This window comes from Pradoshia sp. Z5_111 (assembly GCF_058267535.1).
Genome location: NZ_JBZCPQ010000004.1, coordinates 288,357 through 346,027 on the forward strand (window position 1 = coordinate 288,357; position 57,671 = coordinate 346,027).

The window sequence follows — 57,671 nt, forward strand, 5'->3', positions numbered from 1 at the left end:
GCCATCCGCGTCTATCATTGTGTCGTACATATCATCAAGTAACTTCGCTAATTTACGATCAAAAACTTCAACCTTTTTACAGGGAGTTTCAAGAATTTTATCCGGATGCTTTACTATAGGTAATACTGCCACTTATTCTTTTCCGCCTTTCTATTTACATCATAATGAACGGATTGACATCAATCGATAATTGTAACCCTGTTTGGGTGGCATTACGTCCATATGTTTCATTCAATTTTTTTAAAATTGTACTTAGATTTGGTTCCCGCTTGTATTTTATCAAACATTGGTACCTATATCTATTGTTGATTCTAGACATTGGAGAAGCAGATGGTCCAAATACAACCGTTTCCGGCCCTACCTGTCGCTTAATAAATGCCGTTATTTTCTCGGCTGCTTCCACCGTTTTCATCACATCTTCATGAGAGATTGTTAAAAGAGCGATATAATAATAGGGAGGATAGTCATTTTGTTTCCGTAAAAACATCTCTCTCATAAAGAAACCGTCATAATCCTGCTCTGATGCCAGTTGAATGCTGTAATGTTCAGGAGTATAGGTCTGGATTACCACTTCGCCTGGCAATTCGTGTCTTCCGGCACGCCCACTGACCTGCGTTAATAGCTGAAAGGTACGTTCTGATGAGCGGAAGTCAGGTAAGTGCAGCATCGTGTCTGCAGTAAGGACCCCTACCAAGGTCACTCTTGGAAAGTCGAGACCTTTGGCAATCATCTGCGTACCAAGAAGAATATCTGCTTGTCCATCTTCGAATTTTTTCAGCAATGCTTCATGTGCGCCTTTACGTCTGGTTGTATCCACATCCATTCGAATGACTCTGGCATGCGGCAGCAATTTCCCCAGCTCTTCCTCAACCTTTTGAGTTCCTGTACCAAAAAAACGAATATGGTCACTGCCACAGTCAGGACAAACCTCCGGAACCCGTTCTTCAAGTCCGCAATAATGGCACTTCATAAGCGCTTGGACACGATGATACGTCATTGATATATCACAATTTGGACATGTAACTACCATTCCACAGTTGCGGCACATCACAAAGGATGAATGTCCTCTTTTATTTAACAAGAGAACAGTCTGTTCCCCTTTATCTACACGATCCTTCAGTTTTTCAAATAATAGACCGGAGAACATCGAGCGGTTTCCCCCTCTCATTTCATCCCTCATATCAACGACTGAAACAGCTGGTAAAGCCTGATCGTTCACTCTGCTATTTAACGTTAACAACGTATATACACCTTTTTTTGCTCTTGCAAAACTCTCGAGAGACGGTGTAGCACTGCCAAGTACAACCGGACAATTATGATAGGCCGCCCGTTTAAGCGCTACATCACGCGCATGATAACGCGGTGTTTCTTCCTGTTTATAACTACCCTCATGCTCCTCATCAATAATAATCAGACCCAAGTTAGTGAACGGGGCAAAAACTGCGGAACGGGCACCAACTACAACTTTAACCTCTCCGCGTTGAATTTTGCGCCATTCATCATATTTTTCACCATGAGACAGGCCGCTATGTAATACGGCTACCAAATCTCCAAACCGTCGCTTAAATCTAGTTACCATCATGGGTGTTAAAGAAATTTCAGGCACCAAAACAATGGCTTCCTTCCCTTTATCTACGATTTGCTTGATGGATTGTAAATAGATCTCCGTTTTTCCGCTTCCTGTCACACCATATAATAGGAAATTTTCATTTCGATTTTCCTTTATAGCTAACTTAATCGGATTGATAGCTGCCTGTTGGTTCTCTGTTAACTTCAGGCATTGATCCTTTGTAAATTGGCCTTCGGCGTATGGATTACGATATTCCTCTTTCTCAGTTATCTGAACGATACCCTTTGACACAAGAGGTTTGATAGCAGAGGAACTGTTAATATTCGTTTCTTCCAGCACTTTTGCCAGCAATTGCTCCCCTGGATGTTCTACCAGATAGGATACTAGTTTTTTCTGATTGCTGGCATTGGCATTTAAGTGTTCTAATTGTTCAAGCAACTCGTTCCTGGTTAGCATTGATTCTATATATTTTAGCTTTTTTATTTTTGTTTTATCAGATACCTGAACGGTAATTTCAAGAATTCCATTGTCAATTTCAGTCTTTATACAGGACAAAAGCTCGTCATTTTGAATCTTAATCCAGCTGACGGCTTCCGCTTTACTGAACAAATACTGAATCTGTTTTGGGAGATCATTTGTCTGCTTACCTGGAGCAATCCGAATTTGTTTTTCATACTTTGCTTTCAATGCTGCCGGAAGCATTGCCTGGAATGCTGATATTTTAAAACACATCGTCTCATCCGCGAGCCAATGTCCAACATCCAATAATTCGTTATTTAACGCTGGTTCAATATCCAATAGACTGCTGATTGATTTTAAACCCTTTACTTCTGTATGCTCCTTTAGCCTTACGACGAAGCCAAGTAATTTCCTCGGGCCAAACGGAACCGTCACACGCATTCCTTCTCGAATAATACCGGCCCATTTTTCCGGAATTTTATAATCAAATGGACGGTCCGTTTGCTGGGCCGGTACATCTACAATTACTTCCGCTATCATAAAGAGTGATCCTCATTTACTTGAAATGATTCTATTTCTTTCAATATTTCTTTGGCAACATCACCTTTACTTAATAAAGGAAGTTCTCTGAAACTGCCATCTTTTTTATATAGGGTAACAATGTTGGTATCCGTTCCAAACCCGGCACCTTCATGGGTAACATTATTAGCGACAATCATATCAGCATTTTTCTTAACCAGCTTTTTCTTTGCATACTCATCCAAATTATTCGTTTCAGCTGCAAAACCAATCAAGATTTGGTTCGTTTTTCTCTTACCAACCTCTCGGAGAATATCCTTTGTACGAGTCAGTTCAAGCGTACTGTCGCCTGCTTGTTTCTTCACCTTTTGATTCTCATAAACAGCTGGTTTATAATCAGCTACAGCTGCTGTACCAATAATAATATGCTGGTCATCCATTACTTCCATTACCGCTTCATACATTTCGGAAGCACTTTCTACTTTAATTACTTTGACACCTGCAGGAGCATTCAATGCAACCGGACCTGACACCAATGTAACCTCAGCTCCCATGTTTCTTGCCGCCTCCGCTAAAGCATATCCCATTTTACCGCTTGAAAAATTAGATATATAACGAACCGGGTCGATCCGTTCACGGGTTGGACCTGCTGTGATCAGGACTTTTCTGCCACTTAATGATTTCTTTTCTTCAGCAAAAAAATCTTCTAAATTAGCAACAATTGTTTCGGGTTCCTCCAGCCTTCCCTTACCAACATACCCACAGGCTAAATAGCCTTCTGAAGGCTCCATAAATAAATAGCCATCTTCTCGAAGCTGCGCCATATTTCGCTGCACAGCTTTATGGTTATACATATGGACATTCATGGCCGGAGCAATCATAACAGGTGCCGTTGCTGCCAGCAAGGTAGTTGAAATCATATCATCAGCAATTCCATTTGCCAATTTCCCTATAATATTGGCTGTAGCAGGTGCAACCAGAATAACATCTGCCCAGTCAGCAAGCTCAATATGAGCGATTTTACCAGGGATTTTCTCGTCGAATGTATCTATATAAACATCGTTTCTGGATAAAGCCTGAAAAGTTAACGGCATCACAAATTTAGTTGCTGATTCACTCATTAAAACCTTTACTTGCGCACCAGCCTGAACAAGTTTACTTGTTAATGCGGCCGATTTGTATACAGCAATACCTCCTGTTACACAAACAAGTATCTTCTTATTATCAAGCATCTAATCACTCCATAACTGGTATTCTTGAGAATTCCTATATATACATCTTTTATATCATATATTATCTATTAAATTTGCACTAATATGTTTTACTATAATTCGAAAACATATCATTAGCCAGCAAAAAAAAACAACCTTATTACCAATCGTAAGGTTGTTTTTTCGAAAGCATTGCCTATTAAAAGTCTTGACGACCTTCAGTTACCACTCGATACGTTAAGTCACCAGAATGGATTTCCTCAAGCGCTTTTCCAACATATTTATGAGATACCGGCTTAGCAATTTTTGTGCTTTCTCCAGATTCCTGCATATAACGTGCACGTTTAGCTGCAACGGATACCAAAGAATATTTAGAATCAATTTTTGTTAATAGTGAGTCAATAGATGGGTACAACATATTATTTATCATCCTCCAATAATTTTTTGTATCTTTTTTCTACTCGTTCACGACGTAGATGTTCAGCCACCACGATTGCATTGATGCGCTCGCATGCATGTTCTACACGATCATTTTCTACTACATAATCGTAAAGATTCATCATTTCGATTTCTTCACGAGCGGCTTTCATTCTGTTACGGATTAACTCATCTGTTTCAGTACCTCTTGTTACAATCCGATTTTCAAGTTCTTTAAGGCTTGGCGGAGCAAGGAAAATAAATAAACCGTCAGGAAACTTCTCACGAACCTGACGCGCTCCTTGTACTTCTATTTCTAGAAATACATCCTTGCCTTCATTTAAGGTTTTGCGAACGTAATCAATTGGTGTGCCATAATAATTTCCCACATATTCGGCATGCTCCAAAAGTTCATCCTTGGCGATCATATCTTCAAATTGTTCCTTCGATTTAAAGAAATAATCCACCCCATCAACTTCTCCCTCACGAGGTTTTCTGGAAGTTGCTGAAATTGAATATTGAAAATCAACATCAGGCTGAGAAAAAATTGCTTTTCTGACTGTACCTTTCCCCACTCCAGATGGACCTGATAAAACTATTAATAACCCTTTTTCCTCCAAAACAATCACCTATCCTTCCAACACGCTCTCATCACGGTCATGTAACCTCGCAGCCACGGTCTCCGGCTGTACCGCAGAAAGAACCACATGGTCACTATCGGTTATAATCACTGCGCGTGTTCTTCTTCCATATGTAGCATCTATAAGCGAACCCTTGTCCCTGGCATCCTGAATAATCCTTTTAATAGGTGCAGATTCAGGACTTACAATGGTAACAATGCGATTAGCAGAAACTATATTCCCAAATCCAATATTAATCAACTTTATGGACATTGAAGCAGCCTCCATCCCTCTTACCTAGTGTATGCTTGTATGTACTGTCATAAACTGTATTATTCTACATTTTGAACCTGTTCCTTCATTTTCTCAAGAATTGTTTTCATCTCGACAACTTTTCTTGCGATTATGGCATCGTTTGCTTTAGAGCCGATTGTATTTGTTTCCCGATTCATCTCCTGGATGAGAAAATCAAGCTTTCTGCCAATCGGACCGCTTGCCTCTAATGATTCTAGAAATTGCGCGATATGGCTTTTTAACCTTGAAACTTCTTCATGTATATCTGCTTTATCTGTAAATAAAGCTACTTCTGTTAATAGCCTGTTTTGATCAAAAATATCTCCAACTGCTTCTTCAAGCTTTTGTTTGAGCCGGCTGCTATATTGCTTAACAACTTCCGGTGCACGTTCCCTGACATCCTCAACCTCTGCATCAAATTTTTTGATATGCTCGGTTAAATCGCTCTTTAGGAACTCACCTTCTGTTTCCCGCATATTTGACAAGCGAGAAGCAGCTTTTTCTACCGTACCAAGCAGCATTTTCTCGAGATCGGCATTAACTTCTTCCTTTTCATCAATAGAGATAATATGTTCGAGATGAAGCAAATCAGTCATCTCCGGTTCTGCAAACGCACTGTACTTATTATTGAATTCAGTAGATATATTCATGAATTGGTCAATTAAATCCCAATTAGGTGTCATCGTTCTTTTAACGGTTCCATCACCCTGAAGGCTGATAAATACTTCTATTCTACCTCTATGCAGCTTTTGCTGAATAATCTTTTTAATCCTGTCTTCATACATGAGCAGTTGACGAGGTGATCGGATACTGCATTCAAAAAAACGATGATTCACACTTTTCATCTCAATGGTTATGGATAATGCATCATTTTCTGTCTTCGCTCTTCCATACCCTGTCATGCTTAAAATCATCCGGCCCCAGCTCCAATCAGTAACATTATACATGCTAATATAAAATAAAAAGGTAATAGAGCTCACTCTACTACCTTAAAAATTATATCACAATTTATTTAGATTTACTTACAAAAAATGTACCTGCCAATAAAAAAGTTGGGATAGACGCCATTCCGACAATTAATAGCCAATCCCGAGGCGCTATCGGCACCGTATGGAAAACGGCTTGTAAAGGTGGATAGTACAAGGCAATCATCATAAGAATTAAAGAAGAAACGACTGCCCATACAAGATACATATTGCCAAATGGGTTTCTTGAAAAGATTGATTTTTCACTTCTGCAATCAAATACATGAATTAATTGTGCAAGGACCAGAGTTACAAAGGCTACCGTCTGAGCATATTGTAAATTATCAGGATTCGATTTATATACGGTTATAAACGCGAGCAATGTGGCAATACCAATCAAGAATCCTCTTGATATGATTTTCCAACCTAATCCTCTAGCGAATACCCCCTCTTTTGGATGACGAGGACCTCGCTTCATCACATTTTCTTCAGGTTGATCGAGTCCCAGTGCCATAGCCGGCAATCCATCCGTAACTAGGTTTACCCATAAAATCTGGATCGGCAATAAAGGTAAGGGCAGTCCAATGATCATTGCAAATAACATAACTAAAATTTCTCCTACATTTGATGCTAATAAATAGCGTACGAATTTACGAATATTTTCGTAAATATTTCTACCTTCTCTTATGGCCGATTTTATGGTTGCAAAATTATCGTCCAATAAAATTAACGAAGATGTTTCTTTAGCCACATCCGTACCGGATATACCCATCGCTATTCCAATATCTGCAGCCTTTATAGCTGGTGCATCATTCACTCCGTCTCCTGTCATAGCCACTATATGTCCTACTCGTTGAAAGGCACTGACTATTTTCAATTTATGCTCTGGTGAAACACGGGCAAAAACAGTCGTCTCGTCAACGATATTTTCCAAATCATCCACAGACATCGCATCTAAATCTTTACCGGTCAGCACACGGTCCCCTTCGCGGAATATTTCCAATTGTTTACCGATAGCCTTTGCTGTTATTAAGTGATCGCCGGTTATCATCACCGTTTTAATACCTGCATCGCGACATTCTAGCACCGCTTTCCTTACTTCTGGACGCGGTGGATCCATCATTCCTTCAAGGCCAAGGAATATCAATTCATTTTCAGCATCCGTTTGGTCAAGAATTGCTTGATTGGCCGGTACACTTTTGTAGGCAACCGCAATTGTCCTTAATGCTTGTTCAGCCATATGTTCAGTTGTATTCCCAATGGACTCACGAAGTTGCTCGTCCATATGCTGCACTCTGCCATTGGTCATAACCGTTGTACATTTCCCAAGTAAGACATCAGGTGCCCCTTTTGTAATGACAAATTGCCTTCCGTTATGATCCTTTACCAGCACACTCATTAATTTACGTTCTGATTCAAAAGGAAACTCCTTTAAAATCTTATACTTTTCAAATAAAAGCTGGCGGTCGATTCCCTTCTTCATAGCGGCAACAAGCATAGCTCCTTCAGTCGGATCCCCATCTATATAGTACTTTTTCTTTTTAAGCTTTAGCTCAGCGTTGTTACAAAGGATACCATAGGTGAGCAGTTGCTTTAACTCCGTATCATCCTGATGACCGCTGACACATTCAAACTTACCTGTTGGGTCAAACCCCTTCCCGGACACTGACCACTGCTGCCCTGAAACCCAAACCTTAATCACCATCATCTTATTTTCTGTCATCGTCCCTGTTTTATCAGAACAAATAACCGATGCACAGCCCAATGTTTCTACAGCAGGCAGTTTCCTTACGATCGCTTTCTGGCGAATCATTCGCTGGACTCCGAGGGATAAGGCTACCGTAACGATTGCCGGCAAACCTTCAGGAATAGCAGCTACGGCTAAAGATACTCCCGCAAGAACCATGGTGTATAAGTTATTTCCTTGTAAAACACCAATACCTACAACTAATAAAGTCAGCAGTAAAGCAACAACAATAAGTATTTTTCCCAGTTGTTCAAGTCGAAGCTGCAAAGGCGTCTGCTGCGTATTGGCACTTTGCAACAGATCTGCGATTTGGCCCATTGCCGTTTTCATTCCTGTCGCAACAACTATACCCTCACCTGACCCACGTGTTACCATCGTTCCCATAAATGCCATATTAACCTGATCGCCGATTCCCTCTTGACCATCACTTCTTGATTCTTCCGTTTTAGCGACCGGGAGAGATTCACCTGTCAATGCAGATTCTTCTATTTCAAGATTGTACTGTTTGAAAATCCTCATATCAGCACCTATACGGTCGCCGCTTGAAAACTTCACTATATCTCCTGGTACACATTCTTTAGCAGGTATTTTCGACCATAACCCATCTCGTAATACAATCATTTGCGGTGCAGCCATTTCCTTTAAAGCAGACAGCGATTTTTCTGCTTTCCTTTCCTGAAAAAACCCCAATAAACCATTAATCAATACAATCATGATAATGGCAATGGCATCAATATACTCTCCCAGCAAACCCGAAACGAGAGTAGCCGCAAGCAGGATAAGTACCATAAAATCTTTAAACTGCTGAAAAAACAGAATTAAAGCGGATTGCTTTTCTCCTTCTGCCAATTCATTTTCTCCGTATTGGTTTAACCTTTTTTTTGCTTCCTGATGACTTAACCCTTTTTTTGTATGTACTCCAAAAGCGGATTGTAGCTTTTCTTTGTCCATTTCTACAAGTTTCATGTGACGGATACTACCTCCTTAACAATCCGAATAACTTTCTTTGGTACATGTTTATTCAGAGTTGTCCTAAAAAATGCTATACTTGTTAGAATGGAGATTTATAATTTGAATACTTACTAAAGAAGGTGTCACACATATGTCCTTTGACGGTTTTTTTACAAGAGCAATGACCGAAGAATTATCAGCGACGTTAACTGGTGGACGAATAACAAAAATTCATCAGCCCTATAAAAATGAATTACTGCTAGTCATTCGCGCAGGCAGAACCAATCATAAGCTTCTGCTGTCTGCACATCCAAGCTATGCCCGTGTACAACTAACAGAAGAAAACACGGATAATCCTTCAGAAGCACCCATGTTTTGCATGCTGCTTCGTAAACATTTGGAAGGCTATTTTATAGAGAAAATCGAACAGCCTGAATTGGAAAGAATTATTAAATTTGAAATTAGAGGGCGCAATGAAATCGGCGATATAACTCAAAAGTTATTAATCATCGAGATAATGGGCAAACACAGCAATATTATTCTTGTTGATAAAGAAAGAAATATGATCATAGACTGCATCAAGCATGTACCGCCTGCTTTAAATAGCTACAGGACATTATTGCCAGGTCATTCCTATGTTTTGCCGCCAGCTCAGAATAAAGTCAATCCGCTCTCAGATATTGATAAAGGCTTGACATACATTGATTATTTTGCAGGCAGAATTGATAAACAATTGGTCACACAATTTGCCGGTATCTCTCCTCTGCTTGCGAAAGAAATAACCTACAGGGCTGGTCTCGTAAACAGGGAGACCGTTCCAGAGAGCTTTAATACGATCATGGAGCAGTTAAAATCACATAATTATCAGCCAACATTGGTTACAGGAGATAAGGAAGCTTTCTACCTCATCCCCCTTCAGCATTTGAAAGGTGATCAGAAGGAATTTCCTTCTCTAAGCTTATTGTTAGATCGCTTTTATTATCAAAAAGCGGATCGGGATCGCGTCAAGCAGCAAGCGCATGACCTGGAAAGAATTCTCTCAAATGAAAAAGAAAAAAATGAAAAGAAACTAATAAAATTAGAAGAGACTCTGCAGGATTCAGAGAAGGCAGAAATATTCAAGAAATACGGGGAACTGATAACCGGTCATATTTACGCTTTAAACAAAGGAATGAAGAGTGCTGAAGTAATTGATTATTATGATGAAAATCAACCTACTCTTTTGATTGAGCTCGATGTCCGAAAAACCCCTTCTGAAAATGCTCAATGGTATTTTTCTAAATATCAAAAGGCAAAGAACGCCAAATCCTTTGTAATCGATCAAATCGAAAAAACAAATGAAGAAATTCAATATCTCGATAATTTAATCCATCAAATGAACACCGCCTCACCAAGAGATTTGCAGGAAATCCGTGAAGAGCTTGAAGAAGGCGGATATGTAAAAAAAAGATATACCAAAAAGCAAGGGAAGAAAAAAGATTTGAAGCCTGTCCTTGATTCCTATTTGTCCAGTGATGGCATTGAAATTTTGGTAGGTAAAAATAATAAGCAGAATGAATATTTAACCAATCGCTTAGCGGCTAAAAACCAGCTTTGGTTCCATACAAAGGATATTCCGGGATCCCATGTTGTCATCCGCGATACAAATCCTACCGAACAAACGATAAAAGAAGCCGCCATTCTGGCTGCCTATTTCAGTAAGGCAAGGCAATCAAGCCAAGTCCCGGTAGACTCCACTCTAATCAGACATGTAAAAAAACCAGCCGGCTCAAAACCAGGCTTTGTAACCTATGATAATCAAACAACCTACTATGTTACACCGGATGAAGAATTGGTTTTATCCTTAAAAGCATAGAAAAAACGCAGCGGACTAAATCTTCCGCTGCGTTTTCATTATATTATTCTTTTGTTATTGCTCTAAATAGAAAATATGAATAGCCTGTTGGCACAATCACTATAATGGCAGTTACACCCATGATCATATAATACTCCCAATCTGCAGGCATGAAAATCGTAAGGAAAATGAGTAGGCCCCCACCCATAAATAACTTGCCGCCTAAACGATGCGTCTTTCTCCAAACTTCATCATTGCTGAGTGTCCAGGGCGTTCGTATACCAACAAAAAAATTAGTTCTTGCTTGCTGAATATAATTTCCAAGAATCATAAATAGCAGACCTACAATAGGCCCAGCCAAACGTTCCATTGGGATATCAATTCCCAGACATATGAGTAATGTAATCATATTGATAACAAAAAACAATGTAATAAGTGCATAATTAATGATCAGATAACCTTTTGAAAAATAATTAAAATTTTTCTTTTTCGGATCAATTTTAGGAATTACCATCATGAGAACATAAGTAAAAATCATAATGGAATGCAAGGTAAAAAAAGCAGCTCCCTTCGATTGAAATCCATCTGCTCCATCTTTACCCCAATGAATCGGCACCTCTGCAGGTAAGGATGGGAAAAAGGCCAGCCAGCTAATGATTGATATGGCAATTAAAGTAATTGGAAAATATTCCTTTTCATAATTTTCCCCTCTTTCTTCATCTGTTTTAATCTTTTTGGGGCTGAGTAATCCCATATGCCCAACTGATCAGATCCTGCAGAACAGTTGTATTTAAAGAATAATACACATATTGCCCCTTTTTGATATGATGGACTAAGCCTGCGCTTTTCAAGATTTTTAAATGCTGAGATATGCTTGGCTTGGACATATCAAAATGTTCATGTATCTCCCCGGCTGTTAAATCACCATCTTTTAATAAATCAAGAATTTTTCTGCGTGTGGGGTCCGATAAAGCTTTAAAAGTCTCATTCATTTTCAATAACCCCCATAAATATTTGATGATGTATAAGTAATTAAGTAATTACTTAAATAATAAACGGTAAAGATAGCCTTGTAAATAGGTAGCAACCTAAGAATTAAAAAATTTAATTATGAACAGGATCAAAGTGTATCCACAGTTATATTAATCTGTTTTTGTTTTCTTCTTGAAATTTCCCTCTTATACACAACTCGCTAAAGTATGGAAGCAAAAAAAGACTGCAATAAAAAAATATCAGGGATCATCCCTGATATTTTTTAGCCTCCGTGATGGCCAGTCAGTTGATTTTCACCTATCGCCCGATTGAGCTATCTAGCTAATAGTCCCCCATCCACGACATACTCCGCTCCCGTTATATAGGAGGCGTCGTCCGAGGCTAAAAACAAGACTGGTTTAGAGATTTCTTGTGGGTCTGATAATCGTCCTATCGGAGCTGTAGCATACATATCCAGTTGTTCTTGTGTATAGGTTTCTTTTAGCAGCGGGGTTAATACACCTCCTGGACATATCACATTGATTCGAATATTCTTGTCGGCGTATTCTACGGCTGCTGCTTTCGTCAACCCGTTCACTGCATGTTTGGCTGCCGTATACGCCACATTGGGGGTTCCATTGACATGTCTTAATCCTGCGGTAGATGATATATTTACAATGGAGCCTCCACCCGCCTCGATCATATGCGGAATTAACGCTTTCATCCCATAGAAGGTTCCATGTTGGTCTATACTTATGATTTTGAGGTAGTCTTCATCTGCCAAATCGGTCAGCGAAGACACAGGACCAGCATATCCAGCATTATTCACCAAAACCGTCACAGGTCCAAAGGCTTCAACCGCTTGGTTTATGACATGTTTCCAATCGTCTGGATTGGTTACATCGTGTTTCACAAATAGTGTGTTCTCCCCGAGCTCTTTCGATAACGTCCTTCCCTCCGCTTCGAGTACATCCGTAATCACCACTTTAGCTCCTTCTTTGACAAACTCTCTTACGTGTTCAGAACCCATTCCTCGTGATGCACCCGTGATAATTGCCACTTTTCCATCCAGTCTCCCCATGCTCTTTTCCTCCTTTTATTCACATTCACACTCATAATTTTACCCAATTTTTGGTATTTACAAGCGTCTTTTAGTGGGATTGTCTAACTAAAACTGATGTTTCCTGGATGAACAAAATCAAAAAAAGACAGAATATTTCATTCCGTCTTTGACAACCTCTGACACGCAGGACAAATGTACGAGGTGGTGCTTCCTGTTTTGATCGATTGAATGGTCTCCCCGCATCTAGGGCAAGGTTCCCCTTTTTTATACGCTATCTGAAAATCACTCGTCGAGTACCCACCGTTGTGTCCATAAAAATCCTTTTCAAGAGAAAAACTCCCCTTGGATAAAGAATGGTGCAATTGTTCCTGCATGCTGTCATAGAGGTTTTTGACCTCTTCTTCCGATAGGTCGGATACTTTCTTCTGAGGATGAATTCCGCTTTCAAACAAGATATCGTGAATATACATATTGCCGATTCCGCCAACGTTTTTTTGATTCAACAAGAAGGATTTAATTCCCGCTTTTTTTCCGTTAACCAACCGTCTGATATAGTCATAGGTAAATTCCTCATCGAATGGAGTGAAGGCAATATCTTTGATTGATTTTTCTTCTTTGATTTCTTGTTCATTGGCGATATACACTTTTCCAAACCACCAAAATCGGATGGAAAACCCTGTCCCATCTTGAAATTGGATAAGGAATTGATATTTTTCCTGAACGGGATTGGATGAAATGTGTTCAAAGTAAAGCAAATCTCCTCCCATCCCGAGCAAAATTAACATATTTTCTCCATTCGATAAGGAAACGATGATCCATTTTCCTTTATTTTGAACTGCTTTAACCGTTGATCCTATTACTCGTGATGAAAATACAAACGCCGAAACATTGCAGCACTTTTCCTGCTTTATTTCCACCCGTTCAATTTATTTACCCGTGAGAGAGTCATTCATCTGGGTGCTTAATTGATAGATTTCGGGTAACTCTGCCATTCTCCATTCCTCCTTTTATGCCAGTTTTCCTTATCCGGAGACTATTACGAGAGCCGAATGAACAAAAAGACTGAATGAAACCACTCAGTCTTTTTCCTTATGATATTTCTTGTTGGCGGCTCACGGTATACTCTCCCTCTAATTCTAGCAATCGCTCAATCAGATCACCTATAATCAACATAACGTTTAACAGACATAAACAAAAAAGGGAAACTCAAACAAATTCAAATCATTTCTCGCTGACTCTTTATGTATTTAGTTGACCCAACTCTCATCATAAGGATTTTGCTTCCATTTACGGAGCTTATTCAACTCCTCCTTTGTCACGTATTGGTGTTCTTCCGCAACTTCAATAAGAGTTGAATAATCGCTTAAGGAATAGTATGGAATCTCAATATCAGCAAATGCACTAGTTGCTTTATCCATTTCATATGTAAAGATTGATACAACCCCTAGTACATCACAGCCGGCTTCACGCAATGCCTTGGCACATGTGATTGAGCTTCCTCCCGTTGAGATCAAATCCTCCACGATGACCACTTTATCGCTTTTTTCCGCTTTCCCCTCAATTTGATTTCCTTTTCCATGCCCTTTTGCACTGGAACGTACATAAATCATCGGGAAATCCAGTTGTTCACTTACCCAGGCAGCATGCGGTATACCTGCTGTAGCTGTTCCTGCAATAATCTCTGCTTCAGGAAATTTTTCTTTTATTAATTGAGCCAGACCTTTCGCTATATCCTTCCGTACTTCCGGATAAGACATCGTTAATCGATTATCACAATAAATGGGAGATTTGATCCCAGATGACCAGGTAAAAGGATGGCTTGGCTGTAAGGCAACGGCTTGAATAGATAATAAACGCTCTGCTATTTTTCTTTTCATATCGTTCTCTCCCATTCTTCAACAATCTTATAATAGGCCTCTATTGGATTCTCTGCCTTTGTAATACTTCTACCCACAACGATATAATCACTTCCCTGCACACTAGCCATAAATGGTGTAGCCACTCTTTGTTGGTCTTCTGCTGTATCACTAGCCAGACGAATTCCAGGAGTAACGGTTATAAAATTTCGGCCAACCTGATTTTTAATTTGCTGGACTTCATGTACGGAACAAACCACTCCATCAAGGTCTGATTCTTTTGCTAATTGACTATAATGAATGACACTTTCAGCCAGGGTTGACTGAATGAATTGCTCTCTTTGCATCTGCTCTTCACTTGTACTCGTCAATTGAGTAACTGCTATACATAGTGGTCTTTTTTCTCCAGGAGGAGTACCCTTTTCAAGACCTTCAAGTGCATATTCCATCATCTTTCTTCCGCCTGCTGCATGAACATTAACCATATCGACTCCCAGTCTTGCCACTGTTTCCATTGCTTTCCCAACCGTATTGGGAATATCGTGCAATTTTAAGTCCAGAAAAATGTCATGTCCCAATTCTTTAATTGCCGTAATGATAGAAGGACCTTCCCCGTAATAAAGCTCCATACCTACTTTAACAGCCAGTTTTTCCTCATTAAATTTATGTAAAAAACGCAAGGTAAGCTCTCTATTAGGAAAATCAAGCGCGATAACCGGTGTACTGCGCATTCTTATTCCAACTCCTTCCTATACATTCAGATATATGATCAAACCCGAGTGATAAAATAAGATCTGGCAGAGCGTCAATAATCTCTGGCATTACAAACGGATTAATGAAGTTTGCTGTTCCAACCGCAACCGCACTCGCACCTGCATATAGGAATTCAATTACATCCTCTGCTGTTTCAATGCCGCCCATGCCAATGATAGGAATCGAAACCTGTGAGCTAACATCATGAATCATTCGAATCGCAACCGGCTTAATAGCCGGCCCTGATAAACCGCCTGTCCGATTCGCTAAAATCGGCTGGGCTGTTTTGAGATCGATACGCATTCCTATTAGTGTATTAATCATTGTCAGTCCATCAGCACCGCCTTCTTCGACTGCCTTCGCAATGGAAACTATATCGCTGACATTCGGAGACAATTTAACGTAGACTGGCACTGAAGATACTTCTTTTACCGCTTTAGTTAATTCTTTAGCCACAGACGGATCGGTACCAAATTGAATACCGCCGCATTTTACATTCGGACAGGAAATATTTAGTTCAAGAGCATGCACATTCGGAGCTGTACTTATCCGTTTCGCCGTCTCCACGTAATCCTCCATCAAGGTTCCTGCAACATTAGCAATAATCGGTACATCGTACGTATCAAGCCATGGAAGTTCCTCATTCATCACATGCTCCAAGCCAGGGTTTTGAAGTCCAATAGCATTTAGCATCCCTGCATTTGTTTCCGCTACTCTTGGGGTCGGATTTCCAAAACGCGGTTCAAGAGTCGTTGATTTAATGATGACGGCACCCAACTTGCCGAGATCATAGAACTGGCTGTATTCCCTGCCAAACCCGAAACAACCAGATGCCGGCATAATCGGATTTTTTAAGGCTAATCCAGGCAGCTGCATACGTAATTGATTATTCATATGACCACCTCCTCTGAACGAAATACCGGGCCATCCGTACATATCTTCCGGTAACCATTTTCCGGGGTACGGCACACACAGGCAAAGCAGGCTCCTATTCCGCAGCCCATTCTCTCTTCAAGCGAAATAAACACCTTTTTCCCTTCATATTTATCCTTAACGGCCTTTAGCATCGGTGTTGGTCCACATGCATAAACCACATCAATGTCCAACGGAGCTGAAGCATTTGTTACATATCCTTTTATTCCGTACGTCCCGTCTTCAGTTGTGACAATGGTCTCCCCGAGCTCAGCAAATTCGTTCTCATAAAAAATATCAGCTTTGGTACGGAGACCAAAAATATGAATGACAGATACACCTTTTGCCGTAAAATCTCTTGATAGCTGTAATAAAGGTGGTATTCCAATTCCTCCGCCAATCAAAAGTGCTTTTCCTCCCGGGTTCACTTCCTCAATCGTAAACCCATTGCCAAGCGGACCAAGCACATCGACTTTTTCCCCCGGCTTTTTTTCAGAAAGAATGCTGGTTCCCTTTCCTTCCGCTCTGTAAACGATTGTAAAACGAGATTGCTCAGGGTCAATCTGACATATGCTGATTGGCCTGCGCAGCAAAGGACCTATCCCATCCGATACTTTGATATGTACAAATTGTCCGGGCATTGTCATGGAGGAGACAAGCGTCCCCTCCATAGTCATTTCAAATATTTTCGGTGCAATCATTCGATGGCTGACGACTGTCATCATCTCTTTTTGAATCATAAGCTGATTGCCTCCTTGGCTGTTTGCATATGGTTCATTTTAGTTGTCGAAAACGTTAGCGATTCCAGTACTGTTAAAATGGCATTGGCCGTATCCAAGGAAGTCATGCAAGGAATCCCATTTTCAACCGACTCACGACGAATTCTAAAGCCATCACGTTCAGGCTGTTTTCCCTTGGTTAACGTATTAATCACCAGCTGTGCTTTGCCGTTATGAATCATATCCAATAAGTTCGGCTCTTCACTGCCAATTTTTCCAACAATTCGACATGGAATATTCCCTTGATCTAACGCTTGAGCCGTTCCCTCTGTAGCAATGATTTGATAGCCGATTTCATTGAAACGTTCCGCAAGTAAAACGGCCTCTTCTTTGTCTTTATCCGCAACAGTCAAGAGGACAGTTCCATATTGCTTTATCTGAATTCCTGATGCAATTAACCCTTTATACAAAGCCTTTTGTAATGTATCATCTTTTCCCAGCACTTCACCTGTTGACTTCATTTCTGGTCCGAGCGTAATTTCAACCTGGCGTAGCTTCGCGAATGAAAATACCGGTACTTTTACGTAAACACCCGTCTTTTCAGATACAAGACCATTTTCGAAACCATAATCTTTAAGCTTTTGTCCCAAAATGACCTTAGTAGCCAAGTTTGCCATTGGAACATTAGTGATCTTGCTTAAGAACGGCACAGTCCTGCTTGAACGGGGATTAACTTCAATTACATACACTTCATTATTGGAGACTACATATTGGATATTAAACAAGCCAATGATATTTAAACCCTTTGCCAGTTTAATCGTATAATCTATGATTTTTTCTTTCATACTCTCTGATAGATTCTGTGGAGGGTAGACTGCTATAGAATCGCCGGAATGGACGCCAGCCCGTTCAATATGCTCCATGATTCCCGGAATAACAACTGTTTCACCATCAGAAATCGCATCCACTTCAATTTCTTTCCCTGTTAAATAACGATCGATTAATACAGGATGCTTCGGATTTATCTTTACGGCATTTTCCATATAATGCAGTAAATCCTCCTGATCATCCACGATCTCCATTGCCCTTCCACCGAGAACATAGGACGGCCTTACCAAAATAGGGTATCCAATCTCATCAGCCACTTCGACTGCTTCCTCCACTGACAAGGCTGTTTTCCCTTTAGGCTGCGGGATATTCAGTTCCGTTAAGGCTTGCTCAAACATATCGCGATTTTCAGATCGATCCACATCCTCTAAAGACGTTCCCAGTATCTTAACTCCTCTTTCTACAAGGGCTGAGGCGAGATTAATGGCAGTCTGGCCGCCAAATTGTACAATAACCCCTTCCGGTTTTTCTAAATCTATGACATTCATCACATCTTCAATCGTTAAGGGCTCAAAATATAATTTGTCTGATATGCTAAAATCAGTTGAGACCGTTTCCGGATTGCTGTTTATAATAATCGCTTCATAGCCGGCTTCTTTAATCGCCCAGACAGAATGAACAGTTGCGTAATCAAATTCAACTCCCTGCCCGATTCGAATGGGTCCTGAACCAAGTACGACGACACTCCTCTTTGGTGTTACGATTGATTCATTCTCATCCTCATAAGTGGAGTAAAAATATGGTGTTTCAGATTCAAACTCCGCAGCACAGGTATCGACCATTTTAAATACCGGTTTAATTTGATTGTCCATGCGCCATTGATACACTTCCAATTCAGAGCTATTCCAAAGCTTTGCTAAGATATAATCAGAGAAACCAAGTTTTTTGGCTATTAATGTATATCCCGGATGGAAGGGGGCTTCTAATAGTTTAGCTTCCATCTCAACAATCTTTGCAAATTTATGCAGAAAGAATAAATCAATCCGAGACCATTCATGGATCAACTGAATCGTTAATCCGCGCTTCAGCCCTTCAGCAATATAAAATAGACGTTCATCTGTTGCTTTTTTAATTTGTTTTTCAATCTCTTCATCCATAATCATCTCAGCCTTGGGCAATTCAAAGTGTAAGATTCCAACCTCTAGGGAGCGAATTGCTTTTAATAGAGATTCCTCGAACGTTCTGCCAATTGCCATAACCTCACCAGTTGCTTTCATTTGCGTTCCGAGGGTTCTGTTCCCTTCCTCAAATTTATCAAAAGGCCAGCGTGGTATTTTGGTTACGACATAATCAAGTGCCGGTTCAAAGCTCGCATATGTTTTACCGGTTACGGGATTGATCATCTCATCAAGTGTCAAACCAACTGCAATTTTAGCTGCAAGCTTTGCAATGGGATAACCGGTTGCTTTAGAAGCAAGTGCAGACGAACGGCTCACCCTTGGGTTAACCTCGATAATGTAGTAATTGAAGCTATCTGGATCAAGAGCAAGCTGAACATTACAGCCTCCTTCAATTTTTAAAGAACGAATAATTTTCAACGACGCATTGCGCAATAATTGATATTCTCGATCGCTCAATGTTTGGCTCGGTGCCACTACAATCGAATCTCCCGTATGTATTCCGACAGGATCGATATTTTCCATGTTACAAACCACGATTGCATTATCATTCGAATCTCTCATGACTTCATATTCAATTTCCTTGAACCCTGCAATACTTTTTTCCAGCAAGCATTGGGTGACAGGACTGCTCTTGAGACCACCGGCTACAATCTCGCGTAATTCCTCTTCGTTTGAACAGATTCCGCCGCCTGTCCCTCCAAGTGTATAAGCCGGTCGTACAATTACAGGGTATCCTACAGTCTGAACAAAAGCCTCGGCTTCTTCCAGATTATGAATAATTGCGCTGTCAGGAACCGGTTCATTCAATTCGTTCATTAAGGTTCGGAATAGATCACGGTCCTCAGCCTGCTCAATTGCCGATAGCTTTGTTCCCAGAATTTCAACACTGCATTCCTCGAGCACTCCAGAATTGGACAGTTCTACAGCCAGATTTAGTCCAGTTTGCCCTCCGAGTGTGGGCAATAAAGCATCAGGGCGTTCTTTACGGATGATTTTACTAACAAACTCTAACGTTAATGGCTCAATATAAACCGCATCTGCAATTTCCGTGTCTGTCATAATTGTAGCCGGGTTGGAATTTACCAAGACTACACGATACCCTTCTTCTTTTAATGCGAGACAAGCTTGTGTACCCGCATAATCAAATTCTGCTGCCTGGCCGATTACAATCGGTCCGGATCCAATAACCAGGATGGATTTAATATCTGTACGTTTACTCATTTTACTACCTCCTTCAGTTTGGATCTCTCAATCATGCTAATGAATTGATCAAATAAATAATTTGCGTCCTCCGGGCCAGGCGATGATTCCGGGTGATATTGGACGGTGAAAGCATCGTAGTATTTATGTCTTAATCCCTCAATCGTCCCGTCATTTAATGCAATATGCGTAACTTCCAAGTCTGTTTGTTCAATAGAGTCATATTTTACTGTGTATCCATGGTTTTGCGAGGTCAGTGCAATTTTACCTGTTTTTAAATCTTTAACTGGGTGATTGGAACCGCGATGTCCAAATTTCATTTTTTCAGTTTCTGCATTACATGCTAAAGCAAACAACTGGTGACCGAGACAAATACCGAACATTGGCACTTTTCCGATAATTTTTCTTATCATTTCAATCGCTTCCGGAACATTTTCAGGGTCTCCCGGTCCATTTGTCAGCATGATACCATCCGGACGCAGCGTCATAATTTCTTCAAAGGTAGTATTATAAGGAACAACGATTACATCACAGCCTCGATTATTTAATTCTCTTAATATTCCATGCTTCATTCCGAAATCCACCACGACTACTCGATAACCGCGTCCTGGACTGGGAAACGCTTTTTTTGTAGATACCTTTTGAACCTGATTACGAGGCAGCACAGTTGCTTTCACTTGGTGGAGCATCGTTTCAGCATCTTTAGTTATTGAACAAATTACACCTTTTACTGTACCTCTTTCACGAATCATTCTTGTCAATTTCCGAGTATCAATCCCTGCAATGCCAGGAATATTCTTTATTTTCATGTATTCATCAAGAGAAAAATCACTTCTCCAATTCGAAGGAAAATCAGCCACTTCTTTTACAATTAGGCCACTGAGACTCGGAGCGATTGACTCAAAATCATCCCTATTGATTCCATAGTTGCCGATTAAAGGATAAGTCATCGTAATAATTTGACCACAATATGAAGGGTCAGATAAAATCTCCTGATAACCGGTCATCCCCGTATTAAATACAACCTCACCAATTTTATCGCTTTCTCCTCCAAATGCTTCACCAATAAAAATTGTTCCATCTTCTAAAATTAATTGTCTCTTCATTCAGTTAGACTTCCTTTCTGCCAAACTACTTTACCTTCCACAATCGTCATAACCGGCCATCCTTGACAGCTCAGGCCAGCAAATGGTGTGTTTTTTCCTTTGGAAAGAAAGGTTTGAGGATTAATCACTTGCTCTTCTTCTAAATCAATCAGAACTAGATCCGCTTGTCTTCCTATTTCTATTTTTCCATAGTTAAGTTTAAATGCTTGAGCTGGTTTTATCGTCAAAAAATCAATTAATTGTTTCAGGGTCATCGCTCCCTTTTTCACCAAATATGTATACAACAGCGGAAAAGCTGTTTCTAATCCAACTATGCCAAACGGTGCAAGCCTGATATGTTGTGATTTTTCTTCTTCTGAATGGGGGGCATGATCCGTAGCGATAAAATCAATCGTCCCGTCTAACAGGCCTTCTAGCAATGCTTTTTTGTCATCCTCACCTCTTAAAGGCGGATTCATTTTAAAATTAGGATCCAGCTCCTTAATGTCCATTTCGGACAGTAACAAATGATGGGGGGTTACCTCTGCTGTTACATGTATGCCTGCTTTCTTGGCATCACGAACCGTTCTTACAGACTCCTTCGTGCTGATGTGGCAAACATGATAATGGCACCCTGTTGTCTCAGCCAGTAATACATCCCTGGCAATATGGACCGCTTCACATACTGAAGGGATGCCGGGTAATTCATGTTCTCTCGAATAGATTCCTTCATGTACACATCCACTTTGAATTAACGAATTATCCTCACAATGAGCGACAATGGTCATATCCAGTTTTGCAGCTTTTTTCATAGCTTCAAGCATCATACCAGCTGACTGGATGCCGACTCCGTCATCTGTAAAGGCAAATGCTCCGGATTTTTTCAGAGATTCAAAATCAGTTAATTCCTTTCCGAGCTCCCTGACTGTAATTGATGCATAGGGCAATACCCTTGTGCTCGCCGTTTCTCTTATTCTATTATTTAACGAACGTAAATGTTCGGCTGTATCCGGAACGGGTCGTGTATTCGGCATAGCAGCTACAGTGGTAAATCCGCCTTTTGCTGCAGCCTGTGTACCTGTTTCAATCGTTTCTTTATGTTCTCCTCCCGGCTCTCTTAGGTGAACATGCAAATCGATAAAACCAGGTGCCAATAAAAATCCTTTAGCATGAATGATGTTTGCCTGCTGATTTGGCAATTCATCCTGGATATCGGAAATCACTCCGTTTTGAATTAAAATATCCTTTGTGACCTGTGTTCCATCCTCAAGATAAAATTGCGCACTTTTTATAATTGTATTCATGATTTGCCGCTCCTCCCCTTTGCTCGATACTATTTTTTAAAGCAGCCATTCTCACATATACTCCATTGGTCATTTGTTTAAATATTCGCGAACGTGCGCATTCAACTAAAGAATCATCAATTTCCACACCTCTGTTCACTGGCGCAGGATGCATAATTATACAATTACTCCTCAGCCGTCTCTCCCTTTCAATCGTCAATCCGTATCTGTTCAAATATTCTATTTTGCTCATAGGCAATTCCTCTGAATGACGTTCATGCTGGATCCGAAGCAACATAACTACATCTGCATTTTCGATAGCGTCATCAATTGGTTGATAGGACACATTACTTCCCGGAAGATTCGCCCAATCATGCGGGCCGGAGAATACAATCTTTGCACCTAGCCTGGTCAGTGTTTCCGCATTTGTCCGAGCTACGCGGCTATGCCTGATATCTCCTACAATCGCCACTTTTAAACCTCGGAACGTTTGAAATTCCTGCTTAATGGTCATCAAATCCAATAAACATTGCGTAGGATGATGCCCGCATCCATCACCAGCATTCATTATGGATAAATATACACCACTTTGTATTAAATTTGCAAAAAAATTATCTTCTGAATGACGAATTACTACGGTTTCCACTCCAATTGCTTCTAAAGTCTTCACTGTATCGGATAGGCTTTCGCCTTTTAATACACTTGATGTTTGCACTTCAAAAGGGATTACATCCAGCCCAAGCTTCCGCTGTGCCATTTCAAAGCTGATTTTAGTACGCGTGCTCGCTTCAAAAAATAAATTTGCTACAAAGTGTCTTTTTGCTGGCATCCACGTTTCCCCATTAGCAAATGCCTCAGCATCTAAAAGCAAGCCTGTAATTTCCTCAATCGACAAATCTGTCATCGTAAGTAAATGTTTCACAATCAACCAGCCTCCCATATTCTAAAAAAAACCCTAATTCGTTTTTTACGAATCAGGGTTTTAGTTTATTTAGTCGATTCATCCCAATATCGCATACTGGAATTGTCGTACTTAACCTAATCCCTGTATTTTACTTGTTGGATCTACTATCAACCCTGACTTTCGCTGGTTTCCTTACCGGGAAGTACAAGATTTAAGATGACACCTACAATGGCGGCTAATGCCATTCCTGAAATGGAGGCATGATCGGTGATTTTGAGCATTGCACCACCTACACCAATGATTAAAATGACAGAGGATATGACTAAGTTTCTATTTTTAGATAAATCGATTTTGCTGTCGATCAACATCCGTAAACCACTTGATGCTATGATACCGAACAGAAGAATGGATACCCCACCCATCACAGCTGATGGAATGGATTGAATAAGGGCTGAAATTTTTCCAATAAATCCGAACAGGATTGCAAAGACTGCCGCTCCGCCTATAACATACACACTGAATACCCGTGTAAGAGCCATAACACCTATATTTTCTCCATAGGTTGTATTCGGAGGACCACCAAGACAAGAGGCAATCATAATGGATACTCCATCTCCTAACAATGAGCGATGCAATCCTGGTTTCTCAACAAAATTACGTCCTGCGATTTTACTAATAACCAATTGATCACCTATATGTTCTGATATAGGGACGATGGCAATCGGAATCATAACCAGAATAATCTCCCAGCTTAACGTTGGCGTATAATCAACAAATGGCATCGTGAAGTTTGGAAGCTGGAACCAGGCTGCTTCTTTTACCGGAGTGAAATCTACAATTCCAAAGAAGAGGGCTGTAACATATCCACCAATAATACCGATTAATACTGGAATCAGTGAAAAAAAGTTTTTTAAGACTACACTGCATGTGATCGTGATGGCAAGTGTAATTAAGGCAACCGTAATATGTTTTGTGCTGTAAACAAGCACTTCTGCATTCGGATTTTCATACATGGCCATATTGACTGCTGTTGAGGCAAGACCAAGACCAATTACCATAATGACAGGACCAACTACTACAGGCGGTAAAAAATTTAGGATTGTTTTAGTGCCTAGTTTTTTAACTAATAAAGCAACGAGTGCATAAACAAGTCCAATCAAAAAGCCGCCTACTAAAGCAGAGCCAACACCACTGCTTTCATTTAGTAAAGTAATCGGATAGATAAAGGCAAAGGATGAACCGAGATAGGCTGGTATTTGCCCTTTGGTGATCAGGATGTAAACCAGTGTACCAATACCGCTTGTCAATAGGGCAATTCCCGGATCAAGGCCTGTTAGAATCGGCACAAGAATGGTTGAACCAAACATCGCAAATAAATGCTGCAGGCTTAATATAAACCATTGCTTCGGAGTTGGTTTTTCATTGACATCGTACCTTATATGAGGATTGTTTGCTAATTCTGTAGAAGTCATAATTATTGCCTCCCTGATGAAAGAATTGGTTTCGATGGGAGATGATTATTTGCATAAGCAAATATCACTTGCTCCCCTTTTCAGCCTCACAGGACTGAATTAAAAAGGTTTATTTATTCAAAAATGGAGACTTGTTCACCGTCATCCATTTCTTTTAATTTGACGACAATCTTTTCATTTTTTGCAGTAGGTATATTCTTGCCTACATAATCAGCTCGGATTGGAAGCTCTCTGTGCCCTCTGTCGATCAGGACAGCTAATTGGATTTGAGCCGGTCTGCCGATATCTATAAGGGCATCCAGAGCCGCTCTCACTGTTCTTCCGGTATATAAAACATCATCAACCAGAATGACTTTTTTATCTTTCAAGCTAAATGGTATATCTGATCCATTTACCTGTGGATCCCCACTTTTTGTCTTTGTGCTTAAATCATCCCGGTACAAGGTAATATCCAGTTCACCAACAGGAATTTCCGCTCCTTCAATTTCATGAATTCTTTGTCCCAGACGTTTGGCTAGAAATATACCACGGGTACGAATACCGATCAACACACAATCACTAATACCCTTATTTTTCTCGATAATTTCATGAGAAATCCTTGTTAACGCTCTTGAGATTGCTTTTTCATCAAGCAATGTTGCTTTCTCTAACATATCATCGACCCTTTCCTAAAAATGAAAAAATCCTTTTGCCGCGTGGGCAAAAGGATATAATAAACCATAGAAAAAAGACATACTTCTTCCATTAGTTTTCACGTACCTTTTCAGCCTCACGGGACTGTATTTAAAGGACCCTATTCAGTTGTATCTATATTACTTTAGGATTGTTATCCTTGTCAACAGTCAATTCTTAAAGTTTCCAAATAATCGACAAAATATGCTGGCAATGGCGCTTCAAATTCCAAATATTCCTCTGTTCTTGGGTGGATAAATCCCAGAACTGCTGCATGTAAAGCCTGTCCATTTAAATCAGGAGTTTTTCTTGGTCCATACTTAGGATCACCGGCAAGAGGATAACCAATATATTTCATATGGACACGAATTTGATGTGTACGTCCTGTTTCAAGCTGACATTCAATAAATGTAAAGTCCTTAAATCTTTCCAGTACATGAAAATGTGTAACTGCATGCCTTGAATTATCGTCCGTTACTGTCATGCTTTGACGGTCTCGTTTATCACGGCCTATCGGCGCATCTACCGTTCCTGCATCATGCGGAATGATACCGTGGACAAGTGCCTTATACTTCCGGGTAACTGTTTTTTCAGTTAATTGCTTTACAAGTCTCTCATGTGCATAATCATTTTTAGCGACCATGAGCAATCCTGAAGTATCCTTGTCGATACGGTGAACGATACCTGGACGCATCACACCATTGATTCCTGATAAATCCTTGCAATGGTACATTAAAGCATTTACAAGTGTACCTGATCCATGTCCTGCTGCCGGATGCACAACCATTCCTTTAGGTTTATTCACAACAATGACATCCGCATCCTCATAATAAATATCAAGAGGTATGTTCTCAGCTACAACATCTAGTTCCTCTGGCTCTGATGGTGTGATTTCAATAGAGTCACCAAGCTGACATTTATAATTTGCCTTTACCTGCTTTTCATTAACCAGAATATTTCCTTCTTTTATCCACTGCTGGACTTGAGAACGTGACCATTCTTCATTTAAAACGGAAAGGACCTTATCAAGCCTTTCACCTTTATGTTCTTCTGTTACTATCAGTCTTTGACTATCCATTCTTTAGCTCCTTAGCTCTTTTTTCCTCCAAAAACATAGCAATCACCAATAATCCAACTCCTACACAAAGAGCAGAATCTGCCACATTAAAGACAGGAAAACTGTATGAGAATATATACGTATGCACAAAATCAACTACTTCATTGCGGAAAATCCGATCAATAAAATTACCAATCGCTCCTCCAAGAATAAGTCCAAGGGATATCCCCGTCAACTTATCGGTACTGAATTTTCTTATGTAAAAGACAATTCCAATAATAACCACGGTTGTTACGATATAAAAAAACCACATTTGTCCCTGAAGAATTCCCCAGGCTGCCCCTCGGTTTCTGTGAGAGGTAATGTATAGAAAGTTTTCAATGATTGGTATACTTTCCCCTAAGGTCATATACTTAACGACCAACCATTTCGTAAATTGGTCAATCATGATAATGAGCAACGCAATCAAATAATACATATATAACATAAGCTTGCCCCCTGCCTGCTTAAAATGTACATACTGCCTAACAAATTGTAGCATATCTATCTAACAAATGTTTTAAAACTTTAACAAAAATACAGGCCCTTTCGAATAGATGAAAGGGCCTATAGAAGGAATAGCATCCCAGTATTTTGGAGCAGGTCGGTCTATCACCTCTACTGCCCACACATAAAAGCTCTTCAAATGAGAGAGTGCCTCACTTTTCACTGATTGCATAAGCACTCAGGGAATCGGCTCTCTATCATCTTAAAATACACGATTATCCGAGTTCTGGATATTCGTTAACTACCACTGTGGAGCAGCGTTCACATAAAGTTGGGTGTTTTTCAATTGTACCAACCTCTTCACTGATATTCCAGCAACGTTCACAAGTTTCTCCATCTGCTTTTGTGACTAAAATTGCCGCATGCTCTAACTTAATTGCTTCTTCCGGTGCATCGTAAATGTATCCGGCAACTTCCACTGAAGAAACGATAAATAATTGTTCAAGGCTTTCTTCAATGCTTTCAAGCAAATCTTTTGTTTCTTCACTTACATACAATGCTACTTTCGCATTTAATGATTTACCAATCACTTTTGCATTCCTTGCTTCTTCAAGCGCTTTAAGGACATCATCTCGTAAAGTCATGAACAGATCCCATTTCGCTTTAACAGCTTCACTATTTGAATACTTTTCAACGGACGGCATATCTGTCAATTGTACGCTCTCTGCATCAGCATCATCGATAAAAGTCCATACTTCATCAGCTGTATGCGGCAGAATAGGCGCAATCAATTTAACCAGTTTCAATAAGCATTCATGCAATACAGTTTGAATTGCACGGCGGCTATCACTGTTTTCCGCATCGCAGTATAGAATATCCTTTGCATAATCCAGATAGAAGGAACTTAAATCCTGTGTACAGAAATTATTAATACCATTATAGATATCAGCAAATTCATAATTGTCATAGGATTGTTTTACCTGATCAACCAAATCATTTAACTTAATGAGCATATACTGGTCCACTTCACGAAGATTCTCGTAAGAAACAGCATCACGCTCTGCGCTAAATCCGCTCAGGTTTCCAAGCAGGAATCTGAATGTGTTACGAATTTTACGATATACTTCGGATACTTGTTTCAGGATATTATCAGAAACACGTACATCAGCCTGATAATCGACACTCGCTACCCAAAGACGCAGAATATCTGCACCCATTTGATTAATAACTTTTAATGGATCGATTGTATTGCCAAGGGATTTACTCATTTTGCGCCCTTCACCATCCAGTGTAAATCCGTGGCTCAATACCTCCTTGTAAGGAGCTTTACCAGTAACAGCAACAGACGTGATTAAAGAGGAATTAAACCATCCGCGATACTGGTCTGAACCCTCAAGGTAAAGGTCAGCTGGTCTTCTCAAATCTTCTCTTGCTTCAAGAACTGATTGATGGGAGGAACCAGAGTCAAACCATACGTCCATAATATCTGTTTCTTTCGTAAATAAGCCATTCGGGCTGCCTTCATGTGTAAAGCCTTCTGGGAGAAGATCTTTTGCATCTTTCTCAAACCAAACAGTGGAACCGTATTGTCGGAATAAATCGGATACATGCTTAATCGTTTCATCCGTAATGATTGCTTCCCCATTCTCTGCATAAAACACCGGAATCGGTACGCCCCATGCACGCTGACGGGAAATACACCAGTCTCCACGATCACGAATCATGTTAAATAATCTCGTTTCACCCCATGCAGGTACCCATTTAGTTTCTTTGATCTGCTGCAATAAATCTTCACGGATATTATCAACAGAAGCAAACCATTGGTCAGTCGCACGGAAGATTGTTGGCTTTTTCGTTCTCCAATCATGTGGATAAGAGTGTGTTATGAAATCAAGTTTTAACAGAGCTCCGACTTCTTCAAGTTTATCTGTGATTTCTTTGTTTGCTTTATCATAGAATAATCCTTCAAATCCAGGAGCATCAGAAGTCATATGACCTTTTCCATCCACTGGGCAGAGTACACCAAGATTATATTTTTGACCTACGATAAAGTCATCCTCCCCATGTCCTGGAGCAGTATGAACACAGCCTGTACCTGCATCAGTTGTTACATGCTCTCCTAAAATAACCAGTGAGTCACGATCATACAATGGATGTTTAGCGACTACATATTCCAGTTCAGCACCCTTAACAGTCTTCTCAACCTCAGCATTCTCCCATCCAAGTGTTTCTTTAACGGAAGGCAATAATGTTTCAGCCACAATATATTTTGTACCGTCCACATTCACAAGTACATAATCAAGGCGTGGGTGAACAGCAATTCCTAGGTTAGCTGGAATGGTCCAAGGTGTCGTTGTCCAAATAATGAACTTTGCTCCCTCTTCCACTGCTCCTTTGCCATCCTTCACATCAAATGCAACAAAGATAGATGCTGATTTTTTGTCGTGGTATTCGATTTCCGCTTCAGCCAGTGCAGATTCACTGGAAGGAGACCAATAAACCGGTTTTAATCCTTTATAGATATAGCCTTTTTTCGCCATATCACCGAAAACTTTGATTTGCTCAGCTTCATATTCAGGTTTCAGTGTGATGTAAGGATTTTCCCAGTCCCCTCTTACGCCTAAACGTTTAAATTGAGTACGCTGTTGATCAATTTGTGTATAAGCATATTCCTCACAAAGTTTACGGAATTCAGCGATTGTCATTTCCTTACGATTTACTTTTTTGTTTTTTGTTAGAGCTGTTTCAATTGGTAAACCATGCGTATCCCAACCTGGTACATATGGCGCATTATAACCATTCATAGATTTAAAACGAACAATAAAATCCTTTAAGATTTTGTTCATCGCATGCCCGATATGGATGTTTCCGTTCGCATAAGGAGGTCCGTCATGCAGCACAAATTTAGGAAGGTCCTTTGTGCGCTCCTGTACTAATTTGTAAATATCTTTTTCTTCCCAACCTGCTTGAACTTCCGGTTCTCTTTTTGGTAAATTACCACGCATTGGAAATTCTGTTTTAGGCATCAATAATGTGTCTTTAAATTCCATTCCATTCACTCCTTAAACTTCCGTTAAACGATTTTCATAAATAAATACAAAAAAGCCTCTTCATCCCGGTAAAGGGACGAAAAGGCTATATTTCCGCGGTACCACCCTTTTAGAATATTGCCTGACAATATTCCTCTTGGTATTCGTAACGTGAATGACTCGCCGCTATTTACTGCCAGTATACTGGGTTCAAAAGCAGACTCAGGGATGATCTTCCAACCAGATTCTTTTACCGGACTCCCACCTTCCCCGGCTCGCTACAAAAAGTATGATCTGATGTACTGTTCCCGTCTTCGTTTTATCATTTTTTGATTAGATTTGTTAAGATATTATATTCAATAACTTATGATAAAGTCAAGACCTTACATTTCTTCTTCATTCAGGTCGATATCAAATTCAGTGGCATCCACGTCATATTTAAGAAGTTTATCCCAGTCTTCACTATTTAATAAATCAAGCTGGGCTTCAACTAGCATTTTAAAACGCATTCTGAATACTTTAGATTGCTTTTTAAGATCTTCAATTTCAATAGCAATTTTTCGTGCTTTAGATAAAGCCTCATTGACAATTCGGTCAGCATTTTTTTCCGCTTCCTTCATAATCAATTTAGCCTCTTTTTGAGAATTACGTTTGACATCTTCTCCGGCTTCCTGAGCAATGACGATTGATTTATTCAACGTTTCCTCAATGCTGGAGAAATGCTCAAGGCGTTGTTCCAACTCTTCCACTTTAGCTTCAAGATCTTTCTTATCTCGAAGGACCAACTCGTAATCTTTAATTATTTGGTCAAGAAACTCATTTACTTCATCTTCATCGTAACCGCGGAATCCTCTGCCGAATTCCTTGTTATGTATGTCTAGCGGTGATAATGGCATAGACTGCACCTCCGAATACTGATTCTTCTCTTAATTATTATACTATGCTTTCGACAGTAATGGTGATATTCCTTCTAAATTCCTGATTATTTTTGTATTCCACACTTTATTTTCCATTTATCTTTCTTTGTTTTTCCTTCAATGGAAAATATCTTCATTCTTCCTATCCCACGAGTGGATAACACATCACTTTCTCTGATTTCATATGATGGATTATCGACTTGTTTCCAGTTTACCTTAACACGCCCCTGCTGTACGAGTGTTTGGCTCTTTTGCCTCGAAATATTAGCAATAGCCGACAATATCGTATCAATTCTCATGGAGGAAACCGTCACTTGGCATTCCTTCCATTGCTCAGTAACCGTCATGACTTGATCAGCAGAGATTTCCTGAAACTTTACCCCCGCATTGCCCATTTTAGATATATTCATTTCCAGATAGGATGCTACATCTTTTGCGACAACGAATTGTACTCGCTCCCCTTCGATCCAAATATCACCAAATTTTTCTCTCTTTAAGCCAACAGACATTAACGTGCCTAGAATCTGCCTGTGTTTCAGTGTCGTAAATTTTGTAGAATAAAACAATTCATAAATAGTCAGTTCGTAATCCTCGAATTGCGGTTCATAATAATCCGGATAGAGGAATGCTCTTTGTCGCTCGGCTGCTTCGCTTCCTCCAAAAAAGGAAACAAGAACATCTCCATTTGTACCAATTAGCATCCTTACAATCTCTGATTCTCTGGGGTCAAGAAAATCTGTCAATTTAGGGGCGTATTGCTCCTTGACTTGATCAATCCATCCAAGCACCTGATCGATAAATTCTCTTTCTTCCTGACGAAAATGCTGATAAATATCCATTTACATCCTCCAGCTAAAATATAAAAGCTCCCTGTTTAGAAAGGGAGCTAACATTCTTCTTAAAAAGCGCCTGCTAATGCGGAGATTCCTACTCGTGCCATATTTAACACAAGGATTGCTATAATTGGAGAAATATCAATCATGCCGAGTGAAGGTACAATTCTCCTGAACGGTTCCAAAAACGGCTCACATATGCGTGCCAAAAACATTCCAATTCCTGTATCCCTTGCATTTGGAAACCACGACATTAATATGTAAATAATCAAGGCCCAGGAATATATATCTACTGCTTTATAAAGTATATAAAAAACGATATCCATTATTTACTTACCACCTTATATCCTCCAGTTCATCTTCTTGAGCATATCCAGAGATGGAACCTGAAACATCAACATTATCAGGAGTACATAAGAATATATTTGACCCGATACGCTGAATATCCCCACCGATTGCATAGACTGTCCCACTTAAAAAGTCAACAATTCTTCTAGCCTGGTCTGGTGAAATCCTTTGTAAATTCACAACAACTCCACGGCGGTTTTTTAAATGGTCGGCAATCTCCTGAGCATCTGCATACGCTCTTGGTTCCAGCAATACTAATTTAGAAGATTTCTGTATGCTTTGAAGACTCACTATATTTTGTTGTTTTTGCTGCTGATCATGTTTATTCACTTTTGCCGGAACTTTTTCTTCTTCAACATATTGTTCCTCATACTCATATTCTTCATCCTCGAGTGCAAAGAACGTTTTCATTTTTGATACGATAGACATTATCTACACCTCTCTTTTATTCATTCCCTACCAAGGCAGTTCCAATTCTAACCATGGTTGCACCTTCTTCAATGGCAATTTCATAGTCATTTGACATACCCATTGAGAGTTCTGTGCATGGGGCATTGGGCAACTTCATATTTTGTATCACTACTTGCAATTCTTTGAGTTTACGGAAACAAGTACGTATTTCTTCTTCATCATCTGTGAAAGGAGCCATCGTCATAAGTCCCATTACCCTAATTTTTTTAAATTCAGCAAGATGTTGTACAAACTCAATTGCAACCTGAGGCTGTATCCCATGTTTAGTATCTTCTCCGCTTACATTTATCTGAACAAAACAGTCAATCGGGCGGGTGGCTCTCTTTTCTATTTCTTCAGCCAATGATAAGCGATCCAGGGAATGAAGAACGTCCACACGATTTATGATCGATTTTACCTTTCTCGTTTGAAGCGAACCGATAAAATGCCATACTGGTCGTTCTTTTATACCCTCTTGCTTGGCAATTAATCCTTCCGGGCGGTTTTCGCCAAGGTTTGTAATTCCAGCTTTATAGGCTTCTAGAGCGCGTTTTGTTGAAACATATTTTGTAACAGCAATTATTTGTATATCTTGTGGATTACGACCTGCACGTTTTGCAGCACTCTCTATTTTTTCATGAATGATCTGCAGGTTTTCTGACACTTTCAAAGTTCTATTCCTCCTTCCAGCCGATTAACCCCAACATTCGACCAGTTTTCCCCTCATCACGTCGGTGAGAAAAAAAGTAAGAATCATCACAACTTGTACAAAAATCAGTTGTCATAATATTCTCTGGTAAAATACCGGCTTTCTGAAGAATTAAAGCATTCGCCAGCTTTAAATCAAGCTGATATTGATTCTCCGTAATTTGATTATAAGCGGTTTTTGTCTGTTCTTCTAGTATAACCTCTAAATAGTTAATTACTTTTTTGTCGACCGTATAACAGTTTTGGCAAATAGATGGCCCTATTGCAGCATATATCTCTGCAGGCTGTACGCCTTCAGCCTGTCTCCATATATCAATCATAGATGAACCTATGCCGGCAACCGTCCCCTTCCAGCCCGCATGTACAATCCCAATCAAATGATGGTTTGGCGCCATAAAATATACGGGTACACAATCCGCAAAGCAAAGCGTCAGTACTATTCCGCTTTCTTTTGTATATAAACCATCCGTTGCTTTTAATGCTGTTTTATAATCTAACGCTCCAAGCCCGGCATGACTTTTTTCAATTTTCACAATAGAAGCATCATGCGTCTGCTCAGCCCCAACCCATCTTTCAACAGGAAAATGGAGCTGGTCAGCCAGAATACGCCTGTTTTCTATTACTTTTCCATCCATATCATACACGTGAAAAGCTGTATTCATCGAATGAAACGGAAAATCGCTGATGCCTCCGTTCTTCGTAGTAAATCCCGCCAATAAATTCGGATGCTGATCCTTCCAATCTTTTATCGACAAAAATGATTCGGAAAACTGAACAAATGGTTCCAAGCTAATACCCCTCGATTTTTCTTTCATTTTATCATAATCCCGCATAATTTTCTTCTATTCATTAAAACTTCCGTATCCCTTGTATTCCACAAGAATCACATCTTCTCCAATCATTTTAATTTTATACCACGGAATGACAGTGTCTTCCTCTTTATTTAAAAACGAAAGCATTTTACTGTTTGCTACCGTTATACTTTCTATTTTCCCAGTACTTAGATTAATTTCTATATCTTCAACATTTCCCAATCGTTTTCCATCGAATGTATTTACGATATCTTTGACTTGTAACTCAGAAATTTTAATCATGCTCTATCTCCTCCACTCGGGATCTGTAGTTACAGGCATTATATGAATGGAAAGAACAATAAAGAACTTCTCTCTCCGGCACTCTTATCCATCAAATCTTGAACGTTTAATAAAACAGATTTTCATTTTCGATATTCTTTCATATCTGGCCATCTATATAACCCTAAAATCTTAAATAACAGATGTAAGTGCTGCAGGAATTTTTTAGTTCCCTTTTTCAAAACCGGAGCCACCCGTTATTATAAATATTCCTACATACAAATAAAAACTATCCTGCAAACGAGGATAGCTTAAGGGCAATACATATTTAATTATAAGTTCATTAATCAGCAGCTAGATATTTTTATTCATTTGGCGAATAGCCGCTTTTTCCAAGCGGGATACCTGTGCCTGTGAAATACCGATTTCCTCAGCAACTTCCATTTGCGTTTTCCCTTGGAAGAAACGTTTCTTAAGGATCATTTTCTCACGCTCATTTAACCTGCGCATGCCATCTTTTAATGCAATCTCATTAATCCATGTGCTATCTTTACTCTTCTCATCACTGAGCTGATCCATTACAAAGATCGGATCGCCTCCATCATTGTAGATAGGTTCAAATAATGACACCGGGTCCTGGATTGCATCTAGTGCAAATACTACCTCTTCATACGTAACATCAAGAGCTTTTGCAATTTCTTCAGATGTCGGTTCTCTCGATGTTTCACTCATCAGTCTCTCTCTGACCTGTAAAGCCTTGTATGCAATATCTCTCAACGATCTGGAAACCCTAATCGGATTATTATCCCGTAAATAACGGCGAATTTCCCCAATGATCATTGGTACAGCATACGTAGAAAATTTTACATTCTGACTTAAGTCAAAGTTGTCAATCGATTTCATTAAACCAATGCATCCAACCTGGAAGAGGTCATCAACATACTCACCCCTGTTATTAAAGCGCTGAATGACACTTAGGACAAGTCTAAGATTACCGTTAACCAACTTCTCCCGTGCTGATGATGATTCTCCAGATTGCATCTGTTTAAACAACTCTCGCATTTCATCATTTTTTAAAACAGGTAATTTTGATGTATCCACACCACATATTTCTACTTTGTTTCGTGTCAATCCATTCCCTCCTAGCAGGAGCTGCTGTACAAAGTAAAGTATCTCCGCGGGAGGGAATTATATGCATATAAAAATTATTTCCGTATAGTGACTAAATGAAAATCCCCTGATTCATAAAGCTTTTATACGACTAAATATTTTTTACACCTTTCTTAAACCATTTTATTAAATTCTTTTCTAAGTCTTTTTATAATTCGCTTTTCAAGACGGGAGATATAGGATTGCGATATCCCCAGTAAATCAGCAACATCCTTTTGTGTCTTTTCCTCTCCACCAACAAGACCAAATCTTAGTTCCATAATCTGCTTCTCACGATCATTCAATTGTTCGAGTGCTTTAGCCAAAAGTTTTTTATCAATACTTGTCTCTAAATTTTTTGTGATGATATCATCATCGGTTCCCAATACATCTGATAAGAGTAGTTCATTCCCATCCCAATCAATATTCAGAGGTTCATCAAATGAGACTTCGGAACGCGTTTTACTGTTTCGTCGTAAATACATTAAAATTTCATTTTCAATACATCTTGATGCGTATGTCGCAAGCTTTATTTTTTTTTCTGGATTAAAGGTATTCACAGCTTTAATAAGTCCGATTGTGCCTATACTGATTAAATCTTCAATGTTAATACCCGTATTCTCGAATTTGCGTGCTATGTATACAACTAAACGAAGATTTCGTTCAATTAGCATAGATCTTGCTGTTTCATCACCAGCAGGCAGTTTATGAATTAATATTTCTTCCTCTTCCTTACTTAGTGGCGGTGGAAGAGCCTCGCTGCCGCCAATATAATATACTTCATCTGACTTGAGCCTTAATTTCACTAAAACTTTTGTCCAATAATAGGATAGTCTAAAGCGGAAATTTCTCAATTGTTTAACCCCTTTCCTAATCCTTTAACGTCTATTTTCTTCTTGAAATGAGTATAGTGATTATTACATTAAGAGGCAGATGCTGAATCACCGGCCGGTACCATTTTTGGATGAACAATGGAATCGAAAAGCCCTTCTCCTGATAATTGCTGCATGGTAAAAGAAATTAAACATTTTTGAACCTCGCGGCATTCATTCGCTGCTTTTATGGATAGGGCATCGGGTTTAAACGCAATTAACAATTGACTGTCATTGCCAACAACCTTACATGGAATAATTCTCATTTTTTCTTGCCACTCATCAGGGAGATCAGCAAAATCGACATTCATATTCTGTATACCTTTATCAATCAACTTAGATACAGGCGCAGGTATCATTGTTTCCCTGCCATAGAGTGAAATAATTGCTACAGGCGAACCTGATATCGGATCGAGTAATTGGTTTCCTGTGTCAACAAGCCCTTCTGATTCAAATGAGACGCCATTAATTTCTACAACCATTGTCACCCTCTGCTCTTTATTCCATTTGGCAAGATCAAGGATGTTAATATGCTTTTTTGAAAAATGCCAAGCCAACGGAAATCCAATCATAACAAAAATCCAACTGACCGGGTCACCAAAGCTTCCTGCTCCACTTGCAAAACCGTTGAAATATTCAGTCACTTTAAAACTAAAAAAATAGTGACTGCCTAAGAGGATCCCGCCAATGGTAAAGGTCACCGCATATAAAGTTACTACTCTTTTTAAAAATGCTCGAATACTTCTAAAACCAAATGCAGTTAAAACCATCAAAATAGAAACCATGCATTTCAGCCAGATTTGATCTGCCAAATAGGAATAGGGTGTGATATATAGCCAAACAACCATAGATCCCACTAACCCTCCTGCCAGCATTCTAATCCATTTTATATGGTTTTTTAATAAAACTGCAGTCCAGACCAGTATACTTGTATCAAAGATCCAATTGAGAAACCAAATGGCATCAATATAAATAGTCATATTGTTTCCCCATACTTTTTTTTAATAGAACATATGAAAAATTATAACCTGACATAATCCAAAAGGTTGTCACTTCGTGTAAAGAGTGCAACCGTTTTTTATTTATATTTTCATCAATATTTGTCGATGGTTTACTGCAAAATTTTCATGGTCATATTTACTTTAATTAGCAGAACTACCGAAGTGGAAAAACGAATTAAAACAATCAAACAGGCCTGTAATTAAAATGTTTGAAAATAGATACCATCCAACTAAATTCATAAGACAAGCTAATAACCCTTTAGCCTTTTTCTACAAACCAGCTGGTAATAAATATCTATACAAACAAAAAAGAAGATGACGAGTAATTTACCATTACATCATCATCTTCCTCTATGAATTTTATTATCTACGACGATTACGATTTCTTAAGAACGTAGGAATATCAAGTGTATCATCAGTATTGCTGCTCACTTGATTGTTTCTGCTAGGTTCTGAAGTATAAGATTCTTCACGCTTAGGTACTTCGCGCTTGATCGGATTCGGATTCGTTTGAGGAGCAGGTCGTGATTGGCCAAAGTTCGGTCTTGCCGCTGGACGTTGTTGTTCAATTTCATTGAATCCAGTCGCAATCACAGTTACTACAATTTCATCTTTTAAATTCTCATTAATAACAGATCCAAAAATCATATTTACTTCCTGATCGGAGGCTGATGCTACAATATCAGCAGCTTCCTGAACTTCGAATAAGCTTAAGTTCGTTCCTCCTGTGATGTTCATTAACACACCTTGAGCACCATCAATTGATGTTTCAAGCAATGGACTGGAGATAGCTTTTTTAGCCGCTTCTGCAGCACGGCTTTCACCTGATGCCACCCCGATTCCCATTAAAGCGGATCCTTTATTGGACATAATTGTTTTCACATCTGCAAAGTCAAGGTTAATTAATCCTGGTACTGCGATTAAGTCAGAAATACCTTGTACACCTTGTCTTAAAACATTATCTGCTTCACGGAAGGCTTCAAGCATTGGTGTACTTTTATCAACGATTTCTAATAATCGATCATTTGGAATAACAATTAAAGTATCAACAGATTCTTTCATAGCAGCAATTCCACCCTGAGCCTGCGTGGAACGCTTACGGCCTTCGAATGTAAATGGCCTTGTCACTACACCAACCGTCAGGGCACCCAACTCACGGGCAATCTGAGCTACAACTGGAGCAGCTCCTGTTCCGGTACCACCGCCCATACCGGCTGTAACAAATACCATATCTGCTCCTTGAAGGGCTTGCTCAATTTGTTCCTTACTTTCTTCTGCAGCTTTTTTTCCAACATCCGGATTGGCGCCAGCGCCAAGTCCACGTGTCAATTTACCGCCTATTTGCATTTTTATTTCAGCTTTTGATAGATTCAAAGCTTGGGCATCTGTGTTAACCGCAATGAATTCTACCCCTTGTAAGCCGTGTTCAATCATTCGGTTAACGGCGTTATTTCCGCCGCCCCCTACTCCGATTACTTTTATCGTTGCTAACGAATCAATATTTGTATCAAATTCTAGCATGGAAAGTCCTCCTATTATTTTCGGTAAAGTGTTTCCCTTATTCGAAAAATACTCCGAAGAATTTTTTCATTTTTGTACTCACTTTATCTTCCGGATTTTTTGGTGCTTTTTCTTTTGGAGCTGGTTTTTGAGCCGGACGCTTTTCTGTTGTTTCTCTGGTAGCAGCAACAGTATGCGCTCCTAACTTCAAGCCTTGCGATCTGGCTTTGTTACAAGCATATGTGATAAGACCAACAGAAGTTGTGTACTGAGGTTCTCTGACACCTATGTAATTTGGTTCCGCTCCACGAACGCGATTTTGCAGGATATTTTGTGCTAAATCCAGTATACCAGGGGTTTTTACTACTCCACCAGTGAGAACATATCCCCCAAGTAAATCAGTTACACCCATATTTACTATAGCATCTTCTACCATTTCAAAGATTTCTGTTAATCTATCTTCCATAATATCAGATACAATAAATTGATTGCAGGTCTGTTGTTTTTCACTGCCAATCACCGGCACTGTAAATGTTTCTTCTTCCGCATCATCATCAATAAATGCATGGCCATGTCTAACTTTAATTTGTTCGGATACATCTGTTGGTGTTTTTAACACAATACTGATATCTTTTGTAATATTATTTCCGCCAAGCGGGATAACTGTAGCTCCTTTTAACTCCCCATCTTCAAATACAGCGACCTGTGTAGAACCGCCGCCTATATCAACTAGGGCTATTCCAAGATTACGCTCATCCTTGGATAAAACAAGTGAGCCGGCCGCCATAGGCTGCAATGCAATATCAGTTATTTCTAATCCTGCACGTTCTACAGCGCGAAGGGTATTATGTAAAATGGTTCTTAGTCCGGTAATTAATACGCCCCTCATTTCAAGGCGAACTCCAGTCATACCTTTTGGGTCGCTGATTTCATCTATTTCATCCACTTTGTAATGAACAGGAATAACATCAATAATTTCTCGATCAGAAGGAATTGTGACTAATTCCGCCTGTTCTCTAACACGAGTTTTATCCTCTTCTGTAATCTCCCGATTGTCATTGGATACAGCGACTACCCCATGGCATGGCTGAAGCATAATATGATTGGCGCTGATTCCGACAATCACTTTACGAATCTCCATACCTACCATTCTTTCAGCTTGTTCAACTGCTTTTCGAATGGATTTGACAGTTTCATCTATATCAACAATCTGACCTTTTTTCAAGCCTTCAGATGCTGCATTCCCCACACCGATTATGTTCAAGGAGTCATTTTCCATTTCTCCTATTATCACTTTCACAGTGGATGTACCGATGTCAAGGCTAACATAAATTTCATTGTTGTGCACCCTTTGGCACCTCCTTCAATAGCTATCTATATTATGTTTGAGCTTTTTGAAACCCTACAAAACAACTATTCGCCAAAACCCTTTATTATCCTGTTATTTCATGTAAATTATCAGGATGTATAAAGAATGTCTGTTTTTTAATGATAAGAAATATTTCAGAAAAACAATTTGTTACTTCATATTACCTTATTAACTACAAGTCTACACCAATATGAACGCCTAGAAAAGTCAAATTTGTAGCATATATCATATAAAAAAAGAATTTTCTCACATCCGACCAATTCATTCTGTTTTATTTTAGAAAATTAAGCTACTGAAATAATACGGTATGTCCTAATTGGCTGAAAATTTACATCCTATGATTCTTTTAATGTTTCTAATTATAATTCTTCGAAATTCTTCATTATGAATCTAATAAGAATGGAAATATGAACCAACCTCGAGATCGATAACCCCTTTGCTGCCTTCCTCTAATTGACTCACAATTGCAGCATAATGCACCAGTTTATCAGCAAGAGTTTCTCCACTCGCTGTTACTTCAAAACCGTCATTCATGTAAAGAGTGACTTTCGTTTTATCCGTCTTAGATGGATTATGGTGAATCTCTGATATTGAGTTCATCACATCCTCGGACATTTCTTCAAGCTGATCAATAACGATTGACAAAGGTTTCCCTTCTTTAAATGAAACGAGTAAAGGGCCCGAATCAGGAATATGGCTTAGCTTCTTGTCCAATATCTTACCATTTGATAATATCGGATAATATTCCTTTCCCTTTTGTACATAAGCGGTGTATTTATACTCACTGACTTCTAATGTTATATGGTTGGGAAATCCTTTTTTTAATCTGACATCCTCAATCTCGGGATGTTTTTTGATCGTTTTTTCAATTTTGTTAGCTTTAATCTCCCAAATATTATCATCTACTTCCAAACCGCTTTGCTCAATGATTTCTTTATCTGTCAAATACGCATTGCCTTCCACTTGTATAGATTGGATTCGACTTAATGGAGATTGCAAATAGATAATACTGAATATAAGTAAAAAGAAAATCGTTAACAGCCCGATTAGGCGCCTATTTGCTTTCTTTTTTCTCATCTGTTTCAATTTAGGAATTCGATCTTCAAGAGATACCAAATTCTTATCCAATACAAACACCTCATTTAACCAACAACTAAGAATCTGCATACCCTCGTCGTTTTACATATACATAATAAAATACTCACCATGATATATTGCGAAATTATATCGATAGAAGAAGATTTTATTTTTCAAGTTTCAAAGAAGATATTTACCAAAAATTGATAGACAACACATCAATTATGAGAAAATTATAACATATTATCTCTTATTTTTTTCTGCTTTTTTTATAGGATGAATCTAGAAATCCGCTTCCGATCCCATCGTTTTAAAAAACTTAGACGATTGGATTATGATGAATCGGAAGGGATCATGTACTGATTTATCTTAGCAGACCATCATTCGGTAAAGCCGGCATATCTAATAAATCCTTTAATGATGATTAGAACATGACATAAATCTAAGTCATCAAACGATAGCCATGCATGTTATCTTCCATACCCGAAAAATTTTTCTATACATTTTTTGATTTTTAATTCGTTTTATTTACTGCAGATCCTGCATGATTTTCAACAACCGCTCAGCTGAATCAGGTATACCCATTTGCTTCGCTGACTTCTTCATAGATTCAATCCTATCTGTATCGAGCATAATTTCATCAATCGCTTTTATTAAGGTGACCCCATTTAATTCACTTTCTTTTATCATGGTTGCTGCCCCTTTTTGTACTAAAGCCTGCGCGTTCTTTTCCTGATGATTATTCGTTACATATGGACTTGGAATCAGGATACTGGCTATTCCCAATGCTGTTAATTCAGCCAAAGTGGTCGCTCCTGCTCGCGATACAACCAAATCAACTGAAGGCAGTATTTCTGGCATATTGTGTATAAACGGTTTTACAATGACATTATCCGGAGTTCCTACTAAATCGAGCTCTTCTTTTACAGATTGATAATGAACATCACCAGTTATATAAATAATTTGGTATGGTTTATCCTTTAATACTTCAATATTTTTTAAAACAGCTTCATTAATTGCTTTTGCTCCACGACTTCCTCCGAATATGAGCACAGAAGGAATGCCTTTCTTAATCCCTAGTTGCTGGATTGCATTTGAGCCAATATGTGACACAACCTCTGAACCCCTCGGATTTCCTGTAAAGACTACTTTTTCCTTCGGGAAATATTGCCGAGCCTCTTCAAAGCTTATAGCCACTTTATTAACATATCGACTTAAAAATTTATTTGTTAAACCTGGTACGCTATTTTGTTCATGTATAATCGTTGGAATTTTCATTTTGGACGCTGCATAAACAACCGGTCCACATACATAACCGCCGGTTCCGATGACGACATCTGGCTTAAACTCTTTTAATAGTTTTTTGCTGTTTGAAACACCTTTTAAGAAGCGCCATATAGTTTTGACATTTTCTAAGCTTAAAGATCGTTTAAATCCTGTAATCTCAATCGCTTTAAAATCAAGACCCTCTCGACTGACGAGGTCTTTTTCTAATCCTTTTTCGGTACCTATATATAGAAAAGATGCCTCCGGATTTAACTTCTTAATTTCTCTTGCCATGGCCAGTGCAGGATAAATATGTCCTCCCGTACCTCCACCACTTAATACTATTTTCATGATTGATTCACCTTTCACTTTACATACATTGTTTCTAACTATTTGATTTACCCATATTCTACTACACTCTAAACCAGGTTTACATAGGTTCTTCATTATATATATTACTTAAAAATACCATTATACTTAAATAATGATAATCTGTAAAAAAAAAGAAGCTAAATGAATCAGCTTCATGGCACTCTAATAATTAGAATACCTGCTTATATTCAGCAATACACCAACCGCCATTAACATCAAGGTTAACGAAGAACCTCCATAGCTTAAAAACGGTAATGTAATCCCAGTAACTGGCATAAGTCCTGTCACAACACCAATATTGATCATCACCTGTATAGCAATCATAATGATGATGCCAACCGCTAAAAAGGATCCAAATAAATCAGGTGCTCCAAGCGCAATTCTGATACCTCTCCATAGTAAGAGAGAGAATAATAGTATAACAAGCGAACCACCTATAAAACCCAATTCTTCGGAGAGAATAGCAAAGATGAAATCTGTTTGCGGTTCAGGCAAATAGAAGAACTTTTGTCTGCTTTGGCCCAGACCAAGCCCAAACAAACCGCCAGGTCCGATAGCATAGAGTGACTGAATGATTTGAAATCCACTTCCAAGAGGATCCTGCCAAGGGTCAAGAAATGATGTAATTCTCTTCATCCGGTAAGGTGCGGATATAACAAGTATAACAAAGCCAGCAACCCCAAGCATCCCAAGACCTACGAAGTGGCTTATCCTGGCACCTGCAATAAAAATCATCGCTATACATGTTCCTACCATTACAGTTCCTGTTCCAAGATCCGGCTGCATCATAATTAACCCAAATGCTAAAAAGACAAGACCTAAAGAGGGGGCTAATCCTTTTTTAAAAGAAGTTATGTACTTTTGTCTTTCAGATAAAAATTTAGCAAGAAAGACGATCATCGCCAGCTTCATAAATTCAGAAGGTTGAATGGAAAAAGCCCCTACTCCAATCCAACTCCTCGAACCATTTCTTAATGTTCCTATTCCTGGGATGAGTACCACCAGCAATAAAATAAAACAAATGATGATTAAAGGCTTTGCCCATCTTCTCCAATTCCAATAATCAATATTCATAATAACGAGCATAGCCACAATTCCTACACCTGCAAATAATAATTGTCTCTTTGCAAAGAAAAAGGTGTCATCAAATTTATAGGTAGCCCATATTGCACTGGCGCTATATACCATGATTAGCCCTATTGAAAGCAAGGAAAACATTGCGATGATTAAAATAAAGTCAGGAGTGGTTTTTTTTGCAGGCACTTCCATGCACCTCTTCGTTTTAAATTAGGGAAGTATTTCCAGGCGTGATAAATGCTAACAAAAAGAGACGACTTCAAAATCGTCTCTATTGCATTTAGGCAGTGCCTTTCATGAGAAATACTGACTCTCCGAACAAGCTCCCTATTTTAACTTATGCACGGCATCCATAAACATGTCTCCCCGGGCTTCAAAAGTTTTATATTGATCCCAACTTGCACATGCCGGTGAAAGTAAAATAGTATCGCCACTTTCTGAAAGTTTATATGCTTCATTGGCGGCTATAGCTACATTATCGACATGTTTGATTATAGATATCCCTGCTTTCTGTGCAGTTTTCGTTAATTTCTCAGCTGTTTCTCCAAAAACAATCATTGCCTTAACATGAGTGAGAAGCGGAATTAATTCATCAAATTCATTTCCTCGATCCAAGCCTCCGGCCAATAAAATCAGCGGGCTCTTAAATGATGATATAGCAGCTGATGCAGCCAGAATATTTGTTGCTTTGGAATCGTTATAAAATTTTCGTCCATTTATTTCTGCAACAAATTGAGTACGATGTTTAACACCGCTGAATGTTTTTAGTACATATTGAATCGCTTCATTAGCTACACCATATAATTTAACAGCAGCAACAGCGGATAAAATATTTTCGAGATTATGCTTACCAGGCAATACTATCTCATCTATAGCAATAATCTTTTCATCTCTGAACCAAATAAATCCGTCTTTCGTGTAAGCACCTGTTTCATCCACGGATACAGTGCTAAATGGAACTGAAATAGCAGCTGAGCCCTCTGCAGCCTTTTTAGTAGGCTCCTGGTTGGCATTAAACACGATGAAGTCAGTATCTTTTTGGTTTTTGGTTATTTGTGCTTTAGCAAATGCATATTCATCTTTCGTCCCATGATAATCCAAATGGGCATCAAATAGATTTAAATAGACCGAAATATAAGGTCTGAACGTTTGAATTCCCATCAACTGAAACGAAGACAATTCAATAACAATGACATTCTCCGCCGTTGCTTCCTGAGCCACTCCGCTCGCTACCGTCCCTATATTCCCGGCTATAAGCGGCTTTTTTCCTCCGCGTTCAAGCATCTCGTAAATCAATGTTGTAGTTGTTGTTTTTCCGTTCGTACCTGTTATTCCAATAAAAGGAGCCTCAGATATTCGGTAAGCAAGCTCTACTTCAGTAATAATTTCTATATTCTTTTTCAGTGCTTCCTGTATCATCGGATTTGTATATGGAATCCCCGGGTTTTTTACGATTAACTCGAACCCTTCATCCAATAATTCAATCGGATGGCTGCCGCAAACGACCTTAATACCTTCTTCCAGTAAACCTTGAGCTTCTGGGTTTTCATTCAAAGGCTTAAAATCATTTACAGTTACAAAAGCACCAAGTTTATGCAAAAGTGAAGCCGCACTTACCCCGCTCTTTGCCAGCCCGAGGACAAGCACTTTTTTTCTTAAATAATCATTTATTTGCTTCATATTATAACCACACCTCTAAGTAGATTCCTAAAATAGCGAAAAGCAAGCCAACCGTCCAAAACGTTACAACTACACGCCACTCTGACCATCCGCTTAATTCATAATGATGGTGTAATGGACTCATTTTAAATACACGCTTACCTGTCGTTTTAAAAGAAGCTACCTGAATAATAACGGATAAAGTCTCAATAACAAAAACACCGCCAATAATAACAAGAAGTAATTCTAATTTTAGCAATATCGCCACTGTCGCAATAGCTCCACCTAAGGCAAGTGATCCGGTATCACCCATAAACACCTTCGCAGGATGAGCATTAAAAACCAGGAATCCCAACACAGCCCCGACAACAGCTACACAGAATAAAGCAATATCATACTCTTTTAAATCCCAGGCTAATACAGCAAATGCTCCAAACGCGATAGCAGAAGCCCCAGATACCAACCCATCAAGACCATCAGTTAAATTGACAGCATTCGAAAAACCGACTAACCAGAAAATAATAATAAAGATGTAAAACCATCCAAAATCAATGCTGTAATCAGTCAATGGAATACTAATTTCAGTAGACATATTGCTCTGTCTCATAATGAAATAAAAGATACAGGATATAACTATTTGCCCAAGCAATTTTTGTCTGGATGTTAATCCAAGATTTCTCTTCATGACGATTTTAATAAAATCATCCAGGAAACCAAGTAAACCAAAACCGATGGTTACAAATAGCAGTAAATAGGTTTCAGTACCCGGATCTCTAAATTTACCAGTCATTACAAGGGTTGTAACAAGGATTGACAGTAAGAATACAACCCCTCCCATCGTAGGTGTACCTGTTTTTTTCTGATGGGATTTCGGTCCTTCTTCTCTAATACTCTGACCAAATTTCAAACGTCTTAGGAACGGTATAAAAATAGGGGCGAGAAGAACCGTAATCAAGAATGATACGAGTATAGTAAAAAATAAAACTTGCTCCAACATGGTTCTACTCCCTTTCGTCTCTTCGGTTCAATTTTAATTTCTGTTCAATTGCTTCTAATGCGACTTCTTTATCGTCAAAATGATGAACTTCCTTACCAATAATCTGATAATTTTCATGACCTTTTCCGGCAATTAGGACTACATCACCAGGTTCAGCACTGAACACGGCATCATAAATGGCTTCCTTACGATCTGCGATAACTTTGTAATCATAGCCGGCGACACCATTTTCCATATCAGAAAGGATCGATAAAGCATCTTCACTCCTCGGATTATCAGATGTGAATATGGCATTTGAACTATATTCACATGCTACCCGAGCCATAATTGGACGTTTTGTACGATCACGGTCACCACCGCAGCCAACAATCGTATATACTTTTTTAGAAGCAAACTCATTGATTGTCTTCAGAACATTTTCCAAGCTATCCGGTGTATGTGCATAATCTACTATCACTGTAAATTCCTGTCCTCCGAATACCGGCTCAAAGCGACCCGTCACTCCTTTAATATTCTGTAAAGACGATAAGATTTGATCGATATGAAGACCTGAAACAAGTCCAACAGCAATGGCAGCCAGACAATTGTATACATTGAATTTTCCAATCATCGGAATTGTTATTGGACAGCTATGGTCTGGCGTTGTCAAAGTAAATTTTGTTCCTTCTGAAGTAATAATAATATCAGTTGCCCTTACATCTGCTTTTTGAATAATGCCATATGTTACGACACTGGCAGAAGTTGCTTTTTCGAACATGATGGATGCTGAATCATCCGCGTTTAAAATGGCATACTTCGGCTGATTATCCTGATAAGTATTTCCTAAACGGGAGAATAATAAGCTTTTTGCATAACGGTAATTATCCATTGTTCCATGGTAATCAAGATGGTCCTGAGTCAAGTTTGAAAAAACAGCAATATCGTAATCACAGCCAAATACACGCCCCATATCGAGTGCATGCGAAGATACTTCCATAACTGCAGTATGTACACGATTGTTTACCATATCTGCAAAGGTTTTTTGTAAGGTTAGGCTATCAGGTGTTGTATTTTTTGTTTCGAACTTTTCAGATCCAATCTTCGTATACATGGTTCCGATTAAACCAGTTGTATAGTTTGCATCCTGAAATATTCTTTCTACCAGATGACTAATTGTTGTTTTTCCATTTGTTCCGGTAATTCCGATTAAATTAAGTTTTTGTGTAGGATGGCCATAAAAGAAATCGGCCAGTAAAGCCATTAATTTTTGTGTGCTTTTAACAATTACGACAGGTACAGAGAGTGATAGAGGCTTCTCTGCAACAATAGCGACTGCTCCATTTCTAACCGCCTCTTCTGCAAGATCATGGCCGTCGACAGTATATCCCTTAATACAGATAAACAAGCTGCCTTCCTTGACCTTGCGGTGGTCATTCTCAATGGATGAAATAAGAGGGTTGCCATCTCCCTGTTTCTGTTTAAACGGTATTCTAGAGATTAATTCATCGAGTTTCATAAAACTGTTCCTTTCTTTTTAAAGCAATCTTCACTATTGTATCGTAATTTTAGCCGTTTAGAAATAATAAAGTATATAATCTTCTAGTCCGGTAAAAGAATAACCGCTTACACTTTTTTTAAATGACTAAGAGGCAGCTGAATAGAACTTTTGTCAGCTGCCAATTTGTAATTCAATGCAGAAATATCCTGGAAGCCGCACCACTTTATGACCGATTATTCCTCTGCATCATCCTCTTCAAGATATATACGGATCGAGGAACCCTCTTTTAGTTTGACACCCGCTTGCGGTGATTGCTGAACAATTCGATTTCCGCTCCCAGACTTTTCGACTTTGAAGGTAGAGTATTGCTCACCCAAATCCTTTAATGTCATTCCAATCAAATCAGGAACTTCTTCCATTCTCGGATCTAAATAGTTCTTTTCTTTCTCCACTTGGTTTTTACGCGGCTCAATTCCAAGTGCCGGCATACTATCCTTCATGATCCTTCCAACAATAGGAGCGGCTACGACCCCTCCAAATTGCACTGTTCCTTTTGGATTATCAATCGCTAAATAGACAACCAATTGCGGGTCATCAGCTGGCGCAAAACCGATAAACGAGACAATGAAATTATTTTCTAAATATCTCCCGTTTTGAGCCTTCTGGGCTGTACCGGTTTTCCCGCCAACTCGATACCCATCAACAAATGCACCTTTACCTGAACCTTGTGCCACTACAGTTTCTAGAGCTTCGCGAATTTGCTTTGATGTTTCCTTTGAGATAACATTCCTTTTCGCCTTTGGAGTTTTCTTAATGATGGTTTCACCCGTAGCTGGATTAACAATTTCTTTTGCGATATAGGGGGTATAAAGTGTTCCGCCATTAATTGCCGCCGACACAGCCATCACTTGTTGGATTGGCGTAACTGAGACTCCTTGTCCAAAAGCAGTTGTTGCCTGTTCTACCGGACCCACTCGATTTATATTAAATAAAATCCCTTTCCCTTCTCCCTGCAAATCAATACCCGTTTTTTCTCCAAATCCAAAGTCATGAATATAATTAAACAATTTTTCTTTTCCCAGTCTTTGACCAAGCTCAACGAACCCTGGGTTACAGGAGTTCTGTACTACTTCAAGGAATGTTTCTGATCCATGTCCACCGCGTTTCCAGCATCTTAAACTGGCTCCGCCGACTTTTGTATAACCCGGATCATAAAAATGGTCATTTTTCAAATCCACTTTACCTTCTTCAAGTGCCGCAGCCAGCGTAATAATTTTAAACGTTGAACCCGGTTCATACGTACTCCACACAGGTAAATTACGATTATAAATCTCGGGTGCTACATTTCTAAAGTTTGTTGGATCAAAAGTGGGTCTGCTTGACATACCAAGTATTTCACCTGTATTTGGATTAACAGCTATGGCGACAATACCATCGGGATTATATGTTTCTTCGGCAATTTCCAGTTCTCGATCGATAATCGTTTGTATTCTGTTGTCAACTGTTAACTTCAAATCATATCCATTTGCTGGAGCTTTATAGTCATCAGCCATATTCTCCATCCGTTTTCCTTTTGCATCTGCATAAAACTTTACATACCCTTTTTCTCCCTTCAGCTCATCATCATAGGCCAATTCAAGTCCCATCAACCCTTGATTATCGATACCCGCAAATCCAAGAACATGCGCCAGAGTAGATCCTTTAGGATAATAACGAATGGAGTCCTCAGCAATATACACTCCTTTTAAATCTAAGTTTCTGATTTCTTTTGCTTTATTATGGCTGATTTTTCGGCCTTCAGGTATCTTTACGATAGACGTATTTGAGGTTATGAGTTTAAAAGCTTTATCTGTCCTCATATTCAATACTGAGGCAATTTGTTTAGCTGTATCCGCTGGATTCACCACCTGGCGAGGGACAATATAAACAGTAGGGGCGGATTTATTGGTAGCATAAACCACTCCATTACGATCCTTGATTTCTCCACGTTTCGGCTCAAATGGAACATTTCTGCTCCACGAATCTTTCGCTAAGCCCGTCAGAAAATCTCCTAAATAAAACTGAACATATCCAAGTCTGATGATGATCACCAGAAATACGAACAACCCAATTAACAATGCTGCGATTAATCGTTTTCGGACAGTAATATTTGTTGCTCTCATGCCCATCCCTCCAATGCACGACTCTTTTTCACTGTATGCTTGTACCCTTTCTTTTATGTCTATGCATTATCAAAAGAAAAAAAGAGCCTGACAGCTATAAAAGCTATCAGGCTCATAAATAAATCTAATCGGATTCTACTTCCTCATCCTTAGTTTTGGAGCTATTCTCTTTTGATTTTTCATAAATGGTTTTAGGATTCTCAAATTGAACAACCAGGAAAGCATCATCCTTCATTTTTGTGCCTGCTTTTGGTTTTTGAGTAACAGCATACCCGGAGCCTGAGTTATTTAACTCTACATCCATTAAGGAAGCTGCCTTCATAACATCCCTAATTGACCATCCTGAAAAATCAGGAACTGTTAAATCGCCATCAGTCAGAAGAAGAACTTTCTCTCCTTGTATAATCTGAGATCCTGCACTTGGCGATTGTTTAGAAACACTCATTCCGTTCCCTATAACAACAGGAGTTAGTCCAAGCTCTTCAACCTTAGTCTTAGCAGTTTCAACATTCGTTTCTTTTAATTCTGGAACTTTACTCGTTGATTTTTTCTTTGTATTATCTGACTTAATATTTAAGTACTTTAATGTATTTTCCATCACCGAGTTAAATACTTGGGATACTGGAGCTGAGCCAGATTCACTTTCGCTAATCTGCGGCTGTTGGATGGCGACATATACCACAACTTCAGGATTATCCTTCGGTGCCATTCCTAAGAAAGAGAACAAATAATTTTCATGGCCTGTAGCGTAGCCCGCACCAGTTTGACTGCGTATCTGAGCCGTTCCCGTTTTCCCTATAACATCATAGCCATCCAATTTATATGGCTTACCGGTTCCTTTTTTCGAGGTTACGACCGTTTCCAATATATCCCGAACCTCAGCTGCCGTTTCTTTCGAAATAGGAGTACCTGCTACGGTAGGCTTCGTTTCTTTTATGACTTTATTGGTGTTGGAATCAGAAATTTTTTCTACTACATACGGCTTCATCATTTTTCCGTCATTTGCGACGGCAGTTGCTGCCTGAATCATTTGGATCGGCGTAACAGTTGACCCTTGGCCAAAGGCAGTCGTAATTTGTTCAGATTTATATTTATAAACAAATTTTCCGGTCGTTTCACTAGGTAGATCAATGCCGGTTTTTTTACCAAAACCAAAGCTTTCAAAGTATGTTAAAAGTTTTTCAGTTCCGATTTTTTCATCAGCCAATTTAGCAAAAGCAACATTTGAAGAACGTTGAACCCCTTCTAGATAGCTAATCGTCCCCCACCCTGCTCCACCGTTATGGTCTCTTATCGGTCTAGAGCCTTTAATCTTAAACGTGCCTGATTTATATTGTTCATTAGGATTAAATACTCCTTCTTCAACAGCAGCCGCCAATGTAAAGATCTTCATGGTAGAACCAGGTTCAAAGGATTCTTCAACCGCTAGATTCTGCCAGGTATCTGCAAGTCCATCCCTAGTGTTTAAATCAAAAGTAGGGCGCTGTGACATAGCTAATATTTTCCCTGTCTTTGGATCTGCTACGATACCAATCATTTTAGTTGGATTGTATTTCTTATTGACATCTGACATTGCGTCTTCTAAAAAGATTTGAATTTTTTTATCGAGCGTCAGCTGAACAGAAGCTCCATTTGAAGGATCGTTCACTACCGTCTCTTTATTAGGAAGAATATTACGCCATAGATCACCCTCGAACTTGATAGATCCATCCTCCTCTTGTAAATACTTATCCAATTCTTTTTCTAGTCCTAACGCTCCAGTTGTTTTCCCTGTTTCTTCATCATTCTCTACAAATCCTATTACATGTGAGGAGAAGACTCCATTCGGATAAAATCTCTTGGTATCCTTTACAAATGTGATACCTGGTAAATTTAATTCTTCGATATCATTTTTTTGTTGATGGGTTAAATCACGCCCGGCAGCACCAAATTCAGTTTGATAAAGACCCTTTTTGTTCAAGCGCCTTAATATTTCGCTTTCATCCATATCAATATGCTCAGCCAATACTCTTGCTGTTTCTTCCTTATCTACAACATGTTTAGGCTTTTTCGGATCTTCAGTTACAGATGAATTGAGGAGGGCAATTAACTTATAGGTTGACGTATCCCTTGCCAGTACCTCGCCATTTTTGTCAACAATCGTTCCTCTTTGTGCTGACAAGGTCCGGGTGACTTCATACTTATCCTGCGCTTTAGCAGCAAGCTCCTGCCCCCCGGCAACACCAGTATATTGAATATACAAAAAGCGAAAAAATACTACACAAAAAAGCAGCCCAAATATTACAAATAAGAGTGCTGCTCCCCTATTACGGCTTTTTCGATTACTCATTAATCTTGCACTACCTTAACATTTTTATCTTTTAGTGTTAATCCCAATTCTTTTGCTTTTTGCCAGATTCGGTCATATGTACTTAACTCGGCCACTTGATCTGCATAATCTTTATTAAGCTTTTCCTGGTTCTCTATCTTGCTTTCAAGTGCAATAATTTCATTATTAGTGGAGTATATATTTGCTTGCGCGGAAATGATTTTTACAGCAAAGAAAGCGATAAACAATGAGAATGTTAAATATAGAATCTTCTCACCAATCGTAATGCCGCCTTTTACTTTTATCTTCTTTGTTTTTGTTCCTACATGACGTTGCTGCTCTTGCTGAAGTTTTCTTGCTATACTACTCAAGTTTATCCCCTCCCATTAAATAATCTTTCATAATCTATTTATTTCTTTTCTGCTATTCTTAATTTAGCTGAACGCGCTCTTTTATTCGCTTCGACTTCTTCTTCACTCGGTAAAATTGGTTTTCTGGTTATCAACTTTAGATCTGGCTCGAATTCTTTCGGAATAATCGGCAAACCATGTGGCATTGGCGGTAATTCCGAATGTTCTTTAAAGAAGCTTTTGCAAATCCGGTCTTCCAGCGAATGGAACGTAATCACTGAAATTCTGCCGCCTTTATTGAGCATCGGAAGCACTTTTTCTAAAGATACTTCAAAAACTCTTAGTTCATCATTCACCGCTATTCGTATCGCCTGAAATATTCGCTTAGCGGGATGTCCGCCTTTTCGCCTTGCTGGAGCAGGTATGGCTTCCTTAATAATATCTACCAAATCAAAGGTTGTACGAATTGGCCCAATCTCTCTGGCTTGTTCGATTTTGCGGGCGATTTGTTTCGAAAATTTTTCTTCACCATACTTAAAGAATATCCGGACCAACTCTTCGTATGTCCAGCTGTTCACTACATCATAAGCTGTTAAAGGAGATGATAGATCCATTCGCATATCAAGTAATGCGTCGTGGTTATAGCTGAATCCTCTTTCCGGGGTATCGAATTGAGGAGACGAAACACCCAGATCGTATAGAATACCATCTATCTTTGTAATACCGATTTCAGCGAGTTTTTCATCAAAATAAACAAAATTACTATTAATTAATGTTACTTTGTCCATATAAGGCTCTAGCTTCTTCTCTGCATGCTTTAATGCAGTCTCATCCTGGTCAAACGATATTAATCTTCCTTGTCCGGATAAAGACTTCGCAATTAGTTCACTGTGTCCTGCGCCCCCAAGGGTACAATCTACATAGATACCGTCAGGTTTTATATTTAGTCCATCCACAGCTTCTTTTAATAGTACAGTCGTATGATTAAACATTTCTTCACCTTCCTGAAAGGAAGTATGCGCATTAAATATCAAAACCAATCATATTTTCAGCAATCTCTGAGAAAGATTCTTCCGATTCCGAGAAATATTCTTCCCATATTGATTTACTCCATATTTCTATCCGGTTAGATACTCCTAAAACTACGCATTCTTTTTCCAATTTTCCATAGTTTAAAAGTGGTCCCGGGATGTTCACACGTCCCTGTTTATCCAGTTCACATTCAGTCGCACCTGAAAAAAAGAAACGGGTAAATGCTCTTGCATCCTTCTTCGTAAGTGGAAGGCCTTTTAGTTTTTCTTCAAGTTGAGACCATTCATCCAGTGGATATCCAAACAGGCATTGATCAAGGCCGCGTGTAATTACAAACATATCGCCTAAACTTTCCCGAAATTTAGATGGTATGATTATGCGTCCTTTTGAATCAATTGAATGATGGTATTCACCCATGAACATGTCCTTCACCCCACTTCTCCACCTTAGAGTACCACATTGCCCCACTTTTCACCACAATTTATATAAAAAAACTTTAATATTTGAATAAAATTTCAGACTATGATTCCTTGATCACCGGCAATCCCATAAAAACAAAAAAACTGCCTTTCTAAGACAGTTTTTTCTAGATATTATTATCTGTTTTTTTATAGTCCAATTGGACAAAAACTTCCATCATTCACTCTATATTTATTGTCAAACGAAGCAAATCTCCACTTAAGTTCTTACAGCATCTTTATATGGTTACGACATAATGCGACCCATCAAATTCGAGTGATTCCGCTAAGAGGCAATCAACCCATAATGTCCCATATTGATTGAAAAAGTAAAACGGATTGAGAATTCTTTCTTGCAGGCCGCCTGCCGGATGGAGACTATTTTCGACACGATTGTATTTTGCAATCGTTTCTTCATTTTTTCTCTCTAAATGGCTCTCCACCTTTTTCTGCATAAAAAGGAGCTGTTCTTTAATCAAGTGGCGATTTTTTTCGAAAAGAGGTTCCAATCCTTTATCGAAATCAACCGCTTTTTGTTGCCACGTAAGATGAGCAGATTCCAGATTTTTAATTATACTGCTATATGTATCTGGAGCCTGTTTACGCAATTCTTCCAGATAGAATTCCCTCTCCTCTGAACAGCCTTTTCTCAAAACTTTTTCCAAGGAAAGATTAAGTTCCTCTAATAATCTTTCAATATTTCCTTCCAATAACGTAAAGGAAAGTCGAGGCCATATCGGTGGCATCTTTTCTCCAGTCATGGCAAACGCGGGTTTAATTTCACTCCAATAGGCAATCTCGCCGGGTCCAGCTATAAATCCTAAGACAGGAAACATTTTTTCCTGTAAAAGTGGACGAGACACAACATTTGTACTGAAGTACTCCGGATGTTTAGATAGTAAACGATCCAGCTCTATTTGGGATAATTTAATTCCGCTACCCTTCCCAATTAAGTCACTTGAACCTTCTTCACGTTCTAATAGCAACCGGTTAAGAGTTGTAGGCTCGTAATAAAATAAGTTCGTACATTGTTCATCAAGGTCAATAATCGGATTATATCCGTTTTCTTTTGAAAGATTTTGCTGTTCAATCACCGCTTTGCTAATTCCTGATTCATACGCAATTTGCTGATAGACAGGCCCAGCCAGTTTCCTAAAGCTAGGATCACCAGAATCCACCATTAAGAGACCATGCATGCTAAAAAGATCATTAATAAGAATGGCGAAAAAGTCGGTGATGGTTTCGGATTGATCGATTGCTTTTTCCACCCATTCCAGCAATTCGTTCGTACGCTCTGTTTCTCCCCATAAAGAAAATACATCCTGCAACCACTCTTTTGCAGTATTCACATCCATACCAATATCAGATATCATTTTTTTCGATAGAGGTTTTTCCGGATACACGATTTTTTTAAATTCATGTCCTTCTTCAGCGTAAACATGATTAACCTCTTGGTAATCATGGTCCTCACCAGCGATCCAGAAGACTGGGACGACCCTTTTATTTAATCTTTCACTTTGTTCCTTCGCTAGTTTTATAATCGAGATAATTTTATGAATAGAATACAGCGGTCCAGTCAATAATCCTGCTTGCTGGCCTCCAACGATTACTAAAGCATCCTCACGCAAGGCATCAATATTTTCCTTTACTTGCTCAGATATTCCATATTTACTCATGAAGGACTCAATATAGGTTGCCATTTCATCGCGTGGGTATGTTCTTCCCGCTAGCCAATCCGCCCGATCTTGAATATGGTTCTCATTCTTCCAATCATACTCTGTAAAAGATTTATTTATACTTCCGGTGATATAGTCAGATGCAAAACTATTCATAGCTGGAAGATTTATTTTTATGTATTCCATCATCAAGGTTGTCTCCTTTTGAACAAATTCATATAACAGTATATCATTCCCTTTGAAGGCTTTAAAAGGTATTGCTTTTCGCCTATGTAAATACTTTTACTATTCTCTCCACAATCCCAATTGTGGCCAATAAAAAATAGGCGGCAGAGAATAACAGGAAAGAAGCTCTCCAAAAACCAGTAAAAACTCTTTTTAAGTCAACCTCTTCCCTTACTTTATAATGCATAAACAATACAGTGGAGGCGATTATAATCAAGATAATCATAATAACCCATAAGTATGAATGTTCAAAAAGAGCGATAACTGCATAATGAACTGCCATAATCAAAAAAATCGTCGTAGTATCGGCAGAAAGCCTGACTGCCTTTTTATTATTTTTAAGCATCTGCCTGGAAATTGTATATACGGTCAAATAAACAATAATTGGCATGATTACGCAAATAGCAATAAGGCCTGCTAATAAGCTGTCCACTCACATCTCCTCACTTTCTTCCATACCACACACCATATTAAATAGCATTTTACATTGAGGTGCAGGGATACCATTCTTATCTGCTTCGCGAATACAATATCCAAGGATTGTCTCTATTTCAGTTTTTCTATCCAGCTGAAGATCCCTTAACATAGAAGAGGTATTCTCGGCTGTTCGATCACATATTGTAATAATTCTCTCTAAATAAGCTTGATGCTCAGAGTCCGGAATTAAAAACGACTGACAAACCTCCTGACAGATGGATTCCACTAACTTAATGAAATATGTATTTTTTATTAATTCACCGTTACGAACTCCCAGAATACTGGTCAATGGGTTAATAACAGAATTAATGATTAGTTTTTCAATATGAATAGATCTGATATCAGGGAGCAATTGAACAGGAAAATCATCCGTATCCAAATATTCTATACCTGGCAGCTTCATTCCTCTATACAAGCCGATTTTTATCATTCCAATCCCTGTATGATGAACCGTATGAGTATTCTCCCGAATGGCACCATGCTCAACAATCCCAGTATAGATGGTTGAAACCCGCAATGCAGGTAAATGAGCGAAATGACTCATTCCGTTTTGCAAAAAGATCACTGCAGATGCATTCTCTTCTAGCAGGGACCATAGTTCAATGAGAGCCGTCTGCTTTACGGTTAGAATGATGATATCTTGTCTTTGAATCCATTCCTCCGAATCATCAATACATAACGCATTCATATTTTTATAAGTATACTCACCCTGCCTGTCAATCAGGGTAATTCCTTTTTTATTAATGTCGTCCGCTTGTAATGGTGTATGCGTGAATAGC

Annotated in this window: 52 protein-coding genes and 1 other annotated feature (2 of these 53 cut by a window edge); of the genes, 1 reads left to right on the top strand and 51 read right to left on the bottom strand. The window is 39.1% G+C overall.

The window, feature by feature from the left end:
- The 8 genes from def to AC4D4A_RS10960 form a co-directional block, all read right to left on the bottom strand.
- Positions 1-132: the 5' portion of a peptide deformylase gene (gene def / locus AC4D4A_RS10925; RefSeq protein ID WP_490995932.1), read on the bottom strand. 354 nt of this gene lie to the left of the window's left edge; 132 of the gene's 486 nt are visible here — the first part of the coding sequence; the start codon lies at positions 130-132; the stop codon falls past the left edge of the window.
- A gap of 22 nt (positions 133-154) precedes the next feature.
- Positions 155-2,569, bottom strand: coding sequence for a primosomal protein N' (gene priA, locus AC4D4A_RS10930; RefSeq protein WP_490995933.1), 2,415 nt, complete (start codon positions 2,567-2,569; stop codon positions 155-157).
- Positions 2,566-3,780, bottom strand: coding sequence for a bifunctional phosphopantothenoylcysteine decarboxylase/phosphopantothenate--cysteine ligase CoaBC (gene coaBC / locus AC4D4A_RS10935; RefSeq protein WP_490995934.1), 1,215 nt, complete (start codon positions 3,778-3,780; stop codon positions 2,566-2,568). Before coaBC ends, priA begins: the two co-directional genes overlap by 4 nt.
- A 178-nt stretch (positions 3,781-3,958) precedes the next feature.
- A complete protein-coding gene (gene rpoZ, locus AC4D4A_RS10940; protein WP_066100606.1) occupies positions 3,959-4,177 on the bottom strand; it encodes a DNA-directed RNA polymerase subunit omega in 219 nt (72 codons plus the stop codon).
- Position 4,178: 1 nt separating this feature from the next.
- On the bottom strand, positions 4,179-4,796 hold the full coding sequence (gmk, locus tag AC4D4A_RS10945) for a guanylate kinase (RefSeq protein WP_490996027.1): 618 nt from the start codon (positions 4,794-4,796) through the stop codon (positions 4,179-4,181).
- A 9-nt stretch (positions 4,797-4,805) separates the two neighbouring features.
- Complete coding sequence (remA, locus tag AC4D4A_RS10950) at positions 4,806-5,069, bottom strand: extracellular matrix/biofilm regulator RemA (protein WP_066100607.1); 264 nt, start codon at positions 5,067-5,069, stop codon at positions 4,806-4,808.
- Positions 5,070-5,128: 59 nt separating this feature from the next.
- Entirely contained in the window at positions 5,129-6,004 is an 876-nt protein-coding gene (locus AC4D4A_RS10955; RefSeq protein WP_490995935.1) for a YicC/YloC family endoribonuclease, read from the bottom strand.
- 94 nt (positions 6,005-6,098) lie between these two features.
- Complete coding sequence (locus tag AC4D4A_RS10960) at positions 6,099-8,768, bottom strand: calcium-translocating P-type ATPase, SERCA-type (RefSeq protein ID WP_490995936.1); 2,670 nt, start codon at positions 8,766-8,768, stop codon at positions 6,099-6,101.
- 136 nt (positions 8,769-8,904) lie between these two features.
- Between AC4D4A_RS10960 and AC4D4A_RS10965 the strand changes: the two genes are divergently transcribed.
- Positions 8,905-10,608 (top strand): Rqc2 family fibronectin-binding protein, encoded by a 1,704-nt coding sequence (locus AC4D4A_RS10965; RefSeq protein WP_490995937.1) that lies wholly within the window; start codon positions 8,905-8,907, stop codon positions 10,606-10,608.
- Between the two features lie 43 nt (positions 10,609-10,651).
- Here AC4D4A_RS10965 and AC4D4A_RS10970 read toward each other — a convergent pair whose 3' ends face one another.
- From AC4D4A_RS10970 to AC4D4A_RS11180, 43 genes are all read right to left on the bottom strand, one after another.
- Complete coding sequence (locus tag AC4D4A_RS10970; RefSeq protein ID WP_490995938.1) at positions 10,652-11,341, bottom strand: SdpI family protein; 690 nt, start codon at positions 11,339-11,341, stop codon at positions 10,652-10,654.
- On the bottom strand, positions 11,313-11,579 hold the full coding sequence (locus AC4D4A_RS10975; RefSeq protein WP_066100620.1) for an autorepressor SdpR family transcription factor: 267 nt from the start codon (positions 11,577-11,579) through the stop codon (positions 11,313-11,315). The genes AC4D4A_RS10970 and AC4D4A_RS10975 overlap by 29 nt, the downstream gene beginning before the upstream one ends.
- Positions 11,580-11,893: 314 nt before the next feature.
- A complete protein-coding gene (locus tag AC4D4A_RS10980) occupies positions 11,894-12,640 on the bottom strand; it encodes an SDR family NAD(P)-dependent oxidoreductase (protein ID WP_140461250.1) in 747 nt (248 codons plus the stop codon).
- A gap of 137 nt (positions 12,641-12,777) precedes the next feature.
- On the bottom strand, positions 12,778-13,539 hold the full coding sequence (locus AC4D4A_RS10985) for a zinc finger domain-containing protein (protein WP_490995939.1): 762 nt from the start codon (positions 13,537-13,539) through the stop codon (positions 12,778-12,780).
- Positions 13,540-13,869: 330 nt separating this feature from the next.
- Positions 13,870-14,499: an orotate phosphoribosyltransferase gene (gene pyrE, locus AC4D4A_RS10990; protein ID WP_140461248.1), complete on the bottom strand. Its 630-nt coding sequence runs from the start codon at positions 14,497-14,499 to the stop codon at positions 13,870-13,872.
- Positions 14,496-15,209 carry an orotidine-5'-phosphate decarboxylase gene (gene pyrF / locus AC4D4A_RS10995; protein ID WP_490995940.1) on the bottom strand — a complete coding sequence of 238 codons (714 nt, stop codon included), beginning with the start codon at positions 15,207-15,209 and terminating at the stop codon, positions 14,496-14,498. Before pyrF ends, pyrE begins: the two co-directional genes overlap by 4 nt.
- The gene (locus AC4D4A_RS11000; RefSeq protein WP_066100632.1) at positions 15,181-16,125 is read right to left on the bottom strand and encodes a dihydroorotate dehydrogenase; all 945 of its coding nucleotides are present in this window, start codon (positions 16,123-16,125) and stop codon (positions 15,181-15,183) included. The genes pyrF and AC4D4A_RS11000 overlap by 29 nt, the downstream gene beginning before the upstream one ends.
- Positions 16,122-16,883, bottom strand: a complete 762-nt coding sequence (locus AC4D4A_RS11005) for a dihydroorotate dehydrogenase electron transfer subunit (RefSeq protein WP_490995941.1) — start codon at positions 16,881-16,883, stop codon at positions 16,122-16,124. Before AC4D4A_RS11005 ends, AC4D4A_RS11000 begins: the two co-directional genes overlap by 4 nt.
- On the bottom strand, positions 16,880-20,092 hold the full coding sequence (gene carB / locus AC4D4A_RS11010) for a carbamoyl-phosphate synthase large subunit (RefSeq protein ID WP_490995942.1): 3,213 nt from the start codon (positions 20,090-20,092) through the stop codon (positions 16,880-16,882). The genes AC4D4A_RS11005 and carB overlap by 4 nt, the downstream gene beginning before the upstream one ends.
- Positions 20,089-21,177, bottom strand: coding sequence for a carbamoyl phosphate synthase small subunit (locus AC4D4A_RS11015; protein WP_490995943.1), 1,089 nt, complete (start codon positions 21,175-21,177; stop codon positions 20,089-20,091). The genes carB and AC4D4A_RS11015 overlap by 4 nt, the downstream gene beginning before the upstream one ends.
- A complete protein-coding gene (gene pyrC, locus AC4D4A_RS11020) occupies positions 21,174-22,460 on the bottom strand; it encodes a dihydroorotase (protein ID WP_490995944.1) in 1,287 nt (428 codons plus the stop codon). Before pyrC ends, AC4D4A_RS11015 begins: the two co-directional genes overlap by 4 nt.
- Positions 22,423-23,361: an aspartate carbamoyltransferase catalytic subunit gene (locus AC4D4A_RS11025; RefSeq protein WP_490995945.1), complete on the bottom strand. Its 939-nt coding sequence runs from the start codon at positions 23,359-23,361 to the stop codon at positions 22,423-22,425. Before AC4D4A_RS11025 ends, pyrC begins: the two co-directional genes overlap by 38 nt.
- Before the next feature lie 149 nt (positions 23,362-23,510).
- Positions 23,511-24,815: a uracil permease gene (gene uraA, locus AC4D4A_RS11030; protein WP_490995946.1), complete on the bottom strand. Its 1,305-nt coding sequence runs from the start codon at positions 24,813-24,815 to the stop codon at positions 23,511-23,513.
- Between the two features lie 113 nt (positions 24,816-24,928).
- Positions 24,929-25,468, bottom strand: a complete 540-nt coding sequence (gene pyrR / locus AC4D4A_RS11035) for a bifunctional pyr operon transcriptional regulator/uracil phosphoribosyltransferase PyrR (protein WP_140461240.1) — start codon at positions 25,466-25,468, stop codon at positions 24,929-24,931.
- Positions 25,469-25,650: 182 nt separating this feature from the next.
- Entirely contained in the window at positions 25,651-26,565 is a 915-nt protein-coding gene (locus AC4D4A_RS11040) for an RluA family pseudouridine synthase (protein WP_490995947.1), read from the bottom strand.
- Positions 26,558-27,031, bottom strand: a complete 474-nt coding sequence (gene lspA / locus AC4D4A_RS11045) for a signal peptidase II (RefSeq protein ID WP_490995948.1) — start codon at positions 27,029-27,031, stop codon at positions 26,558-26,560. Before lspA ends, AC4D4A_RS11040 begins: the two co-directional genes overlap by 8 nt.
- Positions 27,032-27,305: 274 nt before the next feature.
- Positions 27,306-30,080, bottom strand: a complete 2,775-nt coding sequence (gene ileS, locus AC4D4A_RS11050; RefSeq protein ID WP_490995949.1) for an isoleucine--tRNA ligase — start codon at positions 30,078-30,080, stop codon at positions 27,306-27,308.
- Between the two features lie 69 nt (positions 30,081-30,149).
- Positions 30,150-30,383 (bottom strand) — a binding site (T-box leader).
- A 59-nt stretch (positions 30,384-30,442) separates the two neighbouring features.
- Positions 30,443-30,955: a DivIVA domain-containing protein gene (locus AC4D4A_RS11055; protein WP_139891289.1), complete on the bottom strand. Its 513-nt coding sequence runs from the start codon at positions 30,953-30,955 to the stop codon at positions 30,443-30,445.
- A gap of 86 nt (positions 30,956-31,041) precedes the next feature.
- Positions 31,042-31,815 carry a YlmH family RNA-binding protein gene (locus AC4D4A_RS11060; protein WP_490995950.1) on the bottom strand — a complete coding sequence of 258 codons (774 nt, stop codon included), beginning with the start codon at positions 31,813-31,815 and terminating at the stop codon, positions 31,042-31,044.
- Positions 31,816-31,874: 59 nt separating this feature from the next.
- On the bottom strand, positions 31,875-32,135 hold the full coding sequence (locus tag AC4D4A_RS11065; protein WP_490995951.1) for a YggT family protein: 261 nt from the start codon (positions 32,133-32,135) through the stop codon (positions 31,875-31,877).
- Positions 32,136-32,142: 7 nt separating this feature from the next.
- Complete coding sequence (locus AC4D4A_RS11070) at positions 32,143-32,586, bottom strand: cell division protein SepF (RefSeq protein WP_066100673.1); 444 nt, start codon at positions 32,584-32,586, stop codon at positions 32,143-32,145.
- 16 nt (positions 32,587-32,602) lie between these two features.
- Positions 32,603-33,277, bottom strand: a complete 675-nt coding sequence (locus tag AC4D4A_RS11075) for a YggS family pyridoxal phosphate-dependent enzyme (protein WP_490995952.1) — start codon at positions 33,275-33,277, stop codon at positions 32,603-32,605.
- A gap of 4 nt (positions 33,278-33,281) precedes the next feature.
- Positions 33,282-34,130 (bottom strand): peptidoglycan editing factor PgeF, encoded by an 849-nt coding sequence (gene pgeF / locus AC4D4A_RS11080; protein WP_490995953.1) that lies wholly within the window; start codon positions 34,128-34,130, stop codon positions 33,282-33,284.
- A 27-nt stretch (positions 34,131-34,157) separates the two neighbouring features.
- Positions 34,158-34,409, bottom strand: coding sequence for a YlmC/YmxH family sporulation protein (locus tag AC4D4A_RS11085; protein WP_066100677.1), 252 nt, complete (start codon positions 34,407-34,409; stop codon positions 34,158-34,160).
- Between the two features lie 333 nt (positions 34,410-34,742).
- Complete coding sequence (gene sigG / locus AC4D4A_RS11090) at positions 34,743-35,519, bottom strand: RNA polymerase sporulation sigma factor SigG (protein WP_066100680.1); 777 nt, start codon at positions 35,517-35,519, stop codon at positions 34,743-34,745.
- A 152-nt stretch (positions 35,520-35,671) separates the two neighbouring features.
- Positions 35,672-36,391 (bottom strand): RNA polymerase sporulation sigma factor SigE, encoded by a 720-nt coding sequence (gene sigE / locus AC4D4A_RS11095; RefSeq protein WP_490995954.1) that lies wholly within the window; start codon positions 36,389-36,391, stop codon positions 35,672-35,674.
- A gap of 68 nt (positions 36,392-36,459) precedes the next feature.
- The gene (gene spoIIGA, locus AC4D4A_RS11100) at positions 36,460-37,389 is read right to left on the bottom strand and encodes a sigma-E processing peptidase SpoIIGA (RefSeq protein WP_490995955.1); all 930 of its coding nucleotides are present in this window, start codon (positions 37,387-37,389) and stop codon (positions 36,460-36,462) included.
- A gap of 384 nt (positions 37,390-37,773) precedes the next feature.
- Positions 37,774-38,931, bottom strand: a complete 1,158-nt coding sequence (gene ftsZ / locus AC4D4A_RS11105; protein WP_490995956.1) for a cell division protein FtsZ — start codon at positions 38,929-38,931, stop codon at positions 37,774-37,776.
- Positions 38,932-38,968: 37 nt separating this feature from the next.
- Entirely contained in the window at positions 38,969-40,258 is a 1,290-nt protein-coding gene (gene ftsA, locus AC4D4A_RS11110; RefSeq protein ID WP_139891296.1) for a cell division protein FtsA, read from the bottom strand.
- A 411-nt stretch (positions 40,259-40,669) separates the two neighbouring features.
- A complete protein-coding gene (locus AC4D4A_RS11115) occupies positions 40,670-41,416 on the bottom strand; it encodes a cell division protein FtsQ/DivIB (protein WP_490995957.1) in 747 nt (248 codons plus the stop codon).
- A gap of 468 nt (positions 41,417-41,884) precedes the next feature.
- Positions 41,885-42,973: an undecaprenyldiphospho-muramoylpentapeptide beta-N-acetylglucosaminyltransferase gene (gene murG, locus AC4D4A_RS11120; protein WP_490995958.1), complete on the bottom strand. Its 1,089-nt coding sequence runs from the start codon at positions 42,971-42,973 to the stop codon at positions 41,885-41,887.
- Positions 42,974-43,156: 183 nt separating this feature from the next.
- A complete protein-coding gene (spoVE, locus tag AC4D4A_RS11125; RefSeq protein ID WP_490995959.1) occupies positions 43,157-44,257 on the bottom strand; it encodes a stage V sporulation protein E in 1,101 nt (366 codons plus the stop codon).
- A gap of 141 nt (positions 44,258-44,398) precedes the next feature.
- Positions 44,399-45,751, bottom strand: a complete 1,353-nt coding sequence (gene murD / locus AC4D4A_RS11130; protein WP_490995960.1) for a UDP-N-acetylmuramoyl-L-alanine--D-glutamate ligase — start codon at positions 45,749-45,751, stop codon at positions 44,399-44,401.
- Position 45,752: 1 nt separating this feature from the next.
- The gene (mraY, locus tag AC4D4A_RS11135) at positions 45,753-46,727 is read right to left on the bottom strand and encodes a phospho-N-acetylmuramoyl-pentapeptide-transferase (protein WP_490995961.1); all 975 of its coding nucleotides are present in this window, start codon (positions 46,725-46,727) and stop codon (positions 45,753-45,755) included.
- Positions 46,728-46,731: 4 nt separating this feature from the next.
- The gene (locus AC4D4A_RS11140; protein ID WP_490995962.1) at positions 46,732-48,222 is read right to left on the bottom strand and encodes a UDP-N-acetylmuramoyl-L-alanyl-D-glutamate--2,6-diaminopimelate ligase; all 1,491 of its coding nucleotides are present in this window, start codon (positions 48,220-48,222) and stop codon (positions 46,732-46,734) included.
- 215 nt (positions 48,223-48,437) lie between these two features.
- Positions 48,438-50,366 carry a stage V sporulation protein D gene (locus AC4D4A_RS11145; RefSeq protein WP_490995963.1) on the bottom strand — a complete coding sequence of 643 codons (1,929 nt, stop codon included), beginning with the start codon at positions 50,364-50,366 and terminating at the stop codon, positions 48,438-48,440.
- Positions 50,367-50,490: 124 nt separating this feature from the next.
- Positions 50,491-52,695, bottom strand: a complete 2,205-nt coding sequence (locus AC4D4A_RS11150) for a penicillin-binding protein (RefSeq protein WP_490995964.1) — start codon at positions 52,693-52,695, stop codon at positions 50,491-50,493.
- The gene (ftsL, locus tag AC4D4A_RS11155) at positions 52,695-53,045 is read right to left on the bottom strand and encodes a cell division protein FtsL (protein ID WP_490995965.1); all 351 of its coding nucleotides are present in this window, start codon (positions 53,043-53,045) and stop codon (positions 52,695-52,697) included. Before ftsL ends, AC4D4A_RS11150 begins: the two co-directional genes overlap by 1 nt.
- A 38-nt stretch (positions 53,046-53,083) precedes the next feature.
- Entirely contained in the window at positions 53,084-54,016 is a 933-nt protein-coding gene (gene rsmH / locus AC4D4A_RS11160) for a 16S rRNA (cytosine(1402)-N(4))-methyltransferase RsmH (protein WP_490995966.1), read from the bottom strand.
- A gap of 31 nt (positions 54,017-54,047) precedes the next feature.
- Positions 54,048-54,479: a division/cell wall cluster transcriptional repressor MraZ gene (gene mraZ / locus AC4D4A_RS11165; RefSeq protein WP_066102303.1), complete on the bottom strand. Its 432-nt coding sequence runs from the start codon at positions 54,477-54,479 to the stop codon at positions 54,048-54,050.
- A 274-nt stretch (positions 54,480-54,753) separates the two neighbouring features.
- A complete protein-coding gene (gene bshC, locus AC4D4A_RS11170) occupies positions 54,754-56,379 on the bottom strand; it encodes a bacillithiol biosynthesis cysteine-adding enzyme BshC (RefSeq protein WP_490995967.1) in 1,626 nt (541 codons plus the stop codon).
- A 79-nt stretch (positions 56,380-56,458) separates the two neighbouring features.
- Positions 56,459-56,848, bottom strand: coding sequence for a DUF3397 domain-containing protein (locus tag AC4D4A_RS11175; protein WP_490995968.1), 390 nt, complete (start codon positions 56,846-56,848; stop codon positions 56,459-56,461).
- Positions 56,849-57,671, bottom strand: the 3' portion of a protein-coding gene (locus AC4D4A_RS11180; protein WP_490995969.1) for a 2-dehydropantoate 2-reductase. It continues 77 nt past the right edge of the window; 823 of the gene's 900 nt are visible here — the last part of the coding sequence; the start codon falls outside the window, past its right edge; the stop codon is at positions 56,849-56,851.

Bases quoted from the DNA above. Each gene is read 5' to 3' on its own strand.
- AC4D4A_RS11145 (WP_490995963.1), bottom strand. From the start codon at position 50,366: ATGAGAGCAACAAATATTACTGTCCGAAAACGATTAATCGCAGCATTG.
- pgeF (WP_490995953.1), bottom strand. From the start codon at position 34,130: ATGAAAGAAAAATCGAGGGGTATTAGCTTGGAACCATTTGTTCAGTTT.
- ileS (WP_490995949.1), bottom strand. From the start codon at position 30,080: ATGGAATTTAAAGACACATTATTGATGCCTAAAACAGAATTTCCAATG.
- lspA (WP_490995948.1), bottom strand. From the start codon at position 27,031: ATGTTATATATGTATTATTTGATTGCGTTGCTCATTATCATGATTGAC.
- AC4D4A_RS10960 (WP_490995936.1), bottom strand. From the start codon at position 8,768: ATGAAACTTGTAGAAATGGACAAAGAAAAGCTACAATCCGCTTTTGGA.
- AC4D4A_RS10955 (WP_490995935.1), bottom strand. From the start codon at position 6,004: ATGATTTTAAGCATGACAGGGTATGGAAGAGCGAAGACAGAAAATGAT.
- ftsZ (WP_490995956.1), bottom strand. From the start codon at position 38,931: ATGCTAGAATTTGATACAAATATTGATTCGTTAGCAACGATAAAAGTA.
- pyrR (WP_140461240.1), bottom strand. From the start codon at position 25,468: ATGTTAGAGAAAGCAACATTGCTTGATGAAAAAGCAATCTCAAGAGCG.
- pyrC (WP_490995944.1), bottom strand. From the start codon at position 22,460: ATGAATACAATTATAAAAAGTGCGCAATTTTATCTTGAGGATGGAACA.
- priA (WP_490995933.1), bottom strand. From the start codon at position 2,569: ATGATAGCGGAAGTAATTGTAGATGTACCGGCCCAGCAAACGGACCGT.
- mraY (WP_490995961.1), bottom strand. From the start codon at position 46,727: ATGTTGGAGCAAGTTTTATTTTTTACTATACTCGTATCATTCTTGATT.
- AC4D4A_RS11005 (WP_490995941.1), bottom strand. From the start codon at position 16,883: ATGATTCAAAAAGAGATGATGACAGTCGTCAGCCATCGAATGATTGCA.
- uraA (WP_490995946.1), bottom strand. From the start codon at position 24,815: ATGACTTCTACAGAATTAGCAAACAATCCTCATATAAGGTACGATGTC.
- bshC (WP_490995967.1), bottom strand. From the start codon at position 56,379: ATGATGGAATACATAAAAATAAATCTTCCAGCTATGAATAGTTTTGCA.
- carB (WP_490995942.1), bottom strand. From the start codon at position 20,092: ATGAGTAAACGTACAGATATTAAATCCATCCTGGTTATTGGATCCGGA.
- AC4D4A_RS10975 (WP_066100620.1), bottom strand. From the start codon at position 11,579: ATGAATGAGACTTTTAAAGCTTTATCGGACCCCACACGCAGAAAAATT.
- pyrF (WP_490995940.1), bottom strand. From the start codon at position 15,209: ATGCGCAGTACACCGGTTATCGCGCTTGATTTTCCTAATAGAGAGCTT.
- AC4D4A_RS10980 (WP_140461250.1), bottom strand. From the start codon at position 12,640: ATGGGGAGACTGGATGGAAAAGTGGCAATTATCACGGGTGCATCACGA.
- coaBC (WP_490995934.1), bottom strand. From the start codon at position 3,780: ATGCTTGATAATAAGAAGATACTTGTTTGTGTAACAGGAGGTATTGCT.
- AC4D4A_RS11060 (WP_490995950.1), bottom strand. From the start codon at position 31,815: ATGGATATTTATCAGCATTTTCGTCAGGAAGAAAGAGAATTTATCGAT.
- AC4D4A_RS10965 (WP_490995937.1), top strand. From the start codon at position 8,905: ATGTCCTTTGACGGTTTTTTTACAAGAGCAATGACCGAAGAATTATCA.
- rsmH (WP_490995966.1), bottom strand. From the start codon at position 54,016: ATGTTTAATCATACGACTGTACTATTAAAAGAAGCTGTGGATGGACTA.
- AC4D4A_RS11070 (WP_066100673.1), bottom strand. From the start codon at position 32,586: ATGTCTATCGTATCAAAAATGAAAACGTTCTTTGCACTCGAGGATGAA.
- AC4D4A_RS11065 (WP_490995951.1), bottom strand. From the start codon at position 32,135: ATGGATATCGTTTTTTATATACTTTATAAAGCAGTAGATATATATTCC.
- murG (WP_490995958.1), bottom strand. From the start codon at position 42,973: ATGAAAATAGTATTAAGTGGTGGAGGTACGGGAGGACATATTTATCCT.
- AC4D4A_RS11055 (WP_139891289.1), bottom strand. From the start codon at position 30,955: ATGCCATTATCACCGCTAGACATACATAACAAGGAATTCGGCAGAGGA.
- mraZ (WP_066102303.1), bottom strand. From the start codon at position 54,479: ATGTTCATGGGTGAATACCATCATTCAATTGATTCAAAAGGACGCATA.
- remA (WP_066100607.1), bottom strand. From the start codon at position 5,069: ATGTCCATAAAGTTGATTAATATTGGATTTGGGAATATAGTTTCTGCT.
- spoIIGA (WP_490995955.1), bottom strand. From the start codon at position 37,389: ATGACTATTTATATTGATGCCATTTGGTTTCTCAATTGGATCTTTGAT.
- AC4D4A_RS11085 (WP_066100677.1), bottom strand. From the start codon at position 34,409: ATGATTAAAATTTCTGAGTTACAAGTCAAAGATATCGTAAATACATTC.
- murD (WP_490995960.1), bottom strand. From the start codon at position 45,751: ATGAAGCAAATAAATGATTATTTAAGAAAAAAAGTGCTTGTCCTCGGG.
- pyrE (WP_140461248.1), bottom strand. From the start codon at position 14,499: ATGAAAAGAAAAATAGCAGAGCGTTTATTATCTATTCAAGCCGTTGCC.
- AC4D4A_RS10970 (WP_490995938.1), bottom strand. From the start codon at position 11,341: ATGGGATTACTCAGCCCCAAAAAGATTAAAACAGATGAAGAAAGAGGG.
- AC4D4A_RS11040 (WP_490995947.1), bottom strand. From the start codon at position 26,565: ATGGATAGTCAAAGACTGATAGTAACAGAAGAACATAAAGGTGAAAGG.
- AC4D4A_RS11000 (WP_066100632.1), bottom strand. From the start codon at position 16,125: ATGAATAATCAATTACGTATGCAGCTGCCTGGATTAGCCTTAAAAAAT.
- AC4D4A_RS11015 (WP_490995943.1), bottom strand. From the start codon at position 21,177: ATGAAGAGACAATTAATTTTAGAAGATGGAACAATTTTTATTGGTGAA.
- AC4D4A_RS11140 (WP_490995962.1), bottom strand. From the start codon at position 48,222: ATGAAACTCGATGAATTAATCTCTAGAATACCGTTTAAACAGAAACAG.
- rpoZ (WP_066100606.1), bottom strand. From the start codon at position 4,177: ATGTTGTACCCATCTATTGACTCACTATTAACAAAAATTGATTCTAAA.
- AC4D4A_RS11150 (WP_490995964.1), bottom strand. From the start codon at position 52,695: ATGAGTAATCGAAAAAGCCGTAATAGGGGAGCAGCACTCTTATTTGTA.